We start from the raw sequence: 57,671 nt of genomic DNA, 5'->3' as shown, positions 1-57,671 counted from the left end.
GGACCGAGCCCCTGGGGCTGGCTCAGCTGCGAAGAGAATGTCGACGCTCGCCACGGCTACGTCTTCGTCTGCGCGGCTACCGCGTCCAGGGTGGAGGCCCCGCGCCGCCTGACCGGCTATGGCCGCTTCCACCACGAGGCGGCGGTCGTCGATCCCACGACGATGATCGCTTACTTGACCGAGGATCGCCCGGACAGCTGCTTCTATCGCTTCAAGCCGACGGACCCCGCGGCTCCGTTCGAGGGCAAGCTCCAGGCGCTCTGCGTCGCCGGGGCGCGCAACGCCGAGACCTCGGGCTGGGAGCTCGAGGAGCCGCGCGAGATCGCGTGGGTGGATATCGACGAGCCCGACCCGCGCGACGACACGGTAAGGACGGAGGCCCGGGCCAAGGGGGCCGCCATCTTCCGGCGCGGGGAGGGCGTCTGCCTATCGCAAGGCGTCGTGTACATCTGCGCGACGATCGGCGGCCCGGCCGGAGCCGGGCAGATCTTCCAGCTGGTCCCCCAGGGAGATGGCGGCACGCTCGGGGTCATCGCGCAATCGACGGACACGAATGAGCTGGACGCTCCCGACAACATCACCATCGCCCCCTGGGGAGAGCTCTTCATGGCGGAGGATGGCTATCGCGGGAACTACCTTCGAGGCGTGACGCTGGACGGGCAGATCTTCGATTTCGCGCGCAACGCGCGGAGCATGAGCGAGCTCTCCGGCGTGTGTTTCTCGCACGACGGCAAGGCGCTCTTCGTGAACATGCAGGAGGACGGCCTCACGCTGGCGATCATGGGCCCGTTCCCCGAGGCCGGCGCCGGCGCCGGCAGCACGATCCGAGCGGGCATGTCGGCGCCTGGCACCGGGTAGGGCGGCGACCGGTCCGAGCGCTTGGAGCGCCGGGCGGAGTGAAGTCTCTCGTTCCGCCTCGGCCTCTGCTCCTCGCCGATCAGAGCGCTCGCACGCCCGCGCCGCTCAGAACGGCGGCGGCGCCGTCTCGCCGGCCGGCAGCGGGCCCGGCTCCGGCGCGTGCTCCGACTCGACCGGCGCTGCCGAGGCCCCCGGCTCTACCGGCCGCGGCCCCTCGCCTGGCGCCGGCGGGTTGCCCTGCTGCTCGGCTGGCGCCCCGCCATCCGCCGGCTCCGCGCCCGCGTCCGCCTCGGGGATCTGCGCCTCCTCGGTCGGCTCCGTCCCGGCGACGAACACCTCCTCGATGGCGTCTTCCTGCCCCTCGCGCGCGAGGAGACCCGTCAGCGGATCGATCTTCACGCGCACGACGCCGCTCGGCACCGGGAAATCGGCGGCCGGGCGCTTCGCGTGCGCCTGCTTCATGAAATCCACGAACGCCGGCAGCGCCGCCATGGCGCCCGTCTCGCCGTTGCCGAGCGGCGCCGCGTCGTCGTAGCCGGTCCACACGGCGCACGCGATGTCGGTCGAGTAGCCCACGAACCAGGTGTCCTTCGACTGGTTCGTCGTCCCCGTCTTGCCGGCGATCGGGCGCCCCAGCGAGCGCGCCTGCTTGGCGGTCCCGCTCTGCACGACCGACGTCAACACGCTCGTGAGCACGTAGGCCTCCGCCTCCTCCATCACGCGGTGCCCCGGCGGGCGTGGCGGCAGCGGGATCTCCACCCCGCCGGGCCCGACGATCTTCGTGATCAGGACCGGCTGCTCGTGGACGCCGCCCGCGGCGATGCTCGCGTACGCGGCGGCCATCTCGCGCGGCGTGACCTCGTAAGCGCCGAGGGCGAGCGACAGGTCTGCGCCGAGCTTCGACTGGACGCCGAGCGCGCCGGCGAAGGCGGCCACGTTCGAGGCGCCGACGCGCGACAGCGCCGACACCGCGGCCACGTTCACGCTGTGCGCCGCCGCCTCCCGGAGCCGCGCCGGCGACTTCCCCTCGCTCTCGTCGTAGTTCTGCGGTTTGTACCCGGCGATGGCCAGCGGATCGGTGTCGAGGATCGTCGCCGGCGTCAGCGTGCGCGCGTGGATGCCGTAGCCGTAGACGAACGCCTTGAACGTCGACCCTGGCTGCCGCCGCGCGAACGTCGCCCGGTCGAGCCCACCGCGCACCGCCTCGTAGCCACCGACGAGGGCGACGACCTCGCGCGTCCGCACGTCGATCGCGACGAGCGCCCCCTCGGGTCCGAGCTCGAGCCGCAGCGGCACCGGGGCCGCGGGCTTCCCCGGTTTGCTCGCAGGCGGGGCGCGCCCTGCCTCTCCGGCGGCGTCCTCGTCCTCTTCCTGGCCTGCGGCGGCCGCCTCGACGACCGGCTCCGGCGCGGGGCCGATCAGGCTGACGCGCACCACCTTGTCGACGTCGGCGAACTTGCTCGGCTGGAGCCCGTTCGGGTTGTACCGCTGCGCGCCGCGGAGCGTGACCGTGCCTTCCAGCGTGCCCACGCGCACCGAGAGCGTCCCTCGGGCGTCGTCGGCGCCCGTCACGACCCCCCGGAAGACCTTGTGGCCGGCGGGCGTCCCCTCGAAGGCCGGCGGCTCTTTCTTGCTCCGCGCGAGCGGGCCGAGCAGCTTGTGCCGCTTCGCGTAGGCGTCGAGGTTCTTGCGGACGGAGGCGCGCGCCGCCGCCTGCATCGCCGGATCGATCGTGGTCGTGATCGTGTAGCCGCCCTGCTGCGCGGCGGGCCCGACGAGCTCACGCAACAGGCGCTGCGCCTCGGCGACCACCTCGGGCGCGAGCTCGGCGAGCGATTCGGTCTCGACGGCGAGCACGACCGGCTCCTGCTTCGCCTGCGCCACCTGGATCTCGTCGGCGAAGGCCTTGCGCTGCATCTGATCGAGCACGAAGTCCCGCCGCCCCACGGCGCGCTCGAGGTTCACCCGCGGCGAGTACACCGACGGCCCCTTCACGATGGCGACGAGCAGCGCGGCCTCGGCGAGCGTCACGTCGCGCACGCTCTTCCCGAAGTAGTAGCGGCTCGCCTCCTCGACCCCATAGCGGCCGTGGCCGAAGTAGATCTTGTTGAGGTAGAGCTCCAGGATCTCGTCCTTGGTGAGCTCCTGCTCGATCTTGCGGGCGAGGATGATCTCGCGCGCCTTGCGGTTGAAGGTCCGGTCCGGCGTGAGCAGGACGTTCTTCACGACCTGCTGCGTGATGGTGCTCGCGCCCTGCCGGGCCCGGGTCGAGCGGAGGTTCACCGCCAGGGCGCGGAGCATGCCGAGGTAGTTCAGCCCTGCGTGCTCGTAGAAGCCTGCGTCTTCGGCGGCGAGCGCGGCCAGCTTCACCTGGCTCGGGATCTCGCCGATGCGCACCACGGTGCGCCGCTCGGTGAAGACCTCGCCGAGGCGCGTCCCGTCGCGCGCGAGGATGCGCGTCACCTGCGGGGGCCGGTAGTCCTTGAGCTCATGGGTCGAGGGGAGATCCGCCTCGTAGTGCCGGATGACGAGCGCGATCGTGGCGGCGGCGAGGACGAGCAACGCCGCGAGCGCGATCCCGATGCGCTTCGCCCACGTCGCGATCCTGGGGCCTCTCTCCTGCGGGGGCGCGCCGTCCGGCTGGCTGGGCGGGCGCTGCACGCCCTCGAGGTGCGGCGCGCTCGCCGGCCGCGTTGCCCCGCTGATCCGCTCCGGCGGCTCGCTCCCTCGCCCTGGCGGCCCCGACCGCCGCGCCGGCGGCTCCGACGCTCGGCGCAGCGGATCCGATGCCTGACGCAGCGGATCCGACGCTCGGCGCAGCGGCTCCGACGCCTGACGCAGCGGCTCCGATGCCTGACGCAGCGGATCCGACGCCTGACGCAGCGGCTCCGACGCCCGATCCGGCGCATCGGTCTTCCTGACCGGATCGTTCTCGTTTCCCCCTGAGTTCCGTGATTGCTCCGAGGCCATGACGCCGTCCCCGTGAACGCTGGCGCAGGCGATGCGCATCCAGAGCGCCCGGCGCGCCGGCGCGGCGACGCTAGCACGCCCGCGGAGGCTCGCCTCGATCCGGGGCGCGCTCGCGGAGGATCAGCCCTGGAACAGCCGCATGGCCACGATGGTGATCAGGATGCCTGCGATCAGGCAGCCCGCCGCGATGCCGACGAGGAGCAGCGGCTTCGCCTCCGCCTTGGCCGGCGCCTTGGTGGGCTGCTTCGCGAGGGGCGCCGGCGCGGGCGCTGGCCTCACGGAAGGCGCCGGCGGCTGCTGGACCATCTTCACCGTCTTCGCCGGCGCCTTGAACGCGGACGACGCGGGCGCCTTGTTCGCCTGGAGCGCGGCGGCGTGCTGTTTCGACGCTTGCTCGAGCACCGCGTTCGCGTTCTTCGGCATCATCGCCGTGTAGCCCTTGCCCGCGCCGCCCGCGAACGGCTTGAGCGCGTCCGCGAACTCCGCCGCCGACTCGAACCGATCCTCCGGCCGCTTCTCGAGCGCCTTGCCGAGCACCGCGCTGAGCCCCGGCGGAAACTGCTTCCCGGGGACGCGATCATCGAGCGGGATCGGGTTCCTCGTCACGTGGTGCTGGATGTACTCCATGGGCGTCCGCGCCTCGAACGGCAGCTTGCCCGTGAGCACCTCGTACAGGATGGTCGCGAGCGAGTAGATGTCGCTGCGCGCGTCGAGCACCTTGCCCTGCGCTTGCTCGGGCGACATGAACTCCGGCGTCCCGAAGACCATGCCCTCCTGCGTGAGCATCACCGACCCCGGCCTGAGCTCGCGCTCCGTCACCTTCGCGAGGCCGAAGTCGAGCACCTTCGGGTAGTCCTTCAGCCCGCCGTTGGTCGACAGGAAGATGTTCTCGGGCTTGAGATCGCGGTGCACGATCCCCTGGATGTGCGCCTCCTGCAGGGCGCCGCAGACCTGGATGAGGACCGGGATCGCGCGCTCGACGGGCAGCGGTCCTTCCTTGCGGACCACCTGGTTCAGGTTCTTGCCCTCCAGGTACTCCATCACGATGTACAGCGAGCCGTCCTCGAGCTCGCCGTAGAGCAGCACCTTGACCGTGTTCGGGTGCGTGAGGTGGCTCATCGCCCGCGCCTCGCGACGGAAGCGGGAGACGAGATCCTTCCGGTTCGCGAGCTTGGGGTGGAGGATCTTCACCGCCACCATCCGGTTCATCGCCGGCTGTGCGGCCTTGTAGACCGACCCCATGCCGCCGGAGCCGATCTTCTGAAGGATCTGGAACTGCCCTCCGAGCAGATCTCGACCGATGTTCGGGTCCGGTCCGGCAGCCATGCGTGGAGCCGGAAAATACCACGCAACCCACCCGTATCGTCTATGACCGAAGCAGCCGTCGCATCGGATCCCGCCGTGGAGCCAAAATGACCGTAAAAATCGACGACCCCGGGGCCGCCGAGGCGCTCGAGAGCCCGCTCCTCGCCGCCGCCGGCTTCTCGCACGCCTTCTTCACGCGGCGCGGCGGCGTCAGCGCCCCCCCGTGGGACACCCTGAGCTTCGCCGTCGCCCTCGGCGACGACCCCGCCGCCGTCCGGGAGAACCTGGAGCGCGCCGCGCGGCGCCTCGGCATCCCGGCGGCGCGGCTCTACTTCCTCAGCCAGGTCCATGGCGTCGAGGCGCGGGTCCTCACCGGTGAGGAGGCTCGCGACGACGTCGTCCGCGAGGTCGGGGACGTGACCCTCTCGCGCGTGCCCGGCGTCGGCTGCGGTGTCCGCAGCGCCGACTGCGCCCCGATCCTCCTCGCCGATCGCCGGACCGGCGCCGTCGCCGCGGTCCACAGCGGCTGGCGTGGGACCGTCCGCCGGGTCGTGGTCGAGGCAGCCCGCGCGCTCCGCTCGCTCGCCGGCCCCGGCGCGGATCTCGTCGCGGCCATCGGCCCGCACATCGAGGCCTGCTGCTTCGAGGTCGGCGATGACGTCGCCGCCGATCTCGCCGCGTGCTCCAGCGCGGGCGCCGCCGCCGTCCTCCTCGGGGCGCCCGGCGCGCGCCCGCACGTCGACGTCCGCCGCATCCTCAAGGCCCAGCTCACCGAGGTCGGCCTGGACGCAACCTCGGTCGAGGACGTCCCGGGCTGCACCGCGTGTGACCCCGCCCGCTTCTTCTCGTACCGGCGCGACGGACAGCGCAGCGGTCGCCTGCTCTCCGTCATCGTCGCCGGCCGTACCGTCATCGGCTAGAACGCTCCCATGGTCTCGCTCGCGCGCGACTCCTCGCCGATCGTGCTCGCCATGGTGGGCTTGCCCGCCCGCGGGAAGACGTCCATCGCCCGCAAGATCGCGCGGTACCTGTCGTGGCTCGGCCACCCCACGCGGCTCTTCAACGTGGGCAACTACCGCCGCGCGCACCTCGGAACCGCGCAGCCGCACCAGTTCTTCGACCCCAACAACACCGAGGGACGCCAGGCGCTCCTCGGCATGGCGATGACCGCCCTCGACGACCTCATCGGCTGGCTCAGCTCCGGCGGCGAGGTGGCGATCTACGACGCCACGAACAGCACCCGCGCTCGCCGGAACCTCGTCACCGAGCGCTGCCAGGCGCACGGCTTCCCGGTCGTCTTCATCGAGTCGATCTGCAACGACGAGTCGATCATCGAGACCAACGTCCGCGAGACGAAGCTCCGCTCGCCGGACTACCAGGGCGTCGACCCGGAGGCGGCGCTGCGCGACTTCCGCGCGCGCATCGCGCACTACGCCCGCGCGTACGAGCCGCTCGGCGAGCCCGAGCGGAGCTACATCAAGATCATCGACGTCGGCCGCCAGGTCGTGCTGAACCGCATCCACGGCTACCTGCCGGCGCGCCTCGTCCCGCTCTTGATGAACATGCACCTCACGCCGCACCCGATCTGGCTGACCCGCCACGGGGAGAGCGTGTTCAACGAGAAGGGGCTGCTCGGCGGCGACTCGGATCTCAGCGCGCGCGGCGACGAGTACGCGAAGAACCTCTCCGCGTTCATCCGCGAGCGGGCCGGCGACGAGCACGTCAACGTCTGGACGAGCACGCTGCGCCGCACCATCCAGACCGCGCGCCCGATGACGCAGAACCACGTCGCCTGGCGCGCCCTCGACGAGATCGACGCGGGCGTCTGCGAGGGCATGACGTACGAGGAGATCCGCCAGCAGATGCCCGAGGTCTTCAACGCGCGCGCGGCCGACAAGTTTCGCTACCGCTACCCGCGCGGCGAATCGTACGAGGACGTCATCCAGCGCCTCGACCCGCTGATCATCCAGCTCGAGCGCCAGCGCTCGCCCGTGCTCGTGATCGGCCACCAGGCGGTGCTGCGCGCGCTCTACGCCTACCTCGTGGATCGCCCCGCGCCCTCGTGTCCGACGCTGCCGATCCCGCTGCACACCGTCATCGAGTTGACCCCGACGGCGTATGCCTGCGAGGAGCGCCGCTTCCAGCTCGCGCCCGCCGTCCAGGGCGGCGACTCGAGCACCGCGCACCCCTGAGCCAGGCAGCGCCGCCGCGCTGGCGGCGCGGGCTGCGCTGCGGCGCGGCCGCGCCGGCTCAGCGATCCCGGCTGATCAGCTTGCGGAGGAGCTCCAGCGGGTGGAACGGCAGCATCGCGGCCATGTCGCTGTCGGTCCCGGCCCGCTCGAGCACCGCCCGCACCGCTGGCGCCACGATCCCCATCGGGTCGATCCGCTCCACGAGCGCGCGGAGCGCGCTGAGCGCCGCGCGCCCCGCGTCGATCCCGAGCGGGATGGCGAGGGCCGCCGGCACCGGCGCGAGGATCACGTCGCGCACCGCCACGGCCCTGGCCCAGGCGCCCGGGCTCGGGTCGACCTCGAGCTGCCGGATGGTCTCCGCCTCCGCGAAGCAGCCGAGCGAGAGCTCCCCTGCCCGCTCCTCGATGGCGCGCGAGAGGTGCCGGTAGTCGCGGCGCCAGTCGCCCGCGAGCAGCCCCATGTCCTCCCGCACCTCGTCCGGGCCGAGGATCAGGTTGATCCCGCGGGCGTCGCGGCGGAGCGCGACGCTCGTCCAGAGCTCCCCGCCCTCGAACAGGCCGATCACCACCGTCTTGCCGACCCCGGCGAGCGACTCCAGCGTGCCGCGCACCACGCCCGCCGAGGGCATCGGCACGCCGCGCAGCCTCGCCGGCCAGAGATCGATCCTCCCGGCGAGGAGCTCCTCGCGGGCGAGCTGCAGCAGCAGGAGCGACTGGCCGATGAGGTCGTCGCCGCGCCGCACCCGCGCCCCGAACCGCTCCACGATGACCTCGAGGACGCCCGCCTCGAGCACGGCGGCCCAGCTCGCGTGGTGGCTCGTGGCGAGCTCCTCCGCGGAGAGCGGGACGGCGCGCTGCGCGTCGTCGATCCGGAGCCGGCCCGCGTCCGTGTGCACGAGCTTTCTCAGCTTGCCGCCCGCGTGGACCGCGACGACGCCACCGCGCGGCCGGCCGACCTCGCGCTCGTCGATGCCCGTGCGCCTGGGCCGGAACAACGACAGCACGCGAACCCAGTCGGTCGCGGTGAACCCCTCGAAGCGGACGTCGGGCGAGAGCACGGGGCGAGCCTACCGCTGGCGCGCTCCGTGCGCGAGCGCCACCCCGGAGCGCGTCGTCAGCCCGGCGCGCGCGCCGCCAGGCGGCGCGTCGTCAGCCCGGTGCGCGGCGCGTCGTCAGCCCGATGCGCGCGCCGCTTCGCGGCGCACGGCTACGCCCCCCACCAGAGCATCTCGTGCATCTGGGTCTCGCCGCGGACGGGCACGATCACCCGGATCTTCTGGCCCTCGATCTGGACCACGTGGGAGGGGAAGCTGTCCGCCGGGTAGTAAAGCGACTTCACGAAGCCGCTCGCGTCGAGCCAGAGCAGGTGCACCCCGTCCGCGGTCGCCCCATGCATGAGGAGCATCCGCCCGCCGCCGAGCAGCGCGAACTCCATGCTCTTGAAGCCCAGCTCCTCGAAGCGCTCCGCGGACGGGAAATCGTCGCCCACGGACCTGAGCTCCGGCAGGTGCGCGCGGAGGTGCTTGTAGAGCGTGTCGTAACGGACCTTCGCGAGCTTCGGGATCCGCCGGTCGCCCGCGGCGATGATCGGCAGCCGCTCCGCGTCGAACGTCGGCACCTCCACGTGGGTGCGGTAGCGATCCACGAGCCTGCCGCGGCCGATCTCCTCGTCGCTGAGCGCCTTGAGCCACCACTGGAAGATCGCGAGATCGCCCGTCCCTGCGCTCGACTCGAGCCGGACCAGCGACTCCCACAGGGGCCTCCGGACCTGCCATTTCCCGCCGTGATTCTTGACGACGCACGCCCCGACGTAGAGCGCCCCGTGCGTCACGAGGGTGACGAGCATGGGAGGATCGCCGCCCGCGCTCACCGCCGACGCGCCGCTCGATCCGCGCGCGCCGGAAGGGCCGCCTGCCGGCGCGAGCCAGGCGTCGCGTCGCTCGCGCGTCAGCGCCGCGCCAAGCCGGTGGACCGACGCATCGGAGAAGTCGAGCCCGAGGTCGGGCGCGCCGAACGCCGCGGGCGCGAGGCGGGCGAACACCTCCGCTGCGTGGTCGATCTGGGCCAGGATCGACGGGTTTCCTGCCGGATTCGCGTCCGTGGAGCGCGCGCCTGCCAGGTCGGCGAGCGCGTCGGGCGGGTAGAGCGGCGCGAAGAAGCGCTCGAAGATCTGGGCGGCCGTGATCGGTTCGGCGGGCATGGCTCGGGGCCGTGAGGATCGGCGTGGCAGGGGGATGGGCGACCGCGGCCGGCCGCCGCGGCTCAGAACATCTTCTTGCGCTTCGACGAGCTCAGGATGCCGAGCATCTCGCGGTACTTGGCCACGGTGCGGCGGGCGATCTTGATGCCGTCCGTCTCCTCGAGGATCTTGACGATCGCCTGGTCGCTGTAGGGATTCGACTTGTCCTCGGCCAGGATGATCTTCTTGATCGCCTGCTTGACGCTCTCCGACGCGATGTCTTCGTCAGCGACCCTGTGGATGGATGAGTTGAAGAAGTACTTCAGCTCGAAGAGCCCCTGGGGCGTGTGCACGTACTTGTTCGACGTCACGCGGGAGATGGTCGACTCGTGCATGCCGACCGACTCGGCGACGTCCCGGAGGATCATCGGCTTCAGGTAGCCCACGCCGCGCTCCAGGAACTCGCGCTGCTTCTCGACGATGCACTCGGTCACCTTGATGATCGTGCGCCGCCGCTGCTCGATGGCCCGGATCAGCCACTGCGCGCTCCGGAGCTTCTCGCTGATGAACTCCTTCGCCTTCGGGTCCCTGAGCATCCGCTGGGCGAGGTTCTCGTTGATGTAGAGCCGCTGGAGCCCCTTGTCGTTGTCGGTGACGACGAACTGGGTGCCGTCCTTGATGACGTACACGTCCGGGGTGATGGCGATGGTCTTCTCGTCGACCTCGGCGAAGTTGCGCGCCGGCACGCTCTCCAGCTTCTGGATCTCCTGGACCGCGTCGTAGACGTCCTCCAGCGGGATCTTGAGCGCCTTCGCGATCGCGGGGAAGTTGCGCCGCTCCACGTTGTGGAGGTGGTCCTTGATGATGGCCATCTCGATGTCGTCGAAGCCGAGCACCTCCGCCTGCACCCGCAGGCACTCCGACAGGTCGCGGGCCGCGACCCCGACCGGATCGAAGCGCTGGATCATCGACAGCACCTCCTCGGCGTCCTCGGGGTGGAGCTCCGCCTCCCGCGCCAGGTCCACAAGGCTGATGTCGGGCCCCTTCGTGCCGTCCGGACGTTCGCCCCCCTTGAGGTCGAGGTACCCCTTCTCATCGAGGTTGCCGATGACGAGCAGCGCGAACTGCCGCTCGTTCTCGACGAAATCGCTCATCTGGAGCTGCCAGAGCAGGTGGTCGCGCAGGTTCGACGGCTTGGTCAGGTTCTGGTCGATCGGCGGCAGCTCTTCGAAGCCGCCCCGGTGCGCGGGCATGGCCTGCTGGAGCTGCCTGTTTTCCAGGAACTGCTCCCAGTCCACCTCCTTGACCCGCTTCTCCGTCTCGCGCGCCGCGATGTCGGTGTCTCGGTCGAACCGCTCGCCGTTCTCGAGCCGCTGCTCCGTCGGCAGGTCAGCGTTCCTCCCCCGCTGATCCCCCTTGTCGCCGTCCCGCGCCTTCGGGTCGGTCATGTCGTCCGCGAGGACCGGGTTGCCGTCCAGCTCCTTCCTGATCTCGTCGACCAGCTCGAGCCGTGAGAGCTGCAGCAGCCGGATGGCCTGCACCAGCTGCGGGGTCATCACAAGCTGCTGCGACAGCTTGAACTGGAGCTTCATCTCCATGCCCATGAGGAGCTCCTTCTCTCAGTTCGCCGCCAGCGCCACCCGCCAAACGGGGGCCGGGGCATTGCGCGAGGTTCGTGCCATCGAGTGTCTCATTGGTGGCCTCACCCCCAACGTAGCATCGAACGGGGCAGCGGCCCGGGTCTTGCTTTCACGTCTGCACCAAAAAATAGCGCAGCGCTTGCATCCTACACCGCTGAACATGGTTTCAGCCTTCGCCGCGGTAGATTTTTCGCCCCGCGCGGAGCTCTGCCCGCAGCCAGTTCGGATTGGCCCCCATCTGCCGATCGTTGCACTATCGGCCGCCGATCGGGAGGCTTGAAATCCCGAAAGGTTGGGCGAAGGCGCGATGGGAAAGCCGAAGGTGCGCGGACCTACGCACGGGCACGGGATGGAGGGCGCGCGCGGCGGCGCTTCGCAGGATGTCGAGAAGGAGCGGATCCTGTCTCGCTCGCCCCTCGCCTCGCTGGCCTCACCGAGCCGGCGTGGGCTGTTCGAGCTCGGCAGGGTCGAGCGGCTCGCGCGCAGGCAGTGCGTTTGCCAGCAGGGTGCGCCGCCGAGGCACCTGTTCCTGATCGGGGCGGGTCGCGTGAAGGTCGAGCGCGTCGCCGACGGTCGGGTGGTTCCGCTCGGGCACCGCGGGCCTGGCGACCTCGTGGGCGAGGGCGCGCTCGCGGGCGCGACGGTCTCCTCCGAGAGCGCGACGGTGCTCGACGAGGGGGACGCGCTCGTGGTGCCGCTCGCCGGTCTCGAGCGACAGCTCGCCTCCGACGCAGCGCTCCGCGGCGCGCTCGCGGCGGCGCTCGTGGCGCGCAAGCTCGAGACCGAGGCGCGCCTCGGCTCCCTGCTCCTCTGCACGGTCGAAGCGCGCCTGATCGAGTTCCTCCGCGCCGCCGCGCGGCGATGGGGGCAGCCCCACACCGCTGGCCAGCTGGTGTCGGCCCCGTTCACGCACGCGGACATCGCGCTGCTGATCGGGTCCACCCGCGAGACGGTCACCCTGCTGCTGGGCAAGCTGAAGCGCGCCGGCCTGATCGCGTTTGACCGGCGGCGGATCGTCATCCGGGATGGCGAGCACCTCGAGGCGCACGCCGCGACGGCCTGAGCGTCCGCCCGGAGGGGCCGCTTCGGGGCCTGCGCTGGAGCCGGTATACCGCGGCGCCGTTCGGCTCGATGAAGGTGCGCCGCTCGGCGGGGTGGCCTTCCACGCCTTCCGCACCCGCCGCAGCGCGAGGCGCGCTCGGACGGCTCCCCTCCAGGTCGGCGCGTTCACCCTGGACCAGGCGGAGGCGAGGAAAGACCCCCGACTGCGTGGATGCCCGGGGGCTGAGGTCGACGAAGATCATGCTGAGCAGCCGACCGAAGGCGTACGGCTTGAGCAGGACCTCGCTGACGTCGTCCGTGCCGTCGCACGAGACCGGCTCGTCGGCACAGAAGATCACCCGCCGGGGCATCGTGCCCTCGCGCCGCAGGCGGCCCAGGATCTCCCGGACGCCTTTCGTTCCGGGGGCGAGATCGATCAACGCGACGTCGTAGACGCGCTCGCGGGAGAGGGAGATCGCTTCCTCCAAGGTCGCGGCCGGGCTGACGAGCGCGCCGCGATTGCAGAGAAGGAGCGCCGTGGCCCTCCGGAGGACATGGTCCTGATCGAGGAGGAGAACGTTCGGTTGGTACGTCATCGGGTATCCCTGCGGCTTGCAGTCGAATTGCGCCGCATCGACGAGGACGGCGACGAGCGCGCCCCCTCCGTCGTTCAGCGGCAGCATCCGCGTCCGCGGACGGTCCCCCCTTCGCAACGCACGTGCCGAAGGCGAGGCGCCGCCGTCGCCTGGGCCTCGTTTCCCCTGTTCTCGGCGGCAACGCGCTCGTCGGAGCGTCGCTGCCGGTGAGGCTGCCCCGCCGACCCCGGGGCCGCCGCTGTGCCCATTTCGCGCTCCCTCCGCGGCGTCTCTCCGCCCCGACGAAGAGCGCCCCCCCACCCTGTCGGCTTGCCCACCGCGTCCCTGACCGTCGGTGGGCGGTTCGTGCGCACGGGCCAGCCCAGGTTTGCGGGCCCTCCAGGGCGGCGCGGTCCGCCGATCCGCCGGTTGCTCCAGGCTCGACGTACCGCAGGCCACACGTTCGGGCCGCTCGCGCCACCCCGCCCTGACGCGTTCGGCGCAACGCAGCAAACTGATTTTCCCGCTTGATGAGGCTGGCGTAGGGTGCCACAAGCGTCCGCGCGCACGAGTGGCGGAATTGGTATACGCACCGGTTTTAGGTTCCGGCGCCGGGAGGCTTGGGGGTTCGAGTCCCCCCTCGTGCACCACGGCTTGACGCCTGGAGGACTCGACCACCTCGCGGCGTGACGCGCCGCCCCGGGACGCCTCCCCCCGGTGGCCCGGGACGGTCGTGGTCCGCTGGGCGCGCGGCGCGAGGATGAGCGTTTGCCAGCGCGCGGATCCGGCGACGAACGCGTGACGGGGCCCGGGCTGCAGAGCCTCGGGCGGATCGTGTCGGCGGTGTCGTCGACCGCGCGCGCGGTCCTGGAATTGCGCGACGCCCGCGGCGCGACTACGTTCGCGTTCCTCGGCCGGACCCTCTCCTCCCACCTGACCGCCGCGGAGCCAAGGCACGTAAAGATGTTCACTTGGGCGATGAAGAAGATTTTCGGCACCTCGCACGAGCGTGCCATCCGCCGCATGCGACCCCGGGTCGAGGCGATCGGCAGGATGGAGCCGGAGCTGCAGAAGCTCTCGGACGCCCAGCTCCGAGCAAAGACGGCGGAGTTCAAGGAGAAGCTCGCCAACGGGGCGACGCTGGACGACATCCTGGTCCCGGCGTTCGCGGTCTGCCGCGAGGCGTCGAAGCGCGCCCTCAAGATGCGCCATTACGACGTGCAGCTCATCGGCGGCATGGTGCTCCACAACGGCTGCATCGCCGAGATGCGCACCGGCGAGGGCAAGACCCTGGTCGCGACGCTCCCCTGTTATCTGAACGCCCTCGAGGGCAAGGGCGTCCACGTCGTCACGGTGAACGATTACCTGGCGCGGCGCGACGCCGAGTGGATGGGCAAGCTGTACGGCTTCCTCGGCCTGTCGACGGGCGTGGTCGTCAACCAGCAGGGCGACGCCGAGAAGCGCCAAGCGTACCGCTGCGACATCACGTACGGCCAGAACAACGAGTTCGGCTTCGACTACCTGCGCGACAACATGAAGTTCTCGGCGCTCGAGTACGCGCAGCGCCCGCTGCACTATGCGATCGTCGACGAGGTCGACTCCATCCTCATCGACGAGGCGCGGACTCCGCTCATCATCAGCGGGCAGGGGGAGCGTTCGAGCGACAAGTACCGCACGATCAACGAGGTGATCCCCCAGCTCCGGAACGAGGAGCATTACGCCGTCGATGAGAAGGCGCACTCGGTGACGCTGACCGACGAGGGCGTGGAGACGGCAGAGCGGCTGCTCGCCTCGCTCCAGGTGCTCAAGGGCACGAACCTCTATGATCCGGTGAACCTCGAGACGCTGCACATCCTGAACCAGTGCTTGCGCGCGCACACGCTCTACAAGCGCGATGTCAACTACATGGTACGCGACGGCAAGGTGCTCATCATCGATGAGTTCACCGGCCGCGTCCTCGCGGGGCGCCGGTGGTCGGACGGCCTGCATCAGGCCGTCGAGGCGAAGGAGAACGTCCGGATCCAGGAGGAGAGCCGGACGATGGCGACGATCACCTTCCAGAACCTCTTCCGGCTGTACAAGAAGCTCTCCGGGATGACCGGCACCGCGGACACGGAAGCGGCGGAGTTCCACAGCACGTACAAGCTCGACTGCGTCATCATCCCCACGAACAAGCCGATCGTCCGCAAAGACTACGAGGATCTCGTCTACAAGACCGAGAAGGAGAAGTTCACGGCGGTCATCAACGAGATCCTCGAGAAGCACGAGCTCGGCCAGCCGATCCTGGTGGGCACGACGAGCGTCGAGAAGAGCACCGCGATCAGCCGGATCCTGACGAAGCGGGGCGTGAAGCACAACGTGCTGAACGCGAAGCACCACGAGAACGAGGCCTACGTGGTCGCGCAGGCAGGCCGCAAAGGGGCCATCACGGTCTCGACCAACATGGCGGGTCGCGGGACGGACATCATCCTGGGCGGCAACGCGGAGATGCTCGCCAAGCTCAAGTTCAAGGAGCAGAACCGCCAGCCCGAGGCGGAGCCCGACGCGTTCGAGGCCCTGGTCGACGAGCTCAAGAAGGAGTGTTCCGCCGAGGGCGACGAGGTGCGCGAGATCGGCGGGCTGTACATCCTGGGCACCGAGCGGCACGAGTCGCGCCGCATCGACAACCAGCTGCGCGGCCGCGCCGGCCGTCAGGGTGACCCCGGGACGTCGAAGTTCTACCTGTCCCTCGAGGACGACCTCATGCGCATCTTCGCCGGGGATCGGGTGAAGAACCTGATGGAGCGGATGGGCATGCCCGACGACGAGCCCATCGAGCACCCGTGGGTGACGAAGAGCGTCGAGAACGCGCAGAAGAAGGTCGAGGAGCGCAACTTCGACATCCGCAAGAATCTGCTCGAGTACGACGACGTGATGAGCGCGCAGCGCAAGACGATCTACGACATGCGCCAGTCGCTGCTCGTCGGCCGCTACTCTCCCGAGATCATCGACGAGGAGGGGAAGCCGACGGGCGAGAAGCGGACGATCAAGCCGCTCGCGTCCATCGTGGAGCTGGTCCGGCCGGACGTCGGCTACCTGCTCGGGATGTTCGCGAACGACCCGGTGATGCCGCTCGACGCTGACGGCAACCGGCGCGAGATCGTGCGAAAGGACTTCGAGAAGACGGAGCGGTTCGTCGAGCTCGAGAACATGCAGCGCGAGATCTACACGCGCTGGGGCGTGAAGATCGAGCTCGAGACGCGCGCCGACAAGGTCCTCGACATCTACGACGAGTGCTCCGAGCTCATGCCCCTGGCGCTCACCGAGCAGCGCGAGCGGCTGCTCGATCTGATGGACCGGATCATCGGCGCGATGGTCGAAGAGTCGTGCCCGGCCCGAAAGCCGCCGGAGGACTGGGACTGGGGCGGCATCTTCCAGGGCTTCCGCGAGCACTTCGGCGTCGAGCTGCCGGACGACATCGCGCACATCGGCGACCAGGAGACGCTGGCGCGGGAGCTCTACGAGCGCGCCGAGAAGGCGTACGAGAAGCGCGAGGAAGAGATCGGCGTCGAGCTGTCGCTGCGCATCTTCCGCCACCTCTACCTGGAGGAGCTCGACAAGGCCTGGGTCGACCACCTGACCGATATGGACCACCTCCGCGACGGCATCGGTCTGCGCGGCTACGGGCAAAAGGACCCGAAGCAGGAGTACAAGAAGGAGGGCTACAACATGTTCGTCAACATGGTGGCCCGCGTCTCCTCGAACGTGGTCACGAAGCTCTTCAGCGTGAACGTCAGGCGCGCCGAGCAGGAAGAGGCGCAGATCGAGGCTGCGGATCGCGAGCGGCACGCCGCGGCGCTGCTCGACGCGGTCGCGCAGCACGACGAGTCCCTCCCGATCGGCGCGAACCCCGCCCCGGCGCTCCCGCAGCCTGCCGTCATGCAGGAGCAGGAGTGCCCCTGCGGCAGCGGCAAGCCGTTCAACAAGTGCCATGGCGGCGAGGACGAGGCGACGGCCTGAGCCGGCGCCCCCTGCCCGCTCCGCCCGACAGCTAGAACGAGGCAGCGAGGGCCCCTGTCAGGCCCTTGCTCCTCGGTATCTGACCCCAGCATGAACACCGCCTAAGGGCCGATCCATCGGCTCCCGGAGGCAGGATCATGAAGGTGTTCATCGATTCAGGGGATATCGCGGAAATCAAGGAAGCGCAGTCGATGGGGGTCATCGACGGCGTCACGACCAACCCGTCGCTCCTCGCCAAGGCCGGCAAGCCGACGAAGCGAGCGATCGCGGAGATCTGCGAGGTGGTCGACGGCCCCATCTCGGCCGAGGTGGTGGCGGTCGAGAAGGACGCGATCCTCCGCGAGGGTCGCGAGCTCGCGAAGATTCACCGGAACGTGGTGGTCAAGGTGCCGCTCATCGACGAGGGGCTCAAGGCCGCCCGGGTCTTCGCTTCCGAGGGCATCAAGACGAACGTGACCCTCTGCTTCTCGGCCGCCCAGGCGCTGCTCGCGGCCAAGGCTGGGGCCACGTACGTGTCGCCGTTCGTCGGGCGCGTCGACGACGCCGCGGGAGACGGGATGGATCTCGTCCTGCAGGTCGTGACCATCTTCAGGAACTACGGCATCTCGACGCAGGTGCTCACCGCGAGCGTACGGCACCCCGTCCACTTCGTGCAGGCCGCCATGATCGGCTCGCACGCCGCGACGATGCCGCTCAAGGTCATCAAGCAGCTGACCAGGCACCCGCTCACCGACGTCGGGCTCGCGCAGTTCTTGGCAGATGCGAAGAAGATCCCCGAGCTGGTATAGCGATCCCGTGGCCGAGAAGCGCAAGGAGAGCTCGGGGACGAAGCGCCGCGGGAGCCGCCCGGCGGCCCCCGCGGTCGTGTCCGTCACGACGCAGGGAGGGCCCTTCAAGGGGGTGTCGACAGCGGTCGTGCGCCGGCGGGCGAGCAAGATGCTCTCCCACCTCGCATTGCAGGGCGTGGAGCTCTCCGTCGCCCTGGTGAACGACGAAGCCATCCACGAGCTCAACCGCAGCTACCGGCGCAAGGACAAGCCGACCGACGTGCTCGCCTTCCCGATGCTCGACCAGAACGGAGCCAACTCGCGCAGGCGCGGCCGGCGAGGTCCCGTGGATCCATCGGTATGGCGCGGTCTTCTCGGCGACGTGATCGTCTCGATCGACACGGCCGCGCGGCAGGCCGCCGAGCGCGATCGTCCGCTGCTCGACGAGATCACGATGCTGCTCGGGCACGGCCTGCTCCACCTGCTCGGCTACGACCACAAGACCGACGCAGAAGAGCGGGAAATGACGGATTTGACCCGGGAGCTCGAGGTCGCGGCGGCGTCGCGAAGCAACAGCGCCACTGGAATCGAGCCACATCGCAGCACCGCGAGGCCAAAGAAGACGGGGGCGCGATGACTTATCGCTTGCGATGCGAAACCTCGCTTGTTAAACGGACGCCCCCTTTCGACTTGGAGGAGACATGCCCGGTTCGAACAAGCTGACCAAGGCGCAGATGATCGTCGGTCTTGCCGAGGCCACCCACCTCGACAAGAAGTCCGTGGCCAGCGTGCTCGATGCGCTCGGCGAGCTGGTGAAGAAAGAGCTCGGTCCGGAGGGGCCGGGCGAGGTCACGGTTCCGGGCCTCGTGAAGATCAAGGCGAAGGAGATCCCGGCCACGCAGGACCGGGAAGGCGTCAATCCGTTCACGAAGCAGCCGATGACCATCAAGGGCAAGCCGGCGAGCCGCAAGCTCCGCGCGGCGCCCGTCAAGGCGCTCAAGGACGGCTGAGCGGCGCGTCCGTGGCCGCAGCTTGCGTCGCCGCATCGGGCGACGCGAGCTCCGGCGGCCCCGCCGGCGGCCGCGCCCCCGAGCTGACGCCACGGGCTCGTAGCAGAGCCTTCGCTGTGGAGCGTCGCGCCCGGAGCGCGCAAGTGACGCTCGCGAAGGCGAGCAGCAGCGCCGTCGGTGCGTCGCCCAGGCGGGTGTAGAGCGTCAGCGGCGTGTCCCTGACCGAGGGGGTCGCGAAGGTTACCCCCGGTGCAGCGCTCTCGTCGCGGCTGCGCACAACGCCTCGAGCGTCGATCCACGACACGACGCCGAGGTTCACGGCGCGCACGAGATCGCGGCGCAGCTCGATGGCGCGCATGACCGCGAGCCTCGCATGCAGCTCGGGCTCGGCGCTCCCGGTGAACCAGGCGTCGTTCGTGATGTTGACGAGGAGGTTCGGGGCGAGCGCCCCGGTGATCCGCCGCCCGACTCCGGTGAGCGTGTCCTCGTAACAGTTGAGCACCCCGATCCGGAGCGCGGGCCCGTGCTCGCGGGGCAACGTGAGGGCGCGCGGCTCCGCGCCCGGGACGAGCCCGCCGCTCTTCTGGAAGATGCGCCGCAGCCAGGGCAGGTAAGCGCCGCCCGGCACCGTCTCGCCGAACCAGAGCAGCTGCAGCTTGTCCTGCGTCGGCTGCATGCTCCCATCAGGGAGCACGAGGGTCGCGGAGTTGTAGCTGTTCCGTTCCTCGACGCCGTCGGCGGCCTTCACGGGCGGCGCCTGGGTGATGAGCCCCGCGAGGATCGGGCCGCGGATGCCGGGCCCCACGATCGCTCGACCGCCGCGCGGCGCTTGCCGGGCGCTGTGCGCGAGGGGGTAAGGGTACGCCGCCTCGGGCCAGAGGGTGAGCTCTGCGCCGCCGGCCTCGGCCTCCCGGGTGAGCTCGTGCAGGGTTCGCAGGATCCGCGGGTGGTTCTTCGCCTGCCAGCGCTCGTGAGGCCCGACGGCCTGGTTGACGAGCGCGACGCGCGCGGTTGGTAAGCCGGCGCTGGCGCGCTCCACCGCGGCCATCCGCAGCGCGCCGTAGACCGCGAGAAACCCGAACAGCGCGACGCTCGAGAGCGCCGGGTAGAGGATCGCGCGGGGCAACCGAAGGCGGACGGGCCGCGGTTCCTGCGCGGGCGCGCGCTCGAGCGGCCGCCCGCCCGGCGCCCTCCCCGAGGCGGCCAGGCCGGCGCGGGTGAGCAACGCCGCCCCGACGGCGAACAGCACGGAGACGCCCCGCTCGCCGATGAGATCGGCGAGCTGCACGAGCGCCGGCCAGGGGCTCATGAGGCCCGCAGGAGTCCAGCCGAAGACGGTCGGGATGGCCACGGCGGCGAACACGCCGGTCGCAAAGGCGAGCTCGAGGGAAGCGCGCAGCCGCCGGATGAGCGCGCTCGTGATGCCGCCGCAGACCGCCCAGACCAGCGACTGGGCGGCCGCGAGCAGCACCAGCGCAAGGTACGAGGCAGCCGAGCCGAGGGGCGTGAACCGCTGGATGACCTCCGGCACGAAGCGCAGGCCCACGACGCCCGCCGCCGTTCCCCAGACAGCGCCGCGCCCGAAGGCGCGCCAGACCGTCGGGGCGTCGTGGACGGCGGCCGCCAGCAGAGCGAGGCCAACGATGACGGCGGGGACCAGATCCGTCGGCGGCGCCGTGAGGGCGAACGTCGCGCCGCCAGCGAGGGAGAGGAACAGCGGGGCGCGGCTACGGAGCGCGCGCATGATCGAGGCCTGGGGCACGATGCGGCGTTATACCGCGTGGAGACGGTCCGGACCGCGACCGCGACGAGAGCCTGGCCGAGAGCAGAACGGACGCGAACACCGCACGGTCAGGGTGGACAGGAGGCTATGACGAGCCGCTCACCAGTAAATACTGAGCCCGCCGCGGAAGAGCCCCCCGCCCGACGTGTTGGTCGTCCGGCCGGTGTCGGGATCCGTGAACTCGGGAACGAGCCCATCGTCCGTACGGCTGCGCACGAAGCCGAGCGCATCGACGTTCAGGGCGATGCGGGGGGACAGCCGGAACTCGAGGCCGATGCCGCCGTGCGCGCCGAAATAGTCGTACTCCGTGTCCGGAGCGAACTCGGTGCTGCCGGCCGCGACCTCGCTCGAGGAGCGATCGACCTCGGCGTGCGCGATGTTCAGGCCGCCCATGAAGTAGAACTGGGTGCGGCTGCGCGGGTTGACGAACAGCATCCCGCTCAGCGAGAGCGGCACCTCGGTCCGCTGGTCGCCGTTGTAGTCCGTGCCCGCGAGGAAGTCGGCGCCTGCATCGATCGCGAACGCCGGGACGGGCCGGTAGCGCAGGCTGATCCCGACGCCTCCCATGCCAGCGTCCTCCGCGCCGCCGTGCTCGCGCCCCAGCATGACGCCTTCCATGCGGAGGTTGATCCCCCAGTGGCGCCGCCAGCGCCGCTTCACCGCCGGAGGCGGCGCCGGGGGCGCCACGCGACGCACGATCACGCGCGGCGGAGGGGCCGCCCCAGGCGCCACGACGATCACCTGAGGAGGCGGGCCCGACGGCGAGGTCTCGTAGACGACGACCGGCGGGGCCGGACGGGCGGCGCCTCGGGCAGGCGGCGGGGGCGGCGGCGCCTCGGCAGGCGCGGCCTCGGCAGGAGCGACGGGCGGCGGTTCCGCGACGGTATCGCGAGGCGGCTCCACTTCCTCGCAGAACCACGCGCCAGGAGGACAGTTGCTGTCCTCCTGCGCGAACGCGCTCATCGGCGCGGTCATCGCCACCGCAACAAGGGCATGGGTCAAGCAACGGCGCATCGGGCGACTCCTCTTCGGTGCAGGGAAGTTAGCAACCGGGATGCCATCGACCATCTTGCGGGATCGTCGTCACCATGGCCACGCAGCACGCCGGCGTGCATCGGCCGCCACGGCACGCTGTGGCGGAAGGTTCACACGCGCGCCGTTCCGCAGGGTACTAGCTCCCACGGCAAAGGTCACGGCGCGGTCGCCCCCGTCGGGAGCCCCGCCAACATCGAGACCAATCGGATTCCATCATGCCTACGGTTACGTTGAAGCAGGGTCATGTTCGGCCGGTGTGGTCAGGGCATCCCTGGGTGTTCGCTCAGGCGATCGCGCGCATCGAGGGCGGCGCGGTGGCCGGGGACGAGGTCGTCGTCACCGACCCCTACGGCAGCGTGCTCGGGCGCGGGCTCTACACCCCGCGCTCGGCCATCCCGGTGCGCATGTACACGCGCGAGGACAGGCCGATCGACGCGGCCCTGTTCCGGCACCGGATCGAGCGCGCCATCGCGCACCGCCGCGAGCTCGGCCTGCCCGCGCGGGCGCCTGGCCATGAGACCGACGCCTTCCGGCTGATCCACGCGGAGGGGGACGGCCTTCCCGGGCTCATCGTCGATCTGTTCGGCGACGTGGTAGTCGTGCAGCTCGGGACGATCGGGATCAAGCGCCGCGAAGGGGTGATCTTCGACGCCCTCCAGGCGGCGCTCTCGCCCCGCGCGATCGTGGACAGGACCCCGGAATCCCTCGCGAAGCTGGAGGGGTTCACCGCCGACGCGGGCGTGGTGCGCGGCGATCCCGGGCTCGATCAGCTCCGGTTCGTCGAGCGAGGGCTGCGGTACACGATCCCGCTCGCGCTCGGCCACAAGACCGGGTTCTACCTGGACCAGCGGACGCTGCGGACCCGCGTCGAGCAGCTCGCCCACAACCGGCGCGTGCTCGATGCCTTCTGCTTCGTCGGCACGTTCGCCATGGCGGCGGCCCGCGGCGGGGCGAGCGAGGTGCTCGCGATCGACGAGAGCGCGACGGCGATCGAGGTCGGGGCGGAGTGCGCGCGGGAGAACGGGCTCCTCGACCGGATCAAGTTCACGCGCGACGACGCCCGCAAGTCGCTCCAGAACGCGTCGAGGCAGGAGGGCTACGATCTCGTCATCTGCGACCCTCCGAAGCTCGCAGGCACCCGCGCCACCAAGGACACCGCGCTCACGGCGTACCGGCGCCTCGCGGCCGGGGCGTGCCGGGCCACGCGCCCGGGCGGCGTCCTCGTGCTGTGCTCCTGCTCCAGCGCCGTGAGCCTCGACGATCTGACCCGGGTGCTCGCGCTCGGCGCGCGCGACGCGCGCATGCAGGCCGCGGTGTTCGACCGGCACTTCCAGGGAGGGGATCACCCCGTCCCCGCCGCCTTCCCCGAGGGGCTCTACCTGAAGAGCCTCATCGCGCGCATCGACGCGCTCTGACGATCGCCCGATGAAGCCGCTCTCCCTTCTGCCTCCCGACGCCGCGCGCGCCCTCGCCGGGGTGATCTTCGATCTTGACGACACCGTGCTGGATCACGGCGCCCTCACCGAGGCGGCGTACGCAGCGCTCTTCCGTCTACGCGAGACGGGCCTCGCGCTGATCGCGTGCACCGGCAGGCCCGCCGGCTGGGGCGAGGTGCTCCAGCGGCAGTGGCCGATCGACGCGACGATCGTCGAAAACGGAGCCGTCGCGCTGGTCCGTGAGCAGGACAGCGCCGTCGCCGGCCATCGGGAAGGGCACGCCCCGCGCGCTGGCGCAAGCCGCGTCGTCACGCTCGACGACCTGGACCGCGACACGCGGCGAGCCCGTCGGGCCGAGCTCATCGGGCTCGCCAATGACATGGTGCGTCGTTTTCCGGCGGCGGCGCTCGCGGACGACAACGACCAGAGGGTGACCGACGTTACCATCGACATCGGGGAGCATCGGCATGTCCCGCCGGAAGACGTGCGGAAGATGCGCGCCGAGCTGCGCGAGCGGGGGGTGAGGACGCTGCTATCGAGCGTCCACCTCCACCTCACGCGCGAGCCGTCGGACAAGGCCACGGGGATTGTGCGCCTGCTCTCCGCTCGGTTCGGTGAGGATCCCACCCGGGCGCGGCACCGCTACGCGTTCGTCGGTGACAGCGGCAACGACGGCGTTGCCTTCGCCGCATTTGTGCTGACCTTCGGGGTGGCCAACGTACGCGCCCACCTCGGCAAGCTGTCCGTCCCCCCGCAGTTTGTGGCGTCCCTTCCCATGGGCCGCGGGTTCGCGGAGATCGCCCAGCAGATCGCCGAACTGCGGAAGAATGCACCCGAACCGTGATCTTGCCACGCGCAAGTCACTTCGCGCTGCGATCCGCCCCACACCTGACGCAGGTAACCTAGCCGCAGCGCGCACCGAAGGAATAGGATCTGGCTTTCGGGAGGGCCGTGCCTCCCAACCCTTTACAGGGGCGCGTGTTCTCGGGGACCATGACGTTGGTCCCTCGCCCGCCAGCGGCAGCAGATGGCGTTTCGACCCCCGACCCCCGGCCTCCTCGTCGACAACAAGTACCGCCTCGCGGAGCGCATCGGCGGGGGCGGCATGGGCGACGTGTTCCGGGCGGAGCACGTGCTCGCAGGTCGCGCCGTTGCGATCAAATTCCTCCACCCAGAGTTGGCGGACAACTCGGAGCTCTCCCACCGGTTCTTCCAGGAAGCGCAGGCGGTCAACCGGATCCGCCACCCGAACATCGTCGATGTGATCGACGCCGGCGTCGGCGAGCTCGGTCCGTACATCGTGATGGAGCACCTCGACGGCGAGTCGCTCGGCATGGCGCTCGCGCGCTTCGGTCGCCTCGACATGGAGGCCGCCGTCGGCGTCGCGATCCCGGTGCTCGAGGCGCTCGACGCCGCGCACCGCGCGGGGATCATCCACCGCGATCTCAAGCCCGAGAACATCTTCATCGCGTTCGATCCGAGCCGCGGCTCGGCCGTCGTCCGCCTGCTCGACTTCGGCATCGCCAAGGTGCTCGACTCCGATGGTCCCTCGCCGCGAACGCGCACGGGCGTCGTGTTCGGGACGCCCGACTATCTGTCGCCCGAGCAAGCCACGGGGGAGTCGCCGCTCGACGGTCGCAGCGATCTCTTCTCGGTGGGCGTGCTGCTCTACGAGGTGCTCACCGGCACGCGGCCGTTCCGCGCGCCGACCGCCGTCGCGACCGCGTTCCGCGTCGTGCACGCCGAGGTGCCCACGCTCGCCTCGGCGGGCGTGACCGTCGACCCGCGGCTCGAGGCGATCGTGCAGCGGCTCTTGCAAAAGGATCCCGCGAAGCGGTTCCAGACGGCCGGCGACGTCGTCCGCGAGCTCGAGCGCGTCGCGCCTGATCCGCCGCGACGGACGACGGCGCTCGGCAGGCTGATCAACGTGCAGCGGCGGATGGCCCTGAGCCTGGGGAACGCTCCGGAGAACGAGCGCGATCGCCTCTCGTCCTCGCGCGATCGATCGCGCCCGGGGTTCGACGTGAACCCCCCGCCGCCGATGCGCATCTCGCCGTCGATCGTGCCGGGCGGGCGCGTCACCGAGGCGCCGCCCGGGATGCGGCCGTCCTCGGAGCCAGCGAAGCCCGCGCCCGGCGTGACGCTCTCGAACGCGCTGCGAAACCGAGGCTCGGAGCCCACGATGCTCTCGCAGCGCGGCGAGTCGCTGCCCACGGTGCGCAGCGCCGACCTCGGCCACCGGGCCGAGCCGACGGTCCGCAGCGCGGACTTCGGCTCCCTGATGAACCGGACGCGCGACACGCGGCGGCCCAACGTCACCCCGGTCCGGCCGCTGCCGGCGCGCTTCGCTGGGCAGTACCAGGTGCGCGGCCCCGTGCTGAGGAGCGTCGATCGCACCATCGTCGATGAGTACGGGAGGAGCGCGCGCGACGAGGTCGTCTCGCAGATGCCGCTCCGCTACGCCGACGACTTCAAGCACGACTCGATCAACGCGCTCGTCGGGTACGATCTCGAGGCGCTCGACGCCTACATGGAGCTCGCGACATCGTTGGTCCTGCGCGATCTCGAGCGCTGGCGCGACATCGGCAGGCTCGGCGTCGGCGGCGAGCTGCACAGCCTCGTGCGCACGCTGTTCGCTCGCCCGCTGACCGACATCGCGTCGCTCATGCGCCGCGGGACCTCGATCTGGTCGCGGCTCTTCACGTTCGGCTCGTGGCGCGTGGCGACGGGCCCGACCGGGCGGGTCACGCTCCACATCGGCGACTTCGACCCTGCTTCGCTGCCGCTCCGCCTGTGGGTCGTGGGGATGGTCGAGGAGACAGCGCGCCGCGCGTCCGGCGGCGGCGTGAAGGTCACGATCACGCTCGGCGAGCTCGGCTTCACCTCCGAGCTCGCCTGCGAGATCAGCCTCTAGGGCTGCACGCTAGCCATCGTTCAGCGCGCCGGCCGCACGAGGAGCGGCCGGCGCTCGGAGATGTGCCGCAGCGCGATGGCTGCGCGTCGCTGGAGGCGTCTCTCAGGAAGGCTTGCGCGCGCGGTAGCACGCCTGACAGAACACGTCGCGGCCCTCGACCGGCTTGAACGGGACCTCGCCCTCGGAGCCGCACGACTTGCAGGTGATCGAGAACGTCGGACGAGTGCGGGGCGCGCGAGGTTGCTGCGCCGGGGCGCGGTTCGGCGCTGCAGCGCGGCGATCACCGGCGAACGAGGGGGCGCGGTAGTTGCCATCATCCCGGAAGGGCGCGCCGCCGCGCGGACGGTTCGGGTAGTGGCTCGGCACCGCCCATGCGGGCGTCAGCCCCGAGTACGCGTCCTGCATCGGGCTGCGGTACTCGTTCACGTCACCCGTGTAGCGGGGCTTCCGAGGCTGGCCGTCACCGCGCGCCAGGCCGCGATGCCCCCCGGCACCTCGGGCCGGACCAGGGCGCTGGCGCTCCGCTGCGCGAGCCGGCGATCCGCTCTCCCCTCGATTGTCCTTGCGCGCGCGGCGGCAAGTCCGGCACCGCTTGGGCGGGGCCGCGAGCTTCCGTTCGGCGTAGACGGCAGCTTCCGCAGCCGAGAATAGGAACGACGTGCCGCAGCTCGCGCAGACAATGTGCTCGTCTCGATGCTGTTCCATGATTCCTCTTTCGTCAGGCCGACGGGCCTCGCAGGCTCACGGGCTCGGGTGACTCGGGTAACTCGGATGACTCGGGTGACTGGAGCGCCCGGGAGCTGCCCCGCTGCGCTGGAGAAGCGCGATTTACGCGGGGTTCTACGTGATATCGGTGGGATCGCCCTCTTGATGGGGCACGGGAGTGCCTACGGTGACATGCTTGTCAGGGCGGTCAAGCGTGCCGCCTCCACGCAACGCCAGGATCGATCGCGCGGCGCGGAGCTTTGATTTCGAAGCTCCTCACGATACCATCCGCGCGACTTTCACGAGGAGCTCAGCTCCTCCCGTGACGGACCACGAGCAGCATCCGCCCACGCCGCGCATCGCAACCAGTCGAAGCAATGAGCCATCCCTCCCTGCACCTCACCGCTCGTGACTTCGACGCGTACGCCGCCGAAAAAGCGACATCGAAGGCCTACTCACGCCCCCGCCTCGAGGTGAAGCAGCGCGCGCTCGCCTGGGCGCGCGGCGTCGTCGCCCGGCTGGCCGAGCTCGGCATCTCGGTCGATGTCCATGGCTCGGACGAGCACCCCTCGATCCGCAACAAGCACCGGGCCGACTGTCAGTGGGTCTTCTTCTGGCGCGATCAGGCGGCGCGAGACGAGCTCGATCGCCTCCTCGACCGCGGCCGCTCGATCTCCGACGCGATCGACGATCCGAGCCCCTTCACGCGGCACGCGTTCCTCGCGCTGCGCATCTCGGAGAGCGAGGTGCAGGTGTGCTTCGCGGTCCACCCGGACGCGAAGGTGGACGTCGACAACCTCCGGGCTCGCCTCTCGGCGACGGAGGAGGCGACGGGCGCGCCAGCCTCGCCGCTCTCCGCGGAGCTCACGAGCGCGCTCCACGCGCTCCCGGAGCAGTTCTCGTTCGGCGCCGCCGGCGGCGATCGCGTGGCCTGCAGCGCGGCCACCCCGGACGCGATCGCCGAGATGCTCCGCCGCGCCGCCGACGGCCAGGTGCCGCTCTGGATCGGGTGGGCGGTCCCTCGCGAGACAGCGGTCGAGCACGCCGACATCCTCGATGAGCAGCTCGAGGACGCGCTCGTCGCGCTCGCCCCGATCTACCGGCTCGTCGCGTGGTCGCGCGAGAACGACCGCATCGCGCTCGACCGCAAGCTCGAGGGCATCGAGCAGGAGCGGGCGCGCGCCCACGCCGAGATCGAGGCCGAGAACGAGCGATGGCGCTCCGAGCAGGCGCGAGCGCGAGAGCGCTCGATGGAGCAGGCGCGAGCGCGCGGCGATGAGCGCGTCGAGGCCGCCCTGCCCGCCCGCCGACCGACCCTGGCGACGCTGTTCAAGTCGTCGAGCAACGCCGTCGCCAGCGCCGGCGCTGGCCGCGGCGGAGAGCCGCGGCCCTCGCTGAAGCGGGTCGGAGAGGGCAGCGCCCCGGCCCGACGAGCGCCGCACGGCGAAGCGGAGCAGCAAGCGAAGGCCGAGGCTCCGCAGAAGCCCTCGGCCGATCATGCGCCGCGAGCGCAGCGCGGTCCGTCCGTCGAGCCAGAAGCTGCCGCGAAGGGCGCCCCGGAGCCCGCCAAGGGCGGCGTGCTGGAGAAGGGCAGCCGCGTCCGCGTGCGACGAGGCCCCTTCGGCGACAAGATCGGCGTGGTGAGCGAGCTCGACGGGCGCGGAGGCGCGCGCGTCCTGCTCGGCCTGCTCTCGACGAGGCTCGAGCTCGACGATCTCGAGCTCGTGGTCGATGGAAGAGATCGGCCCGCGCTCTCGACGTCGCACCGCAAGCCGCTCGCGCCGACGCCGCGCAAGGCGCGCTGAGCGTCGCCGCGCGGCCCCCCACGCAATGGTCAAGCGCGATCCCTCAACCTACCCCGTCGGCCTCGGCGCGCAGTTCCGCCACAAGCTTCCGCTCTACCTGACGGGCGCTGCGCTGCTCGCAGCGCAGCAGTTCCTCATGGCCAGGCGAGATTTCCTGGTCAAGGACGCCGTCGACGCCGCCGTGAAGGCGCAGTCGAACGAGGCCGCGCATGCGGCGCTCCTCATGCTCGCGGTCAGCGTGGGCGCCGCGATCATGCGCGTGTTCTCGCGGGTCACCATCTTCACGGCGGGCCGCAACGTCGAGTACGAGCTCCGGGCGATCCTGCTCGCGCGCCTGCACAAGCTCGGGCCGGCCTTCTTCCGCAAGATGCCGACCGGCGACATCATGAGCCGGGCGACGAACGATCTGACGCAGGTCCGCCTCCTCCTCGGCTTCGGCCTGCTGAACGTCGTCGGCTCGATCTTCGCGTTCACGAGCGCCCTGTACGTGATGCTCCACATCTCGAAGCGGCTCACGCTCGCGGCGCTCCTGACGATGCCCGCGCTGATGCTCGTCACCCGGTCGTTCTCGACCAAGCTCTTCGTCCGCACCCGCGACAACCAGGAGGCGATCGGCGCCATGAGCGACCGCGTCCTCGCGAGCCTCGCAGGGGTCAGGGTCGTCCGTTCGTTCGCGCTCGAGGCGTCCGAGATGGCCGCGTTCACGAGCACGAACCAGGGCTACCTCGAGAAGAGCCTCGCGCTCGCGAAGCTGCGTGGCTCCATGGCGCCGCTCATGGGGGCCATCAGCTCCGTCGGCGTGCTCATCGTCTTCTGGTACGGCGGGCAGCTCGTGCTGGAGCAGCAGATGACGCGGGGAGACTTCGTCTCCTTCTGGCTGGCGCTCTTGCGGCTCACCTGGCCGATGCTCGCCCTCGGCTTCGTCGCCGCCATCGTCCAGCGCGGTCGCGCCGGCTACGCCCGGCTCAAGGCGATCTTCGAGGCCATCCCCGAGGTCGTGAGCGGCCCGATGCCCGCCCCCGAGGTCGTCCGCGGCGCCATCTCCGTCAAGGACCTGACGTTCTCCCACGGCGCGAGGAAGGTGGTCGACGGCGTGAACTTCGAGGTCGAAGCGGGCGGCTCGCTCGCCATCGTCGGGCGCACCGGCTCGGGCAAGAGCACCATCGCCACGCTGCTCGCCAGGCTCATGCCCACGCCGCGCGGCTCTGTGCTCCTGGACGGCGTCGACATCTGCGACCTGCCGCTCGACACCGTGCGCGCGAGCATCGGCTACGCGCAGCAGGATGCGTTCCTCTTCTCGACGACCGTGGCCCGCAACATCGGCTACTCCCTCGACGATCCGGATTCACCCGCCGCGTTCGAGACGATCCGCGCGGCCGCCGCCGAGGCCGAGGTGCTGAACGAGGTGCTCTCGCTGCCTGACGGCTTCGATACCGTGGTCGGGGAGCGCGGCGTGCAGCTGTCCGGCGGACAGCGCCAGCGCGTCGCGCTCGCGCGCGCGCTCGTGCGCGAGCCGAACGTCCTCGTCCTCGACGATCCGCTCTCCGCCGTCGACGCGAAGACCGAGCAGGCCATCCTCGAGGCGATCGAGCGGCAGGCCGCGCGACGGACCGTCATCCTGATCACCCACAGGGTCGCGGCTGCGCGGCGATGTGACGCGATCGTCGTGCTGGAGCAGGGTCGGGTCGTCGAGCGCGGCACGCACGACGAGCTCGTCCGCGCGGGCGGGATCTACGCGTCGTTCGCCGAGGAGCAGCAGCTCGAAGAGGATCTCGCGACCTTCGAGGCGTCGCCGTCCTCGCAGCCGGTGGGGCTCTCGTGACACAGCCGGCTCACGGAGACAGCGCGACGATGCGGTCGAAATCGGGCGGCGTCTCGGCCGCAGGAGAGGCGGGCGCGGGCCCGCGGCGGCCAGGGCAGGCGGCGACAGCCAAGGGCCGCGGGGCGACGAAGGCGAGCCGCACCGAGGACGTGCTGAGCCGGTTCCACGAGGAGTCACGGCTCGGCGAGGCGTACGACGCGCGCATGCTGCTGAGGCTGTGGCCGTTCGTGCGCCCGCAGGGCACGCACCTCGCGCTGTCGCTGGCGCTGCTCGTCGTCACGGCGCTGCTGGCGCTGCTGCGCCCGCTCATCATGCGCGACGCGCTCGACGCCTTCGACACGCCCGGCGGGCTCGATCACCTCACGCGCAGCGGCTTGTTGCTCACGGGCGTCATGCTCCTGGAGCAGTCGCTCGCCTTCCCGCAGCTCTACCTGATGCAGCTCGCCGGCGCGCGCGCGATGGCCGACCTGCGCCTGCGCGTCTTCGGCTTCTTGCACACCCGCCGCCTCGGGTTCTTCGATCGCACGCCGGTCGGCCGGCTCGTCACGCGCGTGACGAACGACGTGGACGCGATCGGCGAGATGTTCGCGTCCGGCGCGCTCAACGCGTTCGGCGATCTCCTCCGGCTCGCCGTCATCGTCGCGGTGATGGTGTCGCTCGACTGGCGCATGTCGTTGCTCGCCTTCGCGGCGGTCCCCCCTGTCGCCCTCGGCGTCAACTGGACGCGGCGGCGGATGCGCGACGCGTTCCGCGAGGTGCGGGCGAAGACGGCCAGGATGAACGCGTACCTCAACGAGCAGGTGTCCGGGATGGCCGTCGTGCAGGCCTACGCCAGGGAGGAGCGCTCGGCCGAGGAGTTCGACGAGATCAACGCGGCGTACCGCAACGCGAACAACCGCTCGATCGTGCTCGACGCGACGCTCGACGCCGCCATCGAGATGGTCTCGAGCGTCTGCATCGCCGCGGTGCTCTGGTACGCCGGCGTGAACAGCCTGAAGGACGAGATCTCGTTCGGGACCTTGTTCGCCTTCGTCGCCTACATCGACATGTTCTTCGTCCCGATCCGCGATCTCTCGGCTCGGTACACGCTGCTGCAGTCCGCGATGGCCGGCGCGGAGCGCGTCTTCGAGCTGCTCGACAACAAGGACGAGGACGCGACGGCGGCGGCGACGAGCGGCGGCGACGCGGCGAGGGCAGCGGACGAGGGCGTCGCGTTCGAGCTGGACAACGTCGGCTTCGGCTACAAGCCGGGCGTGCCCGTGCTGCGGCACGTGTCGATCGCGGCGAGGCGCGGCGAGAAGGTCGCGCTGGTCGGCGCGACCGGCGCCGGCAAGAGCACCGTGGCCTCGCTGCTGCTCCGCCTTTACGACGTCGATGAGGGCGTCGTGCGCGTCTTCGGCCGCGACGTCAGCGCGTACCCTCGCGACGAGCTGCGCCGCCAGTTCGCCGTCGTCCCCCAGGACGTGTTCCTGTTCCCGGGCACGGTGCTCACCAACATCGCGGCCGGCGACGCGATCCCCGATCGGGCCAAGGTGGTGAACGCGCTGAACCGCATCGGCGCCCTCGATCTCTTCGAGCGGCGCGAGGGCGGGCTCGACGCCCCCGTGCTCGAGCGCGGCAGCAATTTCAGCGCTGGCGAGCGCCAGCTGATCGCCTTCGCCCGGGCCCTCTACCGCGACCCGCCGCTCCTCATCCTGGACGAGGCCACGGCCAACGTCGACAGCGACACCGAGGCGCGCCTCCAGCGTGCCCTCGAGGGAGCCATGGAGGGGCGCACCGCGTTGATCATCGCGCACCGCCTCTCGACGATCCGCGCCGTCGATCGCATCGTCGTCTTCCACAAGGGCTGCGTCGTCGAGCAGGGCACGCACGAGGACCTGCTCGCCGCGGGCGGCGTCTACAGCAAGCTGTACCGGCTGCAGTTCGCCCGGCAGGCGGCGGCGCACGCCTAGGAGCGCGGGCCCTAGGGCTCCGCGCTCTCACCGCCGACATCGGCGTCGTCGCCGTAACACCTGTTGACGACGGTGCCCCCGGCGGCGCCCATCCCATCGCCGTCGGCGCCGGCCGCGCCTCCTGCGGCTCCGGTCGCGCCGTCATCGGCGCCGATCGCGCCCCCGGCGACCACCCGCAGCCAGTACTCGGAGCAGCTGCCGTTGACGACGATCAGGTGCTGGTCGTCCACGCAGGGCACCTCGGCCTGGTTGCCCGCCGCCTGCGCCAGCGTCCCGCCGCTCTTCGTGCCGTCGCGCTCGAACGACAGGTACACCTGCCACCATCGCGGGCGCGCGCCGAGGTGATGCTTGAGCGCGTACCGCATGCCGCCCGGGAAGTAGAGGAGCTCGCCGTCCGGCGCCGAGGTCTCGTAGATGCCCCCCTCCGGTGTGGCTTCGACGAACTCGATCGGCGGGTTCGCTTCCTCGGACCGGTCGCACCTGTTCGGCGAGCACCCCGCCACGAACGCGGCGAACGCGCACGCCACCGAAGCGCCGGACCACCTCAAGCGCTGCGCGGCGTTCCCGCCTGCGCCCTGGCTCCGCATCGCTCAGCCGAGCCAGCGCGCGGCGTCGAGCGCGTGGTAGGTGAGGATGAAGTCCGCTCCGGCGCGCCGGATCGACGTCAGCAGCTCGAGCACGGCGCGCTTCTCGTCGATCATTCCGCGCTCCGCGGCCGCCTTGATCATCGCGTACTCGCCGCTGACGTTGTACGCGCCGAGCGGGAGCGTCGTCACCTCGCGCACGCGCGCGATGACGTCGAGGTACGCGAGCGCGGGCTTGACCATGAGCATGTCGGCCCCCTCTTCCTCGTCGAGCGCCGCCTCACGCAGGCCTTCGCGGGCGTTCCCGGGGTCCATCTGGTAGCCCGCCCGGTCGCCGAACTTGGGCGCACAGTCGGCCGCCTCGCGGAACGGCCCGTAAAAGCCGGACGCGTACTTCACCGCGTAGGAGAGGATCGCCGTCCCTGTCAGCGACTCGGCGTCGAGGGCGCGCCGTATCGCGGCGACCCGGCCGTCCATCATGTCGCTCGGCGCGACCACGTCGGCCCCCGCCTTGGCGTGGACCACCGCCGCTCGCGCGAGCACCTCCAGCGTCGCATCGTTGTCGACGTCCACCGCCCCGGACGCGTCCTGCCGGAGCAGGCCGCAGTGGCCATGATCGGTGTACTCGTCCACGCACACGTCGGTGATCACGAGCAGCTCCGGCACGGCCTCCTTCATCGCCTTCACGGCGCGCGGAACGGGCCCGTCCGGGTCGTAAGCGCTCGTGCCCGACGCATCCTTGGTGCGCGGGAGCCCGAACAGGATCGTCCCGCCGATGCCGAGCTCCTTGCAGAGCCGCGCCTGCGCTGCCGCGGCGCTCACGGGCAGCTGCGAGACGCCCGGCATCGTCCCGACCGGCCGAGGCGCGTCGAGCGCCTCGTTGAAGAAGAGGGGGAGGATGAAATCTCCCGGATGGAGGGTTGTCTCGCGTACCAGGGCGCGGAGGGCGGGCGAGCGACGGAGCCGGCGCGGTCTCTTCGTGGGGAACACGGCGGCGGAGCATAGCAGCCCTGCGCCCGCGTGAGCCGCTCCGGTCCAGAGGAGCGCGCGATCCGCGGATCGCCTGGGCGCTGCGAATCGGTTAGTGTTCGCCCGAAACCGCCAGCATGAGAACGGCCTTCCACTTCCCGCTTTGCGGCCGCGCTCGCCCCGCCGCGCGCGGAGCCATCGCTCAGCGGTGGGCCGCTCCAGAGCGCGCGGCCGAGCGCGCCGCCGAGCCGGGGCGCGACGTCATCGGCTGGGGCGTCTGCTGGGACGACAGCGGAAGCGTGTCGTCGTCGTCATCCGCTGCCGAGCCCTCCTCCGGCTGTTCCGCAGGCGTCGCCGTGGCGGCGACCGTGACCGTTGCAATGTCGGACAGCGGGCACCACACGGTCCATGCCTCATTGCGGACGAAGCTATCGAGGGGGACCACTCCGCTCTCGATGCCGCGCGCGAGCTGGTCGAGCTTGACCGGCCCGACCGAGCGCTCCCCGTTGGTGACGTACCATCGGTCCGGAAAGCCGCGCTCTGAGCTCAGCAGCTCCTCGACCAGTTTCACCGATCTCATCGAATGGACTCCAGAAACCGCCGGACGTTGAATCGACCGGATGCGATTCTAATCCCATAACGCACCGGGTCAACATCACTGCAGAATCGCTATGACAATCAACGTCTGCCATGCATGAACGAGAGAATGACGGGAGTTTGACTGTGTTTCCGAGGCGTAACGATCCTTCCGAGGAGGGCCCCGGCGCGGCGGCTGCGGGGGCAATGAACGACGGAGCGCCGGGCGCGGCCAGGCCAGGCGTCGTGTACCTGGTCGGCGCCGGCCCGGGGGATCCGGGGCTCCTCACGCTGCGCGGCGCAGAGCTCCTCGCCACTGCAGACGTCGTGCTGCACGACGAGCTCGTCCACCCCGCGCTGCTCGACCGCGTGCGGGAGGGCGCCGATGTGCGCTCGGTCGGCAAGCGCGGCGGCGATCGGGTGGTGAAGGACGCGAAGCAGGCGGAGATCGACGCAGAGCTCGTCGCGCTCGGCCTCGAGGGCCGCAGCGTCGTTCGCTTGAAGGGAGGCGATCCGTTCCTCTTCGGGCGTGGCTCGGAGGAGGCGGAGGCGCTCGCGCGGGCCGGAGTGCCGTTCGAGGTGGTGCCGGGCGTCTGCTCTCCGCTCGGCGCGACGGCCTACGCCGGCATCTCGCTGACGCACCGGCACATCGCCTCCAGCGTGATGATCGTCAGCGGCGTCACCCGGGCTGGAAGATCCTTCGACTGGAGCGAGCTCGCCTCGGTCCGCGGGACCATCTGCGTCCTGATGGGCATGCAGGCCCTCGACGCGGTGGTCGCGGGGCTGACGGGGCCGGGGCACCGCGATCCCGCGACGCCGGCGGCGGCGATCCAGTGGGGCACGCGGGCCGACCAGCGCGTCGTCTCGAGCCGCCTCGACGAGCTGCCTCGCCGCGTGAGGGAGGCAGGGATCGAGAGCCCCGCGGTCATCGTCGTCGGCGCCGTCACGGGCTTGCGCGACACGCTCCGCTGGTTTGATAGGAAGCCGCTCTTCGGCAAGCGGGTGCTCGTGACCCGGCCGCGTCACCAGGCGCGCTCGACGTCGAGGCTGGTGCGCCTCCGCGGCGGCGAGGCGGTGGAGCTCCCGACCATCGAGATCCACCCGCCCCCCGACCCCGCGCGCGTCACCGAGGCTGTCCGCGGCCTCTCCGGTTACCACGCCGTCGTCTTCACGAGCGAGAACGGAGTGGCCTGCTTCTTCAAGGAGATGGAGCGGCTCGGCCTGGACGCGCGCGCCTTGGGCCCTGCGCGCCTCGCCGCCATCGGCGTCGGGACCGCCGCCGCGCTCGCCGCGCGCGGCGTCCGCGCCGATATCGTCCCGCGGGAATTCCGCGGCGAGGAGCTCGCGGAGGCCATCCTGGCCGACCCCGCGCTGGCCGAACGCCGGGCGGCGTCCCCTCGAGTCCGCGTGCTCCTCGCGCGCGCGCTGGTCGCCCGCGAGGTGCTCCCCGAGCGCCTCCGCGCCGCCGGTTGCGAGGTGGATGTCGTGCCTGTCTACGAGACCCGCCCTGCCTCGGCCGGTCGCCGCGAAGAGCTGCTCCGGGCGCTCTCGGCGGGCGAGATCGACGTTGTGCTGCTCACCTCGAGCAGCACCGTCGACAGCCTCTGCGACCTCCTCGGCGAGGGCGCCGCAGCGCGCCTCGACCGCGTGCTCCTCGCGAGCATCGGGCCGATCACGACCGCGACCGCCGAGAAGCGGGGGCTCCGGATCGGCGTGACCGCCGAGGTGAGCACCACAGCAGGTCTCCTGGACGCGCTGGATCGACATTTCACTGCATTGCAAGCTGCCCCTGGGAGCGCCAGGAGCGGATGAGCTGGTCGCATAATGTGCGGCCGGCGCATCTGCGGAAATAAAGAGAGCGTCGCAGCGGACCTGGGGGGGGAAGGTCTCCGCCGCAACGCTCGATTCCACGTGATAGCAGGGCGCGTGCCTACGACTTCTTCAAGGCGATTCAAGTACTTAGGACGTCCCAGCGGGAGTCCCCTTGCGCTGCTGCGCCGCCATGGCGACAGAGATGCAAGGACACTCCTGATTCAGCATTACCGCCGAACATCGACAGCGGCATTCCCCGGACCGGAGCAGGCGTACAGCGTCACAGCCGGACAGCGCTGGTGAGATAAGCGCCTTCCGGTTCCGTTCGGCTCACTCGAACGTCGCTCGCACCACAACGAACTTGTTGTTGAGCTCGATGGAAGTGAGCTTCTCGAAGATGCGAGGGCTGCCGAGTTCGTTCGACAAGGAGCCCGTGCGTCCGTGTTCGGTGACGAAGTAGAAGGTCTTCACGCCCTTCTTCTTCTGCTCATTGACGTAATCCTGGAACTTCTTTCCGCTCGACACGAAGGCCGCCAGCCGGTTGCCGGCATAGAAGTTCTCGCCCTTCCAGTTCAGCTGGTAAGCGACGAGCGGCCCTGGGATCTGCTGGCTCGCGCGCACGTAGGCGAGCAACGTCTCGCGTTGCCCCCAGTGCGGCGACGTCCGCACGAAGTACACGTCGATCCCCCACGCCGTGAACACGACGGCGAGCGACAGGAGCGCGTAGACGACCTGGCGGCGCCAGCGCGCGACCATCAGCAGGAAGCACAGGGCAGCCGCGCCGACGGTGAAAGCCCACAGGGCCGCGGAGAAGTCGAGCGACTGCGGCCAGGGGCGCTTGTAATTGTACGTGAACAGGTGCAGCAGCCTGGCCTGGCTTGGCTGTCCCTCGCGCGCCATCGCGAGATCGCGCCCGACGAGGAACACGAGGAGCGCAGCGCCGAGCGCGATGGCGCCGAGCATCGCGCGCTCGTAGCTGACCACCGCGGCGGAGCGCGCCGACTGCACCGGCGAGGAGGCGCCGATCGAGCGGCGTGCGAGCCCTCCCACGCCCCCCTCGAGACGCAGCATGTCGTCGAGCAGGATCCCCGTGAGCATCGCTGCCGGCGGGACGGCCGGCAGGATGTAGTGATGGAACTTCGTCAGCATCAGCGAGAACAGCGCGAAGCCGAAGAGGAACCACATCGCCAGGAACACCGAGGCGTCGCCCTGGCGGACGTCAGCCGAGCCGCGCTCCCCCGGCGCCGCCCCCTCGCGCCGCCTGAGCCACCACACGAGCGATGCGGGCACGAGCCCGGTCCACGGGAACATCGCGTAGCCGAGCTGCCACACGTAATAGCGGAAGCTCACGTCGTCGCCCTCGTTCGTGTCGTGGACGTGGGTGAAGGCGCGCTTGAACATGTCGTGGAACAGGAGCCGGTCGGTGAACGGCTGGCCGTGCCGCGCATACATCGCGACGAACCAGGGCAACGCGACGCACGCGAGCACGAGCAGCCCGACGGGGATCTCCATCTTGAGCACGTCGCGGTACCGGCGTGAGACGACGACGTAGCCGAGCGCGCAGAGCACCGGGAGCCCGAAGCCCGCCGGTCCCTTGGCCATCGTGGACAGGGCAGCGAAGAACCACGCCGAGAGGAAGAGGAGCCGCTGGACACGCCGCTCGCCCCAGCTGGCGTACAGGACGATCGCGAGCGTCTGCGCCCAGACGAGCGCCTGGAGCGCGGGCTGAAGGCCGGGGAGCACGGGCAGCACCGACCGGCAGGCCTCGTTGCCGGGGAGACCGCAGTTGCCCGGTGAGCCCGAGCTGAAGACGTCGCCGCGGAAGTGGAGGCCGAAGGGCGAAAGGCCGATCTCGACGTGACGCGAGAGCAGGTAGAGGATCTGCGGCAGCGCGCAGGCGAGGATCGCCCCGAGCACGAGGTGATAGGCCGAGAGGCCCACCTTGAGCGGGCCGAGATCCACCTCGTAGACGCGCGCCTCCTCCGCGTCGTCGGTGTGGATGCCGAGCAGGAGGAGCGCCATCGCCGCGGCCATCGTCGCGACGAAGGGCATGTCGGTCATGGTCTGGTGGGAGACCAGGAACCACTGCGGCATCGTGGCGAGGACGAGCCCCGCGAGCAGCCCGGCGCGGCGGCTGAAGATCCGCGAGACGGCCTTGTAGAGGAGATAGACGGCGATGAGCGTCAGCGCGAAGACGGGGAGCCTGACGGCCCACTCGGGCCACGGGGTGCGCCCCTCGGCGGCCGCCGAGAGCATCTCGCCCGACCGGTAGCGGACGCCGAACGCCGCCATCGCGAGCGCCTGCATCCAGAAGTCGAGCACCGGCTTCGACCAGAACCAGCCGTCCTGCGCCCACCAGAGGGAGATCCAGTCGTTCCTGGCCAGGATCTCGCGCGCGACCTCGCCGTAGTGCGTCTCCCAGGGATCGGTGAGCGAGTGGCTCCCGAGCATGGGCAGGTAGAGCAGCGTGACGAGGGCGACGAGCCAGAAGCCGTGCCGCCGGCCGAGAGGGCGCGGAGCTCCCGCCTCGTCGACCCGGAAGGGGCCGAGGCGCTCGCCGAACCGGAACGCGCCGATGACCGCCGTGAGAAACGCGACAGGGACGGCGATGGCGGGCGCCGCCACCGAGAGCAGCGTCGGCGCGCCGTCCGACGAGCGGGGGCTCGGCGAGAAGAAACCCGCGACGCTCAGCGTGATCAGGACGAAGAGCGCGACGAGCCCACCCCCGAGCAGCGCGAGCGGGCCGAGCAGGTCGCGGATCCCGACGCGCGTGGCGACGCGCTCGGGGGGATCGTCGAACGTGCCGAGCAGGTCGAGCAGACCGATCGCCGCGATGGCGACGCCGAGCGCGCCGATCGGGACGCCCCAGCGCAGCTGAGGCGCGAGCGCCATCACGACGAACGTGAGGAGAGCGCCCGCGGCGGACACGGCGGCGCCACGCCAACGGAGCGCGTTGCCTTGCGGCACGAGGCGAGCCTCCTCGGCGTCGGCCGCAGCCCCGTCCATCCCAACCAAGCCGTCGCTCTCCGCCGCCCCGTCGCAAGGGGAAGGCGCGCGCGGCTCAGGTGCGCTGGGGCTCTCCAGATCGTCCGCGGCCGCCCCGTCGCGGGCGTCCGCGGGCGCACCGCTGCGTTTGTCGTGTGTGTCGTTCATGGCTGCGCCAACCGCGGAACGAGGCGCGGCCCTGGCGTAGCAACTCCGGGTCGCCGGGCAAAGCAGCGGTCGCATGCGCCCGCGCTGCGATCTCGAGCGCGCTCGCCCCGCGAGCGACGTCGCGGCGCGAGGAGCGCCGTACCGTACATGGATCGGTGAGCCTCAGGCGCCCACGAAGGCGCCCCGCCCCGTTCGTGCACCTGGCCGGCACGACAGGAAACGGGGCGGGTCGACAACCACGGCCAGGCGGCGGCCGCGGTGAGCGCCTACTTCGTCAGGCGCGCGATCTCTTCCTTGATGATCGTCTCGGCGAGCACCGGAACGACCTCCCACACGACGCGCTCCACGACGTCGCGGGACAGCGCCATCACGGCCTCCACCTGCTCGGAGCTGAGGCCTAGGCCCTCGAGCTTGCTCGCCATCTGGCCGTTGACTTGCGCGGAGGCGGTCGCGGCGACGGCGGCAGGCCCCGTCGCGGTCTTCGGCAGGCCGGACACCGGCGTCGGCGAGAAGGCCATCGTCGTCGTGACCGGCACGTTCGCCGAGCCGCCCGGCGCCGTCTTGACGGAGGCCTGGGCCGGCGCAGCGCTCGTGGCCGGCGCGTTGGGCGTGTAGATGAGGGTCTTCGCGCGCTGGAGCGGGCTCGCCGCCGCCTGCTGCGCGGCAGCCGGCTGCGCTGCGGCCGCGGGCTGCGCGGCGGCTGCCGGCTGCGCTGCGGCGGGCTGCGCCGCAGGAGAGCGCGCGGGCGCAGGCGCCGCGGCGGCAGGGGCCGCTGCGGCGGCGGGCTTCGCTTCGCCGCGCGACGCCAGCAGCTTCTTGACCTTGTCGATCATCTGCTGGGTGTCGAACGGCTTGTCCATGTGATCGTCCGCTTGCGCGCCCGATCCCTTCGCGGGGTCGAACGGGCTCTGCTTGGACGACAGGATCAGGACAGGCGTCGCCGGTGAGGCCTGCTTGATCGCCTTGCACAGCTCGTAGCCGTTCTTCGGCTCGAGCGTGACGTCGGCGATCACCAGGTCGGGTTTATCGCTCTTGAGCTTCTGCAGCGCAGCGTCGGCGCTGCTCGCCGTCACGACGCGGAAATCCTGACCCGCAAAGGTGATTTCGAGCACTTTGCGCATGGTCACGCTGTCGTCTACGGCGAGAAGGGTGCTGGCCACGAACGGGTCTCCTCTCAGATGGCGAGAAAGCGATGACGGCTCTGGATATCTTCGGCTCCGGTCGCGCGATGTGTCAACATTCGCGGTGTATTTCGCCCCCGCGGGCCCCGCGGATGTGCGTTTTTTCGCGCCGGTAGAGCCCGGTCCCACGCTGGTGGGCGGAGCCGAGGCGCCCCGGTGAGCTCTACATGCGTCCGCTCCGACCCGCCACTCCGCCGCGCCAGGAAGACAAAGCCGCCGAAACGACCGGCGTTCACCCGGTCGCCCAGGTACGACCTCCGCAGGATGGCCGCTGGACGGTGCCAGCCGAGCTGGATCGGCGCCCGCTGGACGGGGCCGTCCGTGCGCTGGCCGCGGTCTCGTGGTCCGACGCGCGCCGGTTGATCGAGACCGGCAAGGTGCTGGTCGGGAGCGCGGTGGCGACGAGCGCCCGTCGGCGGGTGCTCAGCGGGGAGCAGATCGAGATCCGCCTGCACGCGCCGAGGCCCGAGACCGTGCGGCGGCGCAAGCTCGAGGGCGAGCTCGTGGTCTACGCGGACGCGAGCGTCGTCGTGGTGAACAAGCCCGCCGGGGTGAGCACCATCCCGTACGGCGACGAGGATCCCGCGGAGCAGGCCGCGACCCTCGACGCGCTGGTGCGCGAGGTGCTGGCCAGGCGCGACCGCCTGCGCGGGCGCGCGCCGCTCGGCGTGGTGCAGCGCCTCGACAAGGGAACGAGCGGGCTGCTGGTCTTCGCGCGGACGCTCGCCGCGAAGAAGCACCTCGCGCAGCAGCTCCGCGTCCGCGCGATGCACCGGCAGTACCTGGCGCTCGCGCACGGCGCCGTCCCGCGCGGCACCTACCGCAGCTACCTCGTCGAGGATCGGGGCGATGGGCTGCGCGGCTCGGCGCGAGAGGGGCGGCGCGAGGGGCAGCTCGCGGTGACGCACGTGGAGCCGATCGAGGTGCTCCGAGGACCGCAGGAGGGAGCCGACGCTGGGGGCGTGACGCTCGTCGCGTGCCGGCTCGAGACGGGACGCACGCACCAGATCCGCATCCACCTCGCGGAGGCCGGGCACCCGCTCGTCGGCGAGACGGTCTACGTGCGGGACTACCGGGGGACGAGGGTCCCGGCCGCGCGGCTGATGCTCCACGCGGCCGAGCTCGGCTTCAACCACCCGGCCGACGACCGGCCGATGCGCTTCCAGGCGCCGCCGCCCCCGGACTTCGACGACGTGCTCGATCGGCTCCGTGAGCCGCAGCGGAAGGGCGCTACTTGACCTTGCCGCGGACCTCGGTCATCGCCGCGGCCGTGGCGTCGACCAGCGGCATGACCTTCGCGTAGTCCATCCGCGTCGGGCCGAGCACGCCCACGGTCCCGGCGACGCGGCCGTTCTCCATGTACGGCGCGGCGACGAGGCTGAGCTGGCCTCCGCCAAGGTCGCCTGCCTCGCTGCCGACGAACACGGTGACCTCACCCGCGCCGGCAGCGAGGGTCCGGTCGAGCAGATCGACGAGCTCCTCGCGCTCCTCGAGCGCCTTCATCAACTTCTTGAGCCGGTCGACGTCGGCGTACTCAGGCAGATCGATCAGCCGGTTCTGCCCCTCGATGACGACCTCGCTCCGTCGGGTCACGTCGGCCGTCGCCTTGCTGCCGAGCTCGAAGGCGCGGCGCCTCAGCGCGTCGATCTGGAGGCGCTCGTCCGCGAGGCGGCGGGCAAACAGGTCCCGGATCTCGCCCAGCGTGCGCCCCTCGATGACGTCGGCGAGCAGGTTGTGGATCCGGGTGAGCTCGCCTTCGTTGATCGCCTCGTCGGCCGAGATGAAGCGGTTCGCGACCGAGCCGTCGGCGAAGACGAGCACCGCGAGCAGCTGCCCTGGCTTGGTCGGGATGAAGCGCAGCTGGGCGAGGGCGCGGAGCTCGGCCCGCGGCGCCGCGACGACCGCCGCGGCGCCGGACAGCTCCGAGAGGTAGCGCCCGGTCTCGCGGAGCGGATCGCTCGCCCCCGCGTAGATCTCGGTGAACCTGGCGCTCAGCTCGGCCTGCTGCTCGGGAGACAGCGACCGGAGCTCGACGAGCGCGTCGATGAACAGCCGGAGCGCGCGATCGGTCGGGATCCGCCCTGCAGAGGTGTGCGGCTGGTGGAGGTACCCGGCCTCCTCGAGGTCCGCGAGCACGTTGCGGATCGAAGCAGCCGAGAGATCCAGCCCGTACTTGCGGGCGAGCGTCCTGCTGCCAACTGGGTCGCCCGTTGCGATGAACTCGGTGACCGCGGCGAAAAGGATCTTTCGAGATCGATTGGAAAGATCACCCATGTCAGCTGCATGCAGCGCACAAGCGCGCCGCCGTGGCTACCTGGACCAGGGACCGCCCGGACCGGGAAGCCATGCGGGCCGGACCTTCGCTCCCATACGTCAAGCTGCACGTGCGGGCGCATGACCCACGGACGCGCATGCGACCCATTTTGAGGCGATCGCGCGGCCCGGTCAAATGTCGCGGTAGGATCGGGCCGCCACGGCAGCAGCCCAGCCACCCCGCGCACGGGGGCCCCGCTCCACCGGATGGCGGCGCGGTCGGCCACTCGGCCACCCGGCCGCGTGGTCGTGGTCACTTGGCCCCCCGAGAGGGTCGGCCTGCCTTGCTTCGCACGAGGGATGTACCGCAACGATGCCGCCCGCACGCCATGCCGCCGCTGCCTGCGCGCTCGCCCTCGCGCTCGGCCCCCTCGCCGCCGCGCCGAGCGCGCAGGGCAAGCCGAAGGTCAGGTACCACCAGGACTGGGCGAAGCACCCGTCGGCGCGCTACGCGGCCATGAGCGCGGAGCAATGCCGTGCGGCGCTCACGCAGCGGAAGATCGCGTTTGAGCCGGTGCAGCGCGCGCCGGGCGTGCTCGCTCCGGTGCGGCTGATGCAGGGGGTCGGCGGGGTCCTCTACCGGACGGCGCTGCCGGCCCACAAGCGCGCGGACAACCCGCACGACGTCTTCGACTGCCGCCTCGCGCTCGCGCTCTCGGACTTCAGCCGGATCCTCCGCGCGCACGACATCGACGAGGTGCTGATGTTCTCGGCCTGGCGGCCTCCGTCCAGGATGTGGCCCGAGGGCAGGCTCGCGACGAGGCACCCCGGCGGGCTCGCGATCGACCCCTACAGGTTCATCAAGGAGCGCGTCGGCGGCGGGTTCGCGGAGGATTGGATCGAGGTGGAGCGCGACTTCGTCGGCAGGCGCGGCGCGCCGGTCTGCGGCGAGAGCGCCGGCCCGACCGGGCGGCCCCGCGGGGTCGGAAAGGGGGCGGGCAGCGGCCCTCCAGCGGACGCGGCAGCGCGAGAGCTGCGATCCATCGTGTGCGAGGCCGTGGATCAGCACATCTTCACGTCGATCCTCACGCCCAACTACGACCGGGCGCACAAAAATCACCTGCATCTCGAGGTGACCCCCGGCGTCCAATGGCATCTCGTGCGCTGATCCGGGAGGGGCCGTCCTCCGTCCTCCCGCGCGCAAACCCGCTCTCTCTCCGAGGTCGACCCGCTATGTTAGCCCGCGTGCCCGCACGAAGACCCCCGCTCTCCCGCGCGTCCGCCGCGCTGGCGCTCGCCGCTGTCGCGCTGTCGTTCACGTTCGTCGGCTGCCCCTGCGTCAGCGGTCCCGTGAACGCGAGCCCTGCCCTCCGCTGGTTCCTGTTCTCGAACTTTGGCGCCAGCAAGATCTGCCCCGAGATGCTGAAGAGCGGGGTCTCGCTGCGCCTGCAGGACAGATCGGCGTCCATGGGGCGGTTCTTCCCGATGCAGTGCTCGTACGACGTCAACGACGCGGCCCAGACGATCACCGTCCACATCGCCGGCACGGGCTACGGCTACATGCAGCCGGCCAAGCGGGTGGGCTTCTCGCTCACCACGTCCGTCGAGTACCGACCCGACTTCCAGCTCGCGGACGATAACGTCTACGTGTGGGGACGGCTGAACCGGATCGTGCAAGGCCCGAGCTTCCAGCTGGGCTACGTCGAGAACCCGGTCATCGACGTGATGGCCAACGTCCCGCCGTTCGGGGGGCTCGCCAACCTGCTCGGCAACCAGATCGTCGCGGGCGAGCTGACCCGCGGGTTCACCGTCCTCTACAACGAGGAGACCGGGAAGGACTTCACGCTGGGGATCCTCATGCCGCCCCAGCGACCGCACCACCCATTCGAGGCGGAGGACGAGGAGCGGTACACGTTCGCGAACGAGACCGTCGAGGTGTACGCGAACCAGCGCGACTACCTCGGGCCGTTCGAGATCGCCGACTCGGACCAGGCGCTCTACCTCAAGGTCAGCGCGCAGGGCGCGCCCGTGGACCTCATGATCGTCGACAAGCCCACCGGCGACGCGTGGCGCGAGGCGTACCAGACCGGCAAGCCGCTCGGTCCCCCGCCAGGCCCGGTGCAGGCAGGCGGCCCTCTCCAGCCCGGGATCATCGAGACCCGCCGCTACGCGCTGCGCCCGGGCCTCTACTACGTCGTCATCGACAACACGGCGGCGGCCGGCCTGGTCGCGCCTCCCATCACGCTGCTCAGCCCCCTCGGGGGTTCGGCGGCTCAGATCAGCTACATGGCGCAGGTCGGCGAGTAGCGGCGACGAGCGGGGCACGGGCAGCATCGGCGAGGTCACGCCACGTGGGCTCGGTCACCGGCCTTGACGCGGTTCGCCGCGAACGGGATAAACTTGCCATGGCCGTCATGGAGAGAGAGGGGAGCAGCGCCAGCCACGTCGACAAAGTTGCCCTCGACCGGCTACGCGCTCGCCTCCAGGCGTACATGGCGAAGAAGGGGCTGAGATCGACGGCGCAGCGCCGGCTGATCGTCGACACGTTCTTCTCCGGCGCCCCGCACATGACCATCGAGGATCTGCTCGCGGAGGTCCGCGCGCACGATCGAGGCATCGGGTACGCGACGGTGTACCGCACGCTCAAGCTGCTCGCGGAGTGCGGCGTGGCCTCCGAGCGCCGGTTCGGAGACGGCCTTAGCCGCTACGAGCTGGCGGACGACGCCAGCACGCACCACGACCACCTGATCTGCGTCAACTGCGGGAAGATCATCGAGTTCGAGGAGCCGCGGATCGAGGCGCTCCAGGAAGAGATCGCCGCGAAGTACGGCTTCGAGGTGACCTGGCACAAGCACGAGATGTACGGCGTCTGCGCGGACTGCCGCGACGCCAAGGACACCACGCCCGACGTCTCGTAGCCCGCCCCGGCGCGGCGAGGAGCCCGGCGCCCGCGCCCGGCGCTCAGCTCTTCGCGTCGAGCGCGCGGGCGTGGACGACGGCCATGACGCCGCCGAGCAGCGAGGCGATGGGCGCGTAGGCGGGCGGGAGCACGAACGCGGCGATGACCGCAGCGCCGACGAGCGCCGGCGCGACGCTGAGCGCGAGCCCGACGCGCGCCTCGAGGCGCGTGCGGTGCGCGAGCGCGAGGGAGAGCGCAGCGTCGCGGACGTCGTCCGACGCGAGGACCGTGGAGAAGTCGGCGGGCGCTGAGCCGGCGGCGCCGAGCGCCACGGAGACGTCCGCGGCGCCGAGCGCGGCGTCGTCGACGCCCGCGTGGCCGAGGACGGCGACGCTCGTGCCCGCGTCGATCAGGCGACGCACCTCCGTGCCGCGATCCGCGGGGAGGATCTCGGGGCGGATGTGATCGATGTCGAGCGAGCGGCCGATCGCCTCGCACGTCTCACGCGCGTCGCCCGACATCAGCACGGGCTCGATCTGCGCGTCGAGCAGGTGCTGGATGGCGGCCCGCGCCCCGGGGCGCAGGCCGTCCTGCAGGCCGATGATGCCGACGAGGCGAGCGCCGACCGCGACGAGGACCACCGTGCGCCCCAGCGCCTCGAGCTCGGCGACGCGGCTCTCGGCCGCGGCGATCGAGATCCGCTGCTCGAGCATGAGCGCGCGGTTGCCGACGCAGAGCTCCTCGCCGGACGAGGTGACTGCCGTCACGCCGAGGCCGGGGTGGAAGTTGGGGTTGCGCACGCCGTCGGGCCGCAAGCCGCGGGCGCGCGCGGCGCGGACGATCGCCGTCGCGACCGGATGCTCCTCGGTGCGCTCCGCCCCGGCCGCGAGCGCGAGCACGTCGCTCGGCTTGAGCTTCTGGCCTGTCGCCTCCAGCTCCGCGAGCTCGGGCTCGCCGAGCAGCAGCGTGCCGCGGGCGCAGAACACGGCGACCGAGGTCTTCCCTGCGCGATCCCAGGCGTCGGCGCTCTTGTAGACGATGCCCCGGCGGAGCCCGAGCAAGATGCCCCGCGCGACGTGCACCGAGGCGATGGATGCCGTGATCGCCGTGGACAGCGCGGCGAGCACGGCGGCCGCGGTCATCGCGATCTCGACCGGAGCGCGCCCGGCGACGAAGGCCGAGAGCGCGCCGATCGCCGCGGCGCCGATCGCCCAGCGCTCGGTCAGGGCGCGGGAGGCCTGCGCGATGGGCGCGAGGGCGTCCGCGCGGCGGCGGCCGTCGAGCAGGACACGCGCGACCGCGCGATCGCCGCCGGAGAAGGTGCACGCGCCGACGAGACGACCCCGGACCACGGTGGCCCCGGCGACGACCGGGTCGCCGTCGCGGCGGCGGGTCGGCGTGGTCGCGCCGATCCAGGGGAGCACCTCGACATCGCCGCCCGTGACGACGAGGTCGACGGGGACGACCTCCCCCGCGTCGACCTGGACGCTCTCGCCCGGTCGCAGCTCGTAGAGCTCATCCCCAGCGCCCTCGAGCGGACCGCCGTCGCTGCCGCGCTGAGAGACGCGGTCGGCAGGCGCCGAGCCCTGCGCCCACGCGCCAGGCGGCCGGCGCGCCGGCGTCGAGAGCACGGATCCGATCCACGCCCGCTCCGCGAACACGCGATGTCGGGCGCTCTCGATGAGCCACGCGCTGATCGCGCTGGCGGTGGCGATCACGCCGGCGAGCGACGCGGCCTCGGCCGCGAGGGCGCGGTCCTGACCGAAGAGGGCCCAGACGGCGGCCACGAGCCCGCCCAGGACAGGCGCGAGCATCGGCGCCGGGTGCGGATCGGTGGCGTCGCGCGCTGTCGTGGCGGCGCGGCCAAGGAGCATCCCGGCGCTCACCGTGGCGAGCACGATGCGCGCGCCGATGACGAGCTTCGCGTCCCCGGCGAGGGTGAGCGCGACGGCCAGCGTCCCCGCGATGATCGCGAGCACGAGCAGGAGCGCGCCGATGTCCCGCGCCTCGACCGCGTCGTAGCGCTGCGGCTCCTCGCTCAGGATGGTGTTCCCGATGGGCTCGAGCAGCGCGCGATCGTCATCGAGGACGGGCAGGTCCGGGAGCCTCTCGTCGAGCGACACGGGCGGGAACGCGTCGACGATCGGCGCGTCGAGATCCGCGACGCGCGCCGCGCCCTCGTCGGCGCTCGCCCGCGCGGGCTCCGCGCGCGGGGTGGTGGAGGCGTGGTGCGCGCCGGCGCCGGGCGGCGCGCCCGACGGGAGTCCCCGGGAAGAAACGCCGGCGAAGGGCGCGCCCGACGCCGCGAGGCCAGCAGGCCGGCCGTCGCCCGGCGAAGGCGGCGCTTCACCGAGGAAGGCGTGGCGGCACCGCGCGTTGCAGAAGTAATGGAACCGCTGATCGAAGATCGCCACCTGCCCCGCGCGCAGCGGATCGATCAGCTTGCTGCAGCCCGAGCACGGGACGGGTGCGACGGCGGGACCCGCGGCGCGCGAGGCGACCACCTCAACCTGCAGCCGGCGTCTCGGCGAGCGCGGCCTCGACCTCGGCCAGCGCCTCGTCGATCTGCGCCTCGCTGACGATCAGGGGCGGCGTGAACCGGAGCACGCTGTTGCCGGCGATCGTGAGCAGCACGCCCCGATCGCGCGCGCGGCCGAGGGCGGCGCGCGCGTCGACGGTCGGCGCGAGGATGAGCCCGCGGAGCAACCCGCGCCCGCGCTCGCCGAGGCACACGCCCGGCAGCCGCGCGGCGATCGCGGCGAGGCCGCGGCCGAGCCGCTCGCCGCGCTTCAGGGCGGCCTCGCACAGCTTCTCTTCCTCGATGACCGCGAGCACCGTGCGCGCCGTGGCGGAGGCGAGCGCGTTGCCGCCGTAGGTCGAGCCGTGCGAGCCCGGGGGCAGCGCGCCGTTGAGCCGCTCCCGCAGCACCAGCGCGCCGACCGGGAACCCACCGCCGAGCCCCTTCGCGAGCGCCGCGGCGTCGCCCTGGACGCCGTCATACGCCGCGCCGAGCCAGTGCCCCGTGCGCCCGATGCCGGTCTGCACCTCGTCGATGAGCAGCAGCGCGCCGTGCTCATCGGTGATGCGCCGCAGCTCGGCGAGGAACCCGGCCGGAGCCGGCAGCACGCCTCCCTCCCCTTGCACCGGCTCCACGAGGATCCCGGCGACGTCCGGGCCCATGGCGGCGCGCACCGCCGCCACGTCCCCGTAAGGCACGTGCGTGACGCCGTTGAGCGACGGGCCGAAGCCCTCGCGGTACTTCGGCGTCCCCGTCAGGGCGACCGCGCCGAGGGTGCGGCCGTGAAACGCGTTGTCGAACGCGATGATCCGGTAGCGCCCCTCCTCGCCCCGGTTGAAGAAATGGCGGCGCGCGAGCTTGAGCATCGCCTCGTTCGCCTCCGCGCCTGAGTTGCAGAAGAAGGCGCGGTCGAAGCCGGTCTTCGCGCAGAGCTCCTCGGCGAGGCGGAGGTTCTCCGCGTTGAAGAAATAGTTGGAGACGTGCATCAGGCGACCGGCCTGCTCGGAGATGGTCGCCACGAGCCGCGGGTGAGCGTGCCCGAGCGAAGCCACGGCCACCCCGGCGCACATGTCAAGGTACCGGCGCCCCTCCGTATCGAAGAGCTCGCATCCCCTGCCGCGGTCGAGGACGAACGGCGGCTGGCGGTAGTTGCCGAGGAGGTGCTTCTGCGCCGCGAGGAGCGGCGCGCTGGCGGGCGTCGAGGCGTTCGCCGGAGGGGGTTCGGCGGCGGGGCTTGTGGCGATGCTCATGGGGGGCGATCTAACGCCGGGCGGGGGGTCGGAGCAAACGGTCGATGCAGCGCCCACAGCGGATCGTGGAGACCCGGGCAATCCGTGCACCCGGAGCGCACCCGGAGCGCACCCGGAGCGCGTCCGGAGCGCCCGCGCGCCGACCCCCGCGGGCGTCCTGGGCCGGCCCGGCGGCGAGCGCCGGCGCGCTCGGACGCCGGCGCTCGCCGCCGGACCGACCATGGACCTGGCGATTGCCAGCGGATCGCGGCTGGTTATAGTGCCGCCGTCCTATGAGCGATACGGAACAAAATGGGTCGAACCAGAACACGGGGGAGACGGCGGAGGCGCAGGCGGAGCGCGCAGAGCCCGCGGAGCAGCAGGCCCCCACCCCCGAAGACAAGCTAGGCGAGGTGCAGGCCGAGGCCGCGCGGATGCGCGAGCAGCTGCTGCGCACCGCCGCGGATTTCGACAACTTCCGTAAGCGCTCGCGGCGCGAGGTCGAAGAGGCGCAACGCCGCGGCCGCGAGGCGATCCTGAAGGATCTGCTCCCGGTCTTCGACAACCTCGAGCGCGCCGCCAGCCACGCCGAGAGCGCGCCGGACGTGAAGTCGGTCGCCGAGGGCGTCCGGATCGTGACGAAGCAGTTCGTCGACACGCTGGAGCGCATGGGCATCAAGCGCATCGCCGCGGTCGGCAAGCCCTTCGATCCCAGCGTGCACGAGGCCATCCAGCAGCTCGACTCGACCGAGCACCCCGCCGGCGTCGTGATCGCGGAGGTCCAGCCGGGGTACATGCTGGGCGATTACCTGATCCGCGCGGCCATGGTCGTCGTCTCGAAGGGCTCGCCCGTCGAGCCGGCGCCCGCAGCGAACTGAGCCTCCGCGCGGCGTCGCGCCGGCTCCTTCGGCGCACACCCCCGGCGCGGTGCGCATCATGGCGGTGATCCTGTCCGGGATCTGCCGTGCCCCGCTACCTCGCCGCACGATCTCCCCAAATATCGCGGGCGCCCAGGTCGTCTCCCCACCCGGCGAGCATCCAGGCCTGTAGTATCTTTCGCCGCATATGGGGAAGGTGATCGGCATCGATCTCGGGACGACGAACTCGTGCGTGGCTGTCGTCGAAGGGGCAGGCGTCGCCTCGGCCAACGATGTTCGGGTGATCCCGAACGCCGAGGGCGCGCGCACCACGCCTTCCGTGGTCGGCTTTCCCGCGAGCGGTGAGCGCCTCGTCGGGCAGGTCGCGCGCCGCCAGGCGGTCACGAACCCGCAGAACACCATCTATGCGGTGAAGCGGCTGATGGGCCGCAAGTTCACCGCGCCCGAGGTCAGCAAGCAGATCAGCCTCGCCCCCTACAAGATCGTCGAGGCGCCGAACAGCGACGCGTGGGTCGAGGTCAAGGGGCGCAACTACTCACCGCCCGAGATCTCCGCGGTGATCCTCAGCCAGATGAAGCAGGTCGCCGAGCGGTTCCTCGGCGAGCCCGTGACGGAAGCGGTGGTCACCGTCCCCGCCTACTTCGACGACGCGCAGCGGCAGGCGACGAAGGACGCAGGGCGGATCGCCGGGCTGGACGTGCGCCGGATCATCAACGAGCCGACCGCCGCGGCGCTCGCCTACGGCCTCGACAAGGTGAAGGCCGAGACGATCGCGGTCTACGATCTCGGCGGAGGCACGTTCGATATCTCGATCCTCGAGATCGCGAACGGGGTCTTCAGCGTCAAGGCGACCGGCGGCGACACGCACCTCGGCGGCGAGGACTTCGACCAGCGGATCATCGACCTGCTCGCCGATGAGTTCGAGGGGAAGAACCGCATCGATCTGCGCCGGGACCGCATGGCGCTGCAGCGGCTCAAGGAGGCGGCCGAGAAGGCGAAGCACGAGCTCTCGTCGTCGCTCGAGACCGAGATCAACATCCCCTTCATCGCCGTCGGCCCGGGCGGCGGGCCGCTCCACCTCGAGCGGACGATGCGGCGCAACGAGCTCGAGATGCTCTGCGAGGGCCTCATCCGGCGGACCATCGACGTCTCTCGCGCGACGCTCGGGGACGCCAAGCTCCCCGTCTCCGCCGTCAACACGGTGGTGCTCGTCGGCGGCATGACCCGGATGCCCGCCGTGCAGGCGGCGGTGCGCGAGTTCTTCGGCCGGGAGCCGAACAAGGGCGTGAACCCCGACGAGGTCGTCGCGGTCGGGGCCGCGCTGCAGGGCGCCGCGCTCTCCGGACAGGTGGACGAGGTGCTGCTCCTCGACGTGACGCCGCTGTCGCTCGGCGTCGAGACCGGCGGCGGCGTGAGCTTCAAGCTCATCCCGCGGAACACGACCATCCCCACCGAGCGGAGCGAGATCTTCACGACGAGCGTCGACAACCAGAGCTTCGTCCCCGTGCACGTGCTCCAGGGCGAGCGCGAGATGGCCGCGGACTGCCGGAGCCTCGCCCGCTTCGAGCTCACCGGCATCCCTCCCGCGCCGCGCGGGCTGCCCAAGATCCAGGTCACCTTCCGCATCGACGAGAACGGGATCGTCCGCGTCGAGGCGCGGGATCTCGGGACGGGGCGGGTGCAGGAGATCCGGGTGACCCCCACGAGCGGCCTCACGCCGGACGAGGTCGAGCGGCTCGTCTCGGAGGGCGAGCGGTTCAAGGAGACCGACGCGCTCCGGCGCGATCTCGCCGAGCTCCGCAACCAGGCCGAGACCCTCGTCTACACGACCGAGCAGGCCCTCGAAGGCTACGGCGATCTGCTCGACGCCGAGCTCCTCGGCGAGGTCCACGCCGAGTGCGCGGCGCTGCGGAAGCTGCTCGAAGCCGGCGGCGACCTCGACGCGCTCCGGGACGCGTATGCGCGTCTCGAGGGGGCGGCGTTCCGGATCGCGGAGTCGATGTATGGAGGGGACGATGACGCCGGCGCAAACAAGGCCGTCGAGACATGACGCTCGGCTAGGCGACGCGGCCGGGGCGTCGGCGCCGGCTCGCGCGCCGATCGCAGGCCGTCCCCTCCGGAGCGCCGCGCGCGCTCCAGGCGCGAGGCTGCGTGGCGCGCAGGCGGGGCGATGCTGAACGAGACCTTCGGGCGGTATCGCTTGCTCGAGCGCCTGGGCGAAGGCGGCATGGCCGAGGTCTTCAAGGCGAAGAGCTTCGGCGTCGAGGGGTTCGAGAAGGTCCTCGTCATCAAGCGCATCCTCCCCAAGCTGGCCGAGCAGGGGCGCTTCGTGGACATGTTCGTGCACGAGGCCAAGCTCGCCGTGCGCCTCTCGCACGCGAACATCGTGCAGGTGTTCGACCTCGGCCGCGTCGATCATCCGAACGGCGATCCGACCAGCTACTTCATCGCGATGGAGTACGTCCCCGGGCTCGACCTGGCGACGCTCCTCGCCCGCTGCCGGAGGGCGAAGAGGCCGATCCCCCTCGCCATGGCCGTCTTCATGACGGCCGAGATCGCGAAGGCGCTCGATCACGCGCACCGGCGGCGCGACGAGCAGTCGCGCCCCCTCGGCATCGTCCACCGCGACATCTCTCCGCAGAACATCCTGCTCTCCTGGGAGGGCGAGGTGAAGGTCACCGACTTCGGCATCGCGAAGGCGACGCAATCGATGACCGACGAGGAGGTCGGCGAGAACCGCGCAGGGAGGATCCGCGGGAAGCTCGCCTACATGAGCCCCGAGCAGTCGCGCGCCGGCGCGATCGACGGCAGGAGCGATCTCTTCTCGCTCGGCACGGTGCTCTACGAGATGCTCGCCGGATCGAACCCGTTCGCGGCGCCGACGGCGTTCGAGATCATGCGGCGGCTGCAGGCGAGCGAGTATCCGCCGCTCGCGCTCGTGCGCCCCGACGTGCCGCGGTCGCTCGTCGACGTCGTGAGCACGATGCTCGCGAAGAACCCCGAGGATCGGTTCCCCGACGCCGGGCGGCTGCACGAGGCGCTCCTCGGCTTCTTCTACGCGACGGCCGAGCGGTTCGGGGCGAACGACCTCGCCGAGTTCCTGGAGCCGTTCCACGAGGAGAAGAGCGCCGAGATCCAGGCGGGCGCCGTGCTCCAGGAGGAGCCGAACGGGGCCAACGAGCGCACGCCCGTCGAGGTGCCGCACACGACGAGCACGCGCAGCCGCTCGGCGTCGGGGCTCCTCCAGCTGCTCGAGAAGGCCGACAGCGGCCCGGCCGCGCGCGGGCTCGGCGAGCGGCGCGAGGTCACGGCGCTCGTGCTCATCTTCACGGGATCCGAGGACGACGCGGCGAGGCGCATGGCGCGCGCCCGCGATGTGCTGGCGCGCTACGGCGCGCTGCTGCTCGAGCAGGAGGCGTCGCAGCTCGTCGCCATCTTCGGGCTCGGCGACGCCGACGGCCGCGACACGGAGGCCGCGGTGCGCGCCGCCCTCGTGATCCTGCGCTCGCGCGGCGGTGGCGCCGCGGTCTCCGCCGGCATCCACCTCGCCCGCATCCTTGTCGACAGCGCCGGCGCCCCGATCCGCGACGAGCGGCTCACCTCGCTCATCGCCTCCGCCCAGGCGCTCGCCCGCGCGACCGAGTCCCAGGTCGCCGTGTCGAACCTGACAGGGCGCGTCCTCCGCAACGCGTTCACGACCGAGGAACTGCCCGGCGCGGGCCGGACAGCGCCCGAGGGGGGGCGCGTTGTCACCTCCGCGCAGCCCCCGGACGGCGCGTACGGCCGCTTCGTCGGCCGCCGCGACGAGCTCAAGCAGCTCGGCGACATCCTGGCCGCCGCCACGAGGAAGCGCGCGCAGATCGTCGTCATCCAGGGGGAGCGCGGCATCGGCAAGACGCGGCTGCTCGCCGAGATGGAGCGGCGGCTCTCGAAGGGCGACTACAACGTCGGTGTCTACGTCGCCTCGTGCCCGCACAACGGCGCCGACGTCCCGTGGAGCGGCCTCACCGCCATGCTCCAGGTGCTCTGCGGCATCCAGGAGGGCGACGACGAGGAGCACATCCGCGCGGTGCTGCCGCGGCTGCGGGCGCTCGGCCTGCGCGAGGACGAGTCCGCGGCCGTGCTCGGTCAGCTCGGCGCGGCGCTCGCCGAGAAGCGGGCGCCGCAGGGGACGACCGCGATCCTGCGCACGGCGTTCCCGCGCATGGTGCAGAGCCTCTGCGAGGATCGCCTCCACTGCTTCGCGTGGGACGACGCGCAGGCGATGGACCAGCTCACCGCCGAGACCCTGCTCGCCACCGCGGGCCGCGCCGGCGGGCTCCGCGCCGTGCTGATGCTGGCGACGCGCAGCGACCCGCCGCCGCTGCTCGAGGCGCACCCTCACTTCTACCGGCTCAAGGTCGGGGAGCTCTCGGACAGCGACAGCGCGCGCCTCATGTCGGCGCGCATCGGCGCGAACTTCCTGCCGCCCGACGTGGTCGCCTTCTGCCGCGAGCGCGCCGGCGGCCACCCGCTCTTCCTCGAGGAGCTCATCAAGGAGCTGAGCGACTCCGGCGCGCTCAGCGTCGTCAGCGGCGTCGTGAAGGCGCGGCTCGACGGCGCGTCGGCGGTGCCGCGCTCGCTGCGCACGCTCATCGCGACCCGGGTGCGGCGGCTCGACCCGAGCGACCGCGCCGTGCTCCAGGCGGCGGCCATCCTCGGCGATCCGGTGCCGACCGAGGTCCTCGCGGCGCTCCTCCAGCAGAAGCTCCCGGCGGTGAACCGCGCGATCTCCGGGCTCGCGACCCGCGATCTGCTGCGGCTCAAGGGCCCCGCGCAGGCGAGCTTCGCGTCGCCCATGCACGGGGAGATCGTCCTCGACGCGATCCCGCCGGAGCTCCGCCGGGAGCTGCACGCCGCGGCCGCGGCGGCGTACGTCGCGGTCGTCGGCGAGGACGGCGCCGAGCACGCCGAGCGCATCGGGCAGCACTTCTACCAGGCCGGCGATCGCGACCGCGCCGCCACGTTCTACGCGCGCGCGGCGCTCCACAAGATCCGCGCGAGCCAGCTCGATCCTGCGCTCCGGCTCATCTTCCAGGCGCTCGATCTCGGCGACCACGCCCACCGCTCGCCGGCGGAGCTCTCCGCGTGGCTCGGCGCGCTCGCGGACGTCGTCGTGCGCGTGCGCTCCGCGCCCGACCTCGTCGACGTCGCCGCCCGCACGCTGAGGCGCATCGACGAGGCCGGCACGCCGGAGCAGAAGCTCTCGGCGCGCGTCGACCTGGCGCGCGCCCTCGGCGCGGTGGATCTCTTCGCGGACGCGTACGCGAGGCTCGAGGAGGCCTACGCCCTCGCCGGCGATCGGGAGGACCTCCGCCGCAAGGCGCTCGCGTGCGAGACGGAGATCGGCGTCCGGACGGGCGATTTCGCGCGCGCGGAGCGCGCCATCGAGCAGCTCGAGGCGACGGGCGCGATCGACGATCCGAGGCTCTTGCTCGCGATCTCCCAGACGCGCGCGGCGACGGGCGACATCGCGGCGGCGCTCCGCGCCCTCGATCGGGCGGAGGCGCTCGGCGATCCGGGCGACCTCGCGGCTGCGAGTGAGCGCGAGAAGCAGCGCGTCCTCGTGCACGTGTTCCTGCGCGACTTCGACGCGGCGGTGAAGAGCTCCGCCCGCGCCGTCGACCTCGCCCGGTCCGCGGGCCTGCGCTTCGAGACCGCCGCCGCGCTGCACAACCTCGGCGACGCGAGCCGGCGGCTCGGCGATCTGCCGCGCGCCTACGCGTCGCTCACCGAGTCGAAGGAGCTCGCCGAGGAGAGCGGCCACGAGCGCCTCGCCTCCATCAACCGCGCGCACCTCGCCTACCTGGACGGGCTGAGCGGCGCGGCCGGCGCCGGCGAGCTCCTGCGCGAGCTCGCGCGCTACGCCGACGCGCGCGCCTACCGCACCGACGCCCTCGAGAGCCGGTACCTGCTCGGCGCGCTCCTGAAGCAGCGGGGCCTGGTCAAGGAGGCGCGGCGCGAGCTCGCTGAGGTGCTCGATCTCGCGTCCGCGTACGGCAACAAGCTCGTCGCGGACGACGCGCGCTCCGCGCTGTCCGAGCTCTGACCTCTCGCGCTCGTCGCTCGTCGCGCGGCGATCCACGCGACGAGCGGCCCGCTAGCGGACAGCGGGCCCGGTAGCCGGCAGGTCGCTCTCGTGCCGTGCGCGCGCCTTCCGCGTCGCGCGCGCGCGACTCACTCGTCGGCGAGCTTCTTCTCGAGCGCCTCGAGGTGGGCGCGGACCTGCGGATCCGAGTCGCGCTGCGCCTCGATCTTGCGGACGGCGCTCATCACCGTCGTGTGATCGCGGTTGCCGAAGGCCCGCCCGATCTCCGGGAAGCTGCACTTCAGCCGCTGCTTGCAGAGATACATCGCGACGTGGCGCGCGAAGGCCACGCTCTTGTGGCGGTCCTTCGAGGTGAGGTCGATCGAGCGCAGGTGGAAGTGGTGGCACACGGCGCGCTGGATGTCCTCGACGCTCATCATCTGCGCGCGTGGCGGCGACGTGGCCGTGATCTCGGCGCGCGCGAACGGGAGGTCGACGGGGCGGCCCGTGAGCGAGCTCTTGGCCGCCAGCCGGATCAGCGTCCCCTCGAGCTCGCGGACGTTGGAGCGGACCATCTGCGCGAGGTAGAGCGCCACGTCGTCCGTGAGCGCGATGCCCTCGAGCGCCGCCTTGTTCCGCACGATCGCGACGCGCGTCTCGAGCTCCGGCACCTGGATGTCGGCGACGAGCCCCCAGGAGAACCGCGAGACGAGCCGCTCTTCCATGCGCTCGAGGTTCTGGGGGTACTTGTCGCTCGTCACCACGATCTGCCGGTCGAGCGTGTGGAGCGCGTTGAAGGTGTGGAAGAACTCCTCCTGCGTCTGCTCGCGTCCGGCCAGGAACTGGATGTCGTCGACGAGCAGCACGTCGCAGCTCGACCTGTACCGCGTGCGGAACTCGTCCATCCGGTGGTGCTGGATGGCCGTGATGAAGTCGTTCGTGAACTTCTCGGCCGAGACGTAGATGATCCGCGCGTCCGGCCTGCCCTCGTAGACGCGGTGCGCGATCGCGTGCATGAGGTGGGTCTTGCCAAGCCCCGTGCCGCCGCAGATGAAGAGCGGGTTGTAACGGCGCCCCCCGCCGCCCGCGGCCGCGATCGCGGCCGCGTGCGCCAGCTGGTTGGAGGGGCCCACGACGAAGCTCGCGAAGGTGTGCTTCGGGTTGAGGTCGTCCGGCATCGACGGGACGCGCCGGAGCGCCGGCTCGGGGCGGGGCGCCGGCGCCGGCGCCGCGCTGGTCGGACGCACCACGAGCGCCCGCGGGCGCACCGGGGTGAGCTCCACGCGCTGCGCAATGGGCGCGTCGAGGTTCTGATCCACCGTCCACGCGACCTGGACCGACCAGCCGGTGAGCTCTCGGATCTTGTCCGTGAGCGCTGGCAGGAAATTGTCCCTGACCCACTCGAGGACGAACTCGTTCTGGACACGCAGCGTCAGGACGCCGTCGGTCAGATCATCGAACTGAACTCCCCCGAACCACTGATCGAAAGTGGCCGGGGAAAGCGCCCGCGTATGCTCGATCGCCCGATCGAAGACCTCGCGCGGCTCGTGTTTCGGAATCGTCAT

Annotated in this window: 40 protein-coding genes, 1 tRNA gene and 1 pseudogene (1 of these 42 running past the window's edge); 23 read left to right on the top strand and 19 right to left on the bottom strand. The window is 71.2% G+C overall.

What is annotated here, in order from left to right:
- Positions 1-858, top strand: the 3' portion of a protein-coding gene (locus tag WME79_RS00210; RefSeq protein ID WP_437530746.1) for an alkaline phosphatase PhoX. It extends 468 nt beyond the left edge of the window; only the last 858 of its 1,326 coding nucleotides appear in the window; the start codon falls outside the window, past its left edge; the stop codon is at positions 856-858.
- Between the two features lie 105 nt (positions 859-963).
- Here the strand turns inward: WME79_RS00210 and WME79_RS00205 are convergent, their stop codons facing one another.
- The gene (locus WME79_RS00205) at positions 964-3,519 is read right to left on the bottom strand and encodes a PBP1A family penicillin-binding protein (RefSeq protein WP_437530743.1); all 2,556 of its coding nucleotides are present in this window, start codon (positions 3,517-3,519) and stop codon (positions 964-966) included.
- Positions 3,520-3,948: 429 nt separating this feature from the next.
- Complete coding sequence (locus tag WME79_RS00200; RefSeq protein WP_437530741.1) at positions 3,949-5,154, bottom strand: serine/threonine-protein kinase; 1,206 nt, start codon at positions 5,152-5,154, stop codon at positions 3,949-3,951.
- Between the two features lie 86 nt (positions 5,155-5,240).
- Between WME79_RS00200 and pgeF the strand changes: the two genes are divergently transcribed.
- Together pgeF and WME79_RS00190 are read left to right on the top strand one after the other, a co-directional pair.
- Positions 5,241-6,053, top strand: coding sequence for a peptidoglycan editing factor PgeF (gene pgeF, locus WME79_RS00195; RefSeq protein WP_437530738.1), 813 nt, complete (start codon positions 5,241-5,243; stop codon positions 6,051-6,053).
- A gap of 9 nt (positions 6,054-6,062) precedes the next feature.
- Positions 6,063-7,325 carry a bifunctional nucleoside/nucleotide kinase/histidine phosphatase family protein gene (locus WME79_RS00190; RefSeq protein WP_272097082.1) on the top strand — a complete coding sequence of 421 codons (1,263 nt, stop codon included), beginning with the start codon at positions 6,063-6,065 and terminating at the stop codon, positions 7,323-7,325.
- 58 nt (positions 7,326-7,383) lie between these two features.
- On the opposite strand, the gene WME79_RS00185 is transcribed toward WME79_RS00190, so the two are convergent.
- The 3 genes from WME79_RS00185 to rpoN all read right to left on the bottom strand — a co-directional run bounded on the left by WME79_RS00185 (position 7,384) and on the right by rpoN (position 11,107).
- On the bottom strand, positions 7,384-8,382 hold the full coding sequence (locus tag WME79_RS00185; protein WP_437530735.1) for a hypothetical protein: 999 nt from the start codon (positions 8,380-8,382) through the stop codon (positions 7,384-7,386).
- 149 nt (positions 8,383-8,531) lie between these two features.
- A complete protein-coding gene (locus WME79_RS00180) occupies positions 8,532-9,524 on the bottom strand; it encodes a hypothetical protein (RefSeq protein ID WP_437530733.1) in 993 nt (330 codons plus the stop codon).
- A 62-nt stretch (positions 9,525-9,586) separates the two neighbouring features.
- Positions 9,587-11,107 (bottom strand): RNA polymerase factor sigma-54, encoded by a 1,521-nt coding sequence (gene rpoN / locus WME79_RS00175; RefSeq protein WP_437530730.1) that lies wholly within the window; start codon positions 11,105-11,107, stop codon positions 9,587-9,589.
- 343 nt (positions 11,108-11,450) lie between these two features.
- Between rpoN and WME79_RS00170 the strand changes: the two genes are divergently transcribed.
- Positions 11,451-12,206: a Crp/Fnr family transcriptional regulator gene (locus WME79_RS00170; RefSeq protein ID WP_437530727.1), complete on the top strand. Its 756-nt coding sequence runs from the start codon at positions 11,451-11,453 to the stop codon at positions 12,204-12,206.
- On the opposite strand, the gene WME79_RS00165 is transcribed toward WME79_RS00170, so the two are convergent.
- A complete protein-coding gene (locus WME79_RS00165) occupies positions 12,160-12,867 on the bottom strand; it encodes a response regulator (RefSeq protein ID WP_437530724.1) in 708 nt (235 codons plus the stop codon). The two genes, WME79_RS00170 and WME79_RS00165, sit on opposite strands and share 47 nt — an antisense overlap.
- 457 nt (positions 12,868-13,324) lie before the next feature.
- Here WME79_RS00165 and WME79_RS00160 point away from each other — a divergent pair.
- From WME79_RS00160 to WME79_RS00140, 5 genes are all read left to right on the top strand, one after another.
- Positions 13,325-13,409: transfer RNA gene (locus WME79_RS00160), tRNA-Leu, on the top strand.
- 313 nt (positions 13,410-13,722) lie between these two features.
- Positions 13,723-16,758 carry a preprotein translocase subunit SecA gene (secA, locus tag WME79_RS00155; RefSeq protein ID WP_437530721.1) on the top strand — a complete coding sequence of 1,012 codons (3,036 nt, stop codon included), beginning with the start codon at positions 13,723-13,725 and terminating at the stop codon, positions 16,756-16,758.
- 137 nt (positions 16,759-16,895) lie between these two features.
- On the top strand, positions 16,896-17,546 hold the full coding sequence (gene fsa / locus WME79_RS00150; protein WP_437530718.1) for a fructose-6-phosphate aldolase: 651 nt from the start codon (positions 16,896-16,898) through the stop codon (positions 17,544-17,546).
- Positions 17,518-18,162 (top strand): rRNA maturation RNase YbeY, encoded by a 645-nt coding sequence (gene ybeY / locus WME79_RS00145; RefSeq protein WP_437530715.1) that lies wholly within the window; start codon positions 17,518-17,520, stop codon positions 18,160-18,162. Before fsa ends, ybeY begins: the two co-directional genes overlap by 29 nt.
- Before the next feature lie 64 nt (positions 18,163-18,226).
- Positions 18,227-18,535, top strand: a complete 309-nt coding sequence (locus tag WME79_RS00140; protein WP_272097071.1) for an HU family DNA-binding protein — start codon at positions 18,227-18,229, stop codon at positions 18,533-18,535.
- Here WME79_RS00140 and lnt read toward each other — a convergent pair.
- Complete coding sequence (lnt, locus tag WME79_RS00135; RefSeq protein ID WP_437530711.1) at positions 18,522-20,279, bottom strand: apolipoprotein N-acyltransferase; 1,758 nt, start codon at positions 20,277-20,279, stop codon at positions 18,522-18,524. The two genes, WME79_RS00140 and lnt, sit on opposite strands and share 14 nt — an antisense overlap.
- Before the next feature lie 138 nt (positions 20,280-20,417).
- Positions 20,418-21,332: an outer membrane beta-barrel protein gene (locus WME79_RS00130; RefSeq protein ID WP_437530708.1), complete on the bottom strand. Its 915-nt coding sequence runs from the start codon at positions 21,330-21,332 to the stop codon at positions 20,418-20,420.
- 236 nt (positions 21,333-21,568) lie between these two features.
- Here WME79_RS00130 and WME79_RS00125 point away from each other — a divergent pair, with 236 nt between their 5' ends.
- The 3 genes from WME79_RS00125 (at position 21,569) to WME79_RS00115 (ending at position 25,703) form a co-directional block, all read left to right on the top strand.
- Positions 21,569-22,768 carry a class I SAM-dependent rRNA methyltransferase gene (locus WME79_RS00125; RefSeq protein ID WP_437530705.1) on the top strand — a complete coding sequence of 400 codons (1,200 nt, stop codon included), beginning with the start codon at positions 21,569-21,571 and terminating at the stop codon, positions 22,766-22,768.
- Between the two features lie 10 nt (positions 22,769-22,778).
- On the top strand, positions 22,779-23,633 hold the full coding sequence (locus WME79_RS00120; RefSeq protein WP_437530702.1) for an HAD family hydrolase: 855 nt from the start codon (positions 22,779-22,781) through the stop codon (positions 23,631-23,633).
- A gap of 183 nt (positions 23,634-23,816) precedes the next feature.
- Positions 23,817-25,703, top strand: a complete 1,887-nt coding sequence (locus tag WME79_RS00115) for a serine/threonine-protein kinase (protein WP_437530699.1) — start codon at positions 23,817-23,819, stop codon at positions 25,701-25,703.
- A 102-nt stretch (positions 25,704-25,805) separates the two neighbouring features.
- Here the strand turns inward: WME79_RS00115 and WME79_RS00110 are convergent, their stop codons facing one another.
- Together WME79_RS00110 and WME79_RS00105 are read right to left on the bottom strand one after the other, a co-directional pair.
- Entirely contained in the window at positions 25,806-26,129 is a 324-nt protein-coding gene (locus tag WME79_RS00110) for a CxxC-x17-CxxC domain-containing protein (RefSeq protein ID WP_437540108.1), read from the bottom strand.
- Positions 26,130-26,267: 138 nt separating this feature from the next.
- Positions 26,268-26,408 (bottom strand): annotated as a pseudogene (locus tag WME79_RS00105) (zinc-ribbon domain containing protein); the annotation flags it as partial.
- 377 nt (positions 26,409-26,785) lie between these two features.
- On the opposite strand from WME79_RS00105, the gene WME79_RS00100 reads away from it, so the two are divergent.
- Genes WME79_RS00100 through WME79_RS00090 form a run of 3 tightly spaced genes read left to right on the top strand, consistent with a single transcriptional unit; the run spans position 26,786 to position 31,987 of the window.
- Positions 26,786-28,213 (top strand): hypothetical protein, encoded by a 1,428-nt coding sequence (locus WME79_RS00100; RefSeq protein ID WP_437530696.1) that lies wholly within the window; start codon positions 26,786-26,788, stop codon positions 28,211-28,213.
- Positions 28,214-28,238: 25 nt separating this feature from the next.
- The gene (locus tag WME79_RS00095; protein ID WP_437530693.1) at positions 28,239-30,035 is read left to right on the top strand and encodes an ABC transporter ATP-binding protein; all 1,797 of its coding nucleotides are present in this window, start codon (positions 28,239-28,241) and stop codon (positions 30,033-30,035) included.
- A 29-nt stretch (positions 30,036-30,064) separates the two neighbouring features.
- A complete protein-coding gene (locus WME79_RS00090) occupies positions 30,065-31,987 on the top strand; it encodes an ABC transporter ATP-binding protein (RefSeq protein WP_437530690.1) in 1,923 nt (640 codons plus the stop codon).
- Between the two features lie 11 nt (positions 31,988-31,998).
- On the opposite strand, the gene WME79_RS00085 is transcribed toward WME79_RS00090, so the two are convergent.
- The 3 genes from WME79_RS00085 to WME79_RS00075 form a co-directional block, all read right to left on the bottom strand.
- Positions 31,999-32,514: a hypothetical protein gene (locus WME79_RS00085; protein WP_437530687.1), complete on the bottom strand. Its 516-nt coding sequence runs from the start codon at positions 32,512-32,514 to the stop codon at positions 31,999-32,001.
- A 63-nt stretch (positions 32,515-32,577) separates the two neighbouring features.
- A complete protein-coding gene (gene hemB / locus WME79_RS00080; RefSeq protein WP_437530684.1) occupies positions 32,578-33,561 on the bottom strand; it encodes a porphobilinogen synthase in 984 nt (327 codons plus the stop codon).
- Between the two features lie 181 nt (positions 33,562-33,742).
- Positions 33,743-34,120 carry a DUF4339 domain-containing protein gene (locus WME79_RS00075; RefSeq protein ID WP_437530682.1) on the bottom strand — a complete coding sequence of 126 codons (378 nt, stop codon included), beginning with the start codon at positions 34,118-34,120 and terminating at the stop codon, positions 33,743-33,745.
- Between the two features lie 203 nt (positions 34,121-34,323).
- Here WME79_RS00075 and cobA point away from each other — a divergent pair, with 203 nt between their 5' ends.
- Positions 34,324-35,928, top strand: a complete 1,605-nt coding sequence (gene cobA / locus WME79_RS00070; RefSeq protein ID WP_437530679.1) for a uroporphyrinogen-III C-methyltransferase — start codon at positions 34,324-34,326, stop codon at positions 35,926-35,928.
- A gap of 330 nt (positions 35,929-36,258) precedes the next feature.
- Here the strand turns inward: cobA and WME79_RS00065 are convergent, their stop codons facing one another.
- Positions 36,259-39,081 (bottom strand): ArnT family glycosyltransferase, encoded by a 2,823-nt coding sequence (locus WME79_RS00065; RefSeq protein ID WP_437530677.1) that lies wholly within the window; start codon positions 39,079-39,081, stop codon positions 36,259-36,261.
- 266 nt (positions 39,082-39,347) lie between these two features.
- Positions 39,348-40,241: a response regulator transcription factor gene (locus WME79_RS00060; protein ID WP_437530674.1), complete on the bottom strand. Its 894-nt coding sequence runs from the start codon at positions 40,239-40,241 to the stop codon at positions 39,348-39,350.
- Between the two features lie 299 nt (positions 40,242-40,540).
- Here WME79_RS00060 and WME79_RS00055 point away from each other — a divergent pair, with 299 nt between their 5' ends.
- Complete coding sequence (locus WME79_RS00055) at positions 40,541-41,500, top strand: RluA family pseudouridine synthase (RefSeq protein ID WP_437530671.1); 960 nt, start codon at positions 40,541-40,543, stop codon at positions 41,498-41,500.
- Here WME79_RS00055 and hrcA read toward each other — a convergent pair.
- Positions 41,493-42,536, bottom strand: a complete 1,044-nt coding sequence (hrcA, locus tag WME79_RS00050) for a heat-inducible transcriptional repressor HrcA (RefSeq protein ID WP_437530669.1) — start codon at positions 42,534-42,536, stop codon at positions 41,493-41,495. The two genes, WME79_RS00055 and hrcA, sit on opposite strands and share 8 nt — an antisense overlap.
- Positions 42,537-42,888: 352 nt before the next feature.
- On the opposite strand from hrcA, the gene WME79_RS00045 reads away from it, so the two are divergent.
- The 3 genes from WME79_RS00045 (at position 42,889) to WME79_RS00035 (ending at position 45,433) form a co-directional block, all read left to right on the top strand.
- A complete protein-coding gene (locus WME79_RS00045) occupies positions 42,889-43,683 on the top strand; it encodes a hypothetical protein (RefSeq protein ID WP_437530666.1) in 795 nt (264 codons plus the stop codon).
- A 77-nt stretch (positions 43,684-43,760) separates the two neighbouring features.
- Entirely contained in the window at positions 43,761-44,822 is a 1,062-nt protein-coding gene (locus WME79_RS00040) for a hypothetical protein (protein ID WP_437530664.1), read from the top strand.
- 98 nt (positions 44,823-44,920) lie between these two features.
- Positions 44,921-45,433: a Fur family transcriptional regulator gene (locus WME79_RS00035; protein ID WP_437530661.1), complete on the top strand. Its 513-nt coding sequence runs from the start codon at positions 44,921-44,923 to the stop codon at positions 45,431-45,433.
- A gap of 43 nt (positions 45,434-45,476) precedes the next feature.
- On the opposite strand, the gene WME79_RS00030 is transcribed toward WME79_RS00035, so the two are convergent.
- Both WME79_RS00030 and WME79_RS00025 read right to left on the bottom strand, forming a co-directional pair.
- A complete protein-coding gene (locus WME79_RS00030) occupies positions 45,477-47,918 on the bottom strand; it encodes an HAD family hydrolase (protein ID WP_437530659.1) in 2,442 nt (813 codons plus the stop codon).
- A 1-nt stretch (position 47,919) separates the two neighbouring features.
- Positions 47,920-49,182: an aspartate aminotransferase family protein gene (locus WME79_RS00025; RefSeq protein ID WP_437530656.1), complete on the bottom strand. Its 1,263-nt coding sequence runs from the start codon at positions 49,180-49,182 to the stop codon at positions 47,920-47,922.
- A 272-nt stretch (positions 49,183-49,454) separates the two neighbouring features.
- Between WME79_RS00025 and grpE the strand changes: the two genes are divergently transcribed.
- The 3 genes from grpE to WME79_RS00010 all read left to right on the top strand — a co-directional run bounded on the left by grpE (position 49,455) and on the right by WME79_RS00010 (position 56,127).
- Positions 49,455-50,039, top strand: coding sequence for a nucleotide exchange factor GrpE (gene grpE / locus WME79_RS00020; RefSeq protein ID WP_437530653.1), 585 nt, complete (start codon positions 49,455-49,457; stop codon positions 50,037-50,039).
- Positions 50,040-50,226: 187 nt separating this feature from the next.
- Positions 50,227-52,089 carry a molecular chaperone DnaK gene (dnaK, locus tag WME79_RS00015; RefSeq protein ID WP_437530650.1) on the top strand — a complete coding sequence of 621 codons (1,863 nt, stop codon included), beginning with the start codon at positions 50,227-50,229 and terminating at the stop codon, positions 52,087-52,089.
- 120 nt (positions 52,090-52,209) lie between these two features.
- Positions 52,210-56,127, top strand: coding sequence for a serine/threonine-protein kinase (locus WME79_RS00010; RefSeq protein ID WP_437530647.1), 3,918 nt, complete (start codon positions 52,210-52,212; stop codon positions 56,125-56,127).
- 128 nt (positions 56,128-56,255) lie between these two features.
- Here the strand turns inward: WME79_RS00010 and dnaA are convergent, their stop codons facing one another.
- A complete protein-coding gene (gene dnaA, locus WME79_RS00005; RefSeq protein ID WP_437530644.1) occupies positions 56,256-57,671 on the bottom strand; it encodes a chromosomal replication initiator protein DnaA in 1,416 nt (471 codons plus the stop codon).

This window comes from Sorangium sp. So ce726, assembly GCF_051521405.1.
In the GTDB taxonomy this organism is placed as follows: domain Bacteria; phylum Myxococcota_A; class Polyangia; order Polyangiales; family Polyangiaceae; genus Sorangium.
This window is presented reverse-complemented; position numbering and strand designations above follow the sequence as displayed.

Bases quoted from the DNA above. Each gene is read 5' to 3' on its own strand.
- WME79_RS00200 (WP_437530741.1), bottom strand. From the start codon at position 5,154: ATGGCTGCCGGACCGGACCCGAACATCGGTCGAGATCTGCTCGGAGGG.
- pgeF (WP_437530738.1), top strand. From the start codon at position 5,241: ATGACCGTAAAAATCGACGACCCCGGGGCCGCCGAGGCGCTCGAGAGC.
- WME79_RS00190 (WP_272097082.1), top strand. From the start codon at position 6,063: ATGGTCTCGCTCGCGCGCGACTCCTCGCCGATCGTGCTCGCCATGGTG.
- WME79_RS00180 (WP_437530733.1), bottom strand. From the start codon at position 9,524: ATGCCCGCCGAACCGATCACGGCCGCCCAGATCTTCGAGCGCTTCTTC.
- rpoN (WP_437530730.1), bottom strand. From the start codon at position 11,107: ATGGGCATGGAGATGAAGCTCCAGTTCAAGCTGTCGCAGCAGCTTGTG.
- WME79_RS00170 (WP_437530727.1), top strand. From the start codon at position 11,451: ATGGGAAAGCCGAAGGTGCGCGGACCTACGCACGGGCACGGGATGGAG.
- WME79_RS00165 (WP_437530724.1), bottom strand. From the start codon at position 12,867: ATGCTGCCGCTGAACGACGGAGGGGGCGCGCTCGTCGCCGTCCTCGTC.
- secA (WP_437530721.1), top strand. From the start codon at position 13,723: ATGTTCACTTGGGCGATGAAGAAGATTTTCGGCACCTCGCACGAGCGT.
- fsa (WP_437530718.1), top strand. From the start codon at position 16,896: ATGAAGGTGTTCATCGATTCAGGGGATATCGCGGAAATCAAGGAAGCG.
- ybeY (WP_437530715.1), top strand. From the start codon at position 17,518: ATGCGAAGAAGATCCCCGAGCTGGTATAGCGATCCCGTGGCCGAGAAG.
- WME79_RS00140 (WP_272097071.1), top strand. From the start codon at position 18,227: ATGCCCGGTTCGAACAAGCTGACCAAGGCGCAGATGATCGTCGGTCTT.
- lnt (WP_437530711.1), bottom strand. From the start codon at position 20,279: ATGCGCGCGCTCCGTAGCCGCGCCCCGCTGTTCCTCTCCCTCGCTGGC.
- WME79_RS00130 (WP_437530708.1), bottom strand. From the start codon at position 21,332: ATGCGCCGTTGCTTGACCCATGCCCTTGTTGCGGTGGCGATGACCGCG.
- WME79_RS00125 (WP_437530705.1), top strand. From the start codon at position 21,569: ATGCCTACGGTTACGTTGAAGCAGGGTCATGTTCGGCCGGTGTGGTCA.
- WME79_RS00120 (WP_437530702.1), top strand. From the start codon at position 22,779: ATGAAGCCGCTCTCCCTTCTGCCTCCCGACGCCGCGCGCGCCCTCGCC.
- WME79_RS00115 (WP_437530699.1), top strand. From the start codon at position 23,817: ATGGCGTTTCGACCCCCGACCCCCGGCCTCCTCGTCGACAACAAGTAC.
- WME79_RS00100 (WP_437530696.1), top strand. From the start codon at position 26,786: ATGAGCCATCCCTCCCTGCACCTCACCGCTCGTGACTTCGACGCGTAC.
- WME79_RS00095 (WP_437530693.1), top strand. From the start codon at position 28,239: ATGGTCAAGCGCGATCCCTCAACCTACCCCGTCGGCCTCGGCGCGCAG.
- WME79_RS00090 (WP_437530690.1), top strand. From the start codon at position 30,065: ATGCGGTCGAAATCGGGCGGCGTCTCGGCCGCAGGAGAGGCGGGCGCG.
- WME79_RS00075 (WP_437530682.1), bottom strand. From the start codon at position 34,120: ATGAGATCGGTGAAACTGGTCGAGGAGCTGCTGAGCTCAGAGCGCGGC.
- cobA (WP_437530679.1), top strand. From the start codon at position 34,324: ATGAACGACGGAGCGCCGGGCGCGGCCAGGCCAGGCGTCGTGTACCTG.
- WME79_RS00065 (WP_437530677.1), bottom strand. From the start codon at position 39,081: ATGAACGACACACACGACAAACGCAGCGGTGCGCCCGCGGACGCCCGC.
- hrcA (WP_437530669.1), bottom strand. From the start codon at position 42,536: ATGGGTGATCTTTCCAATCGATCTCGAAAGATCCTTTTCGCCGCGGTC.
- WME79_RS00045 (WP_437530666.1), top strand. From the start codon at position 42,889: ATGCCGCCCGCACGCCATGCCGCCGCTGCCTGCGCGCTCGCCCTCGCG.
- WME79_RS00035 (WP_437530661.1), top strand. From the start codon at position 44,921: ATGGCCGTCATGGAGAGAGAGGGGAGCAGCGCCAGCCACGTCGACAAA.
- WME79_RS00025 (WP_437530656.1), bottom strand. From the start codon at position 49,182: ATGAGCATCGCCACAAGCCCCGCCGCCGAACCCCCTCCGGCGAACGCC.
- grpE (WP_437530653.1), top strand. From the start codon at position 49,455: ATGAGCGATACGGAACAAAATGGGTCGAACCAGAACACGGGGGAGACG.
- dnaK (WP_437530650.1), top strand. From the start codon at position 50,227: ATGGGGAAGGTGATCGGCATCGATCTCGGGACGACGAACTCGTGCGTG.
- WME79_RS00010 (WP_437530647.1), top strand. From the start codon at position 52,210: ATGCTGAACGAGACCTTCGGGCGGTATCGCTTGCTCGAGCGCCTGGGC.
- dnaA (WP_437530644.1), bottom strand. From the start codon at position 57,671: ATGACGATTCCGAAACACGAGCCGCGCGAGGTCTTCGATCGGGCGATC.